General features: G+C 70.0%; 43 protein-coding genes, 1 pseudogene and 1 riboswitch (2 of these 45 cut by a window edge). Of the genes and pseudogenes, 27 read left to right on the forward strand and 17 right to left on the reverse strand.

Annotated elements, in window-relative coordinates; genetic code table 11:
• Positions 1 to 333, forward strand: the end of a protein-coding gene (groL, locus tag Q664_RS39225; RefSeq protein ID WP_043408220.1) for a chaperonin GroEL. Its footprint begins 1,308 nt before the window's first position; 333 of the gene's 1,641 nt are visible here — the last part of the coding sequence; the start codon falls outside the window, past its left edge; its stop codon occupies positions 331 to 333.
• 72 nt (positions 334 to 405) lie between these two features.
• On the opposite strand, the gene sinK is transcribed toward groL, so the two are convergent.
• Positions 406 to 1,962, reverse strand: a complete 1,557-nt coding sequence (sinK, locus tag Q664_RS39230; protein ID WP_043408223.1) for a hybrid histidine protein kinase/response regulator SinK — start codon at positions 1,960 to 1,962, stop codon at positions 406 to 408.
• Positions 1,963 to 2,122: 160 nt separating this feature from the next.
• Here sinK and Q664_RS39235 point away from each other — a divergent pair, with 160 nt between their 5' ends.
• A complete protein-coding gene (locus Q664_RS39235; protein ID WP_043408226.1) occupies positions 2,123 to 2,518 on the forward strand; it encodes a demethoxyubiquinone hydroxylase family protein in 396 nt (131 codons plus the stop codon).
• A 7-nt stretch (positions 2,519 to 2,525) separates the two neighbouring features.
• Here Q664_RS39235 and Q664_RS39240 read toward each other — a convergent pair whose 3' ends face one another.
• Positions 2,526 to 3,902, reverse strand: coding sequence for a GGDEF domain-containing protein (locus tag Q664_RS39240; protein ID WP_043408229.1), 1,377 nt, complete (start codon positions 3,900 to 3,902; stop codon positions 2,526 to 2,528).
• 49 nt (positions 3,903 to 3,951) lie between these two features.
• On the opposite strand from Q664_RS39240, the gene Q664_RS39245 reads away from it, so the two are divergent.
• From Q664_RS39245 to nadC, 4 genes and pseudogenes are all read left to right on the forward strand, one after another.
• On the forward strand, positions 3,952 to 4,764 hold the full coding sequence (locus tag Q664_RS39245; RefSeq protein WP_043408232.1) for a chemotaxis protein CheW: 813 nt from the start codon (positions 3,952 to 3,954) through the stop codon (positions 4,762 to 4,764).
• A gap of 123 nt (positions 4,765 to 4,887) precedes the next feature.
• Positions 4,888 to 5,965 (forward strand): annotated as a pseudogene (locus Q664_RS39250) (response regulator).
• Between the two features lie 90 nt (positions 5,966 to 6,055).
• A complete protein-coding gene (locus Q664_RS39255) occupies positions 6,056 to 9,454 on the forward strand; it encodes a valine--tRNA ligase (protein WP_043408234.1) in 3,399 nt (1,132 codons plus the stop codon).
• Positions 9,455 to 9,477: 23 nt separating this feature from the next.
• Entirely contained in the window at positions 9,478 to 10,320 is an 843-nt protein-coding gene (gene nadC / locus Q664_RS39260; protein WP_084610700.1) for a carboxylating nicotinate-nucleotide diphosphorylase, read from the forward strand.
• 9 nt (positions 10,321 to 10,329) lie between these two features.
• Here the strand turns inward: nadC and Q664_RS39265 are convergent, their stop codons facing one another.
• Complete coding sequence (locus tag Q664_RS39265) at positions 10,330 to 11,946, reverse strand: alkaline phosphatase family protein (protein ID WP_052519214.1); 1,617 nt, start codon at positions 11,944 to 11,946, stop codon at positions 10,330 to 10,332.
• A 96-nt stretch (positions 11,947 to 12,042) separates the two neighbouring features.
• On the opposite strand from Q664_RS39265, the gene Q664_RS39270 reads away from it, so the two are divergent.
• The 4 genes from Q664_RS39270 to Q664_RS39285 all read left to right on the forward strand — a co-directional run bounded on the left by Q664_RS39270 (position 12,043) and on the right by Q664_RS39285 (position 14,493).
• Positions 12,043 to 12,444: an acyl-CoA thioesterase gene (locus tag Q664_RS39270; protein WP_043408241.1), complete on the forward strand. Its 402-nt coding sequence runs from the start codon at positions 12,043 to 12,045 to the stop codon at positions 12,442 to 12,444.
• Positions 12,445 to 12,483: 39 nt separating this feature from the next.
• Positions 12,484 to 13,449, forward strand: coding sequence for a class II fructose-bisphosphatase (gene glpX, locus Q664_RS39275; RefSeq protein WP_043408244.1), 966 nt, complete (start codon positions 12,484 to 12,486; stop codon positions 13,447 to 13,449).
• Between the two features lie 27 nt (positions 13,450 to 13,476).
• On the forward strand, positions 13,477 to 13,905 hold the full coding sequence (locus Q664_RS39280) for a type II toxin-antitoxin system RatA family toxin (protein ID WP_043408249.1): 429 nt from the start codon (positions 13,477 to 13,479) through the stop codon (positions 13,903 to 13,905).
• A 408-nt stretch (positions 13,906 to 14,313) separates the two neighbouring features.
• Entirely contained in the window at positions 14,314 to 14,493 is a 180-nt protein-coding gene (locus tag Q664_RS39285) for a hypothetical protein (protein ID WP_043408251.1), read from the forward strand.
• 90 nt (positions 14,494 to 14,583) lie between these two features.
• Here the strand turns inward: Q664_RS39285 and Q664_RS39290 are convergent, their stop codons facing one another.
• Positions 14,584 to 15,651, reverse strand: coding sequence for an ADP-ribosylglycohydrolase family protein (locus Q664_RS39290; protein WP_043408254.1), 1,068 nt, complete (start codon positions 15,649 to 15,651; stop codon positions 14,584 to 14,586).
• 96 nt (positions 15,652 to 15,747) lie between these two features.
• On the opposite strand from Q664_RS39290, the gene eno reads away from it, so the two are divergent.
• From eno to Q664_RS39310, 4 genes are read left to right on the forward strand one after another with little or no spacing between them, the layout of a single operon-like run.
• On the forward strand, positions 15,748 to 17,037 hold the full coding sequence (eno, locus tag Q664_RS39295) for a phosphopyruvate hydratase (protein ID WP_043408257.1): 1,290 nt from the start codon (positions 15,748 to 15,750) through the stop codon (positions 17,035 to 17,037).
• A gap of 15 nt (positions 17,038 to 17,052) precedes the next feature.
• On the forward strand, positions 17,053 to 17,847 hold the full coding sequence (gene surE / locus Q664_RS39300) for a 5'/3'-nucleotidase SurE (RefSeq protein WP_043408259.1): 795 nt from the start codon (positions 17,053 to 17,055) through the stop codon (positions 17,845 to 17,847).
• Between the two features lie 8 nt (positions 17,848 to 17,855).
• Complete coding sequence (locus tag Q664_RS39305; protein WP_043408378.1) at positions 17,856 to 18,767, forward strand: M23 family metallopeptidase; 912 nt, start codon at positions 17,856 to 17,858, stop codon at positions 18,765 to 18,767.
• A 57-nt stretch (positions 18,768 to 18,824) separates the two neighbouring features.
• Entirely contained in the window at positions 18,825 to 20,258 is a 1,434-nt protein-coding gene (locus Q664_RS39310; protein WP_052519215.1) for a glycoside hydrolase family 1 protein, read from the forward strand.
• Here Q664_RS39310 and Q664_RS39315 read toward each other — a convergent pair.
• Positions 20,255 to 21,220, reverse strand: coding sequence for a hypothetical protein (locus tag Q664_RS39315; protein ID WP_043408262.1), 966 nt, complete (start codon positions 21,218 to 21,220; stop codon positions 20,255 to 20,257). The two genes, Q664_RS39310 and Q664_RS39315, sit on opposite strands and share 4 nt — an antisense overlap.
• Positions 21,221 to 21,323: 103 nt before the next feature.
• Here Q664_RS39315 and Q664_RS39320 point away from each other — a divergent pair, with 103 nt between their 5' ends.
• The 3 genes from Q664_RS39320 to Q664_RS39330 all read left to right on the forward strand — a co-directional run bounded on the left by Q664_RS39320 (position 21,324) and on the right by Q664_RS39330 (position 25,013).
• Positions 21,324 to 22,685, forward strand: a complete 1,362-nt coding sequence (locus Q664_RS39320) for an MFS transporter (protein WP_160174597.1) — start codon at positions 21,324 to 21,326, stop codon at positions 22,683 to 22,685.
• A gap of 116 nt (positions 22,686 to 22,801) precedes the next feature.
• Positions 22,802 to 23,860 carry a hypothetical protein gene (locus tag Q664_RS39325; protein WP_200883832.1) on the forward strand — a complete coding sequence of 353 codons (1,059 nt, stop codon included), beginning with the start codon at positions 22,802 to 22,804 and terminating at the stop codon, positions 23,858 to 23,860.
• A 16-nt stretch (positions 23,861 to 23,876) separates the two neighbouring features.
• Positions 23,877 to 25,013, forward strand: coding sequence for a tetratricopeptide repeat protein (locus Q664_RS39330; RefSeq protein ID WP_043408265.1), 1,137 nt, complete (start codon positions 23,877 to 23,879; stop codon positions 25,011 to 25,013).
• A 241-nt stretch (positions 25,014 to 25,254) separates the two neighbouring features.
• Here Q664_RS39330 and lexA read toward each other — a convergent pair whose 3' ends face one another.
• Positions 25,255 to 25,917, reverse strand: a complete 663-nt coding sequence (gene lexA / locus Q664_RS39335; RefSeq protein ID WP_043408269.1) for a transcriptional repressor LexA — start codon at positions 25,915 to 25,917, stop codon at positions 25,255 to 25,257.
• A gap of 182 nt (positions 25,918 to 26,099) precedes the next feature.
• Here lexA and Q664_RS39340 point away from each other — a divergent pair, with 182 nt between their 5' ends.
• The 7 genes from Q664_RS39340 (at position 26,100) to Q664_RS39370 (ending at position 43,015) form a co-directional block, all read left to right on the forward strand.
• A complete protein-coding gene (locus Q664_RS39340) occupies positions 26,100 to 29,435 on the forward strand; it encodes a response regulator (RefSeq protein ID WP_043408272.1) in 3,336 nt (1,111 codons plus the stop codon).
• The gene (locus Q664_RS39345; protein WP_043408274.1) at positions 29,432 to 31,270 is read left to right on the forward strand and encodes a sensor histidine kinase; all 1,839 of its coding nucleotides are present in this window, start codon (positions 29,432 to 29,434) and stop codon (positions 31,268 to 31,270) included. Before Q664_RS39340 ends, Q664_RS39345 begins: the two co-directional genes overlap by 4 nt.
• A 35-nt stretch (positions 31,271 to 31,305) precedes the next feature.
• Complete coding sequence (locus Q664_RS39350; RefSeq protein ID WP_043408277.1) at positions 31,306 to 32,277, forward strand: hypothetical protein; 972 nt, start codon at positions 31,306 to 31,308, stop codon at positions 32,275 to 32,277.
• Positions 32,278 to 32,357: 80 nt separating this feature from the next.
• Positions 32,358 to 32,438: riboswitch (cyclic di-GMP riboswitch) on the forward strand.
• 99 nt (positions 32,439 to 32,537) lie between these two features.
• Positions 32,538 to 34,253 carry a TolB family protein gene (locus Q664_RS39355; RefSeq protein WP_052519217.1) on the forward strand — a complete coding sequence of 572 codons (1,716 nt, stop codon included), beginning with the start codon at positions 32,538 to 32,540 and terminating at the stop codon, positions 34,251 to 34,253.
• Between the two features lie 62 nt (positions 34,254 to 34,315).
• Positions 34,316 to 36,220, forward strand: a complete 1,905-nt coding sequence (locus Q664_RS39360) for an Ig-like domain-containing protein (protein ID WP_043408390.1) — start codon at positions 34,316 to 34,318, stop codon at positions 36,218 to 36,220.
• A gap of 8 nt (positions 36,221 to 36,228) precedes the next feature.
• A complete protein-coding gene (locus tag Q664_RS39365; protein WP_043408281.1) occupies positions 36,229 to 39,810 on the forward strand; it encodes a hypothetical protein in 3,582 nt (1,193 codons plus the stop codon).
• A 7-nt stretch (positions 39,811 to 39,817) separates the two neighbouring features.
• The gene (locus Q664_RS39370) at positions 39,818 to 43,015 is read left to right on the forward strand and encodes a hypothetical protein (protein WP_152622599.1); all 3,198 of its coding nucleotides are present in this window, start codon (positions 39,818 to 39,820) and stop codon (positions 43,013 to 43,015) included.
• On the opposite strand, the gene Q664_RS39375 is transcribed toward Q664_RS39370, so the two are convergent.
• Both Q664_RS39375 and Q664_RS61685 read right to left on the reverse strand, forming a co-directional pair.
• Positions 42,999 to 43,781 carry a DUF4388 domain-containing protein gene (locus Q664_RS39375; RefSeq protein ID WP_052519219.1) on the reverse strand — a complete coding sequence of 261 codons (783 nt, stop codon included), beginning with the start codon at positions 43,779 to 43,781 and terminating at the stop codon, positions 42,999 to 43,001. The genes Q664_RS39370 and Q664_RS39375 overlap by 17 nt on opposite strands.
• The gene (locus Q664_RS61685; RefSeq protein WP_052519220.1) at positions 43,727 to 44,914 is read right to left on the reverse strand and encodes a response regulator transcription factor; all 1,188 of its coding nucleotides are present in this window, start codon (positions 44,912 to 44,914) and stop codon (positions 43,727 to 43,729) included. The genes Q664_RS39375 and Q664_RS61685 overlap by 55 nt, the downstream gene beginning before the upstream one ends.
• Positions 44,915 to 44,942: 28 nt before the next feature.
• Between Q664_RS61685 and Q664_RS39385 the strand changes: the two genes are divergently transcribed.
• Together Q664_RS39385 and Q664_RS39390 are read left to right on the forward strand one after the other, a co-directional pair.
• Complete coding sequence (locus Q664_RS39385; RefSeq protein WP_200883833.1) at positions 44,943 to 45,329, forward strand: VOC family protein; 387 nt, start codon at positions 44,943 to 44,945, stop codon at positions 45,327 to 45,329.
• A gap of 55 nt (positions 45,330 to 45,384) precedes the next feature.
• Positions 45,385 to 46,728 (forward strand): cyclic di-GMP-binding domain-containing protein, MshE-related, encoded by a 1,344-nt coding sequence (locus tag Q664_RS39390; RefSeq protein ID WP_043408287.1) that lies wholly within the window; start codon positions 45,385 to 45,387, stop codon positions 46,726 to 46,728.
• A gap of 21 nt (positions 46,729 to 46,749) precedes the next feature.
• On the opposite strand, the gene Q664_RS39395 is transcribed toward Q664_RS39390, so the two are convergent.
• From Q664_RS39395 to Q664_RS39415, 5 genes are all read right to left on the reverse strand, one after another.
• A complete protein-coding gene (locus Q664_RS39395; protein WP_043408291.1) occupies positions 46,750 to 47,724 on the reverse strand; it encodes a hypothetical protein in 975 nt (324 codons plus the stop codon).
• A 15-nt stretch (positions 47,725 to 47,739) separates the two neighbouring features.
• Complete coding sequence (locus tag Q664_RS39400) at positions 47,740 to 48,849, reverse strand: hypothetical protein (RefSeq protein WP_152622600.1); 1,110 nt, start codon at positions 48,847 to 48,849, stop codon at positions 47,740 to 47,742.
• A gap of 461 nt (positions 48,850 to 49,310) precedes the next feature.
• Entirely contained in the window at positions 49,311 to 50,003 is a 693-nt protein-coding gene (locus Q664_RS39405; protein WP_152622601.1) for a hypothetical protein, read from the reverse strand.
• A gap of 21 nt (positions 50,004 to 50,024) precedes the next feature.
• A complete protein-coding gene (locus Q664_RS62405) occupies positions 50,025 to 52,160 on the reverse strand; it encodes a serine/threonine protein kinase (RefSeq protein ID WP_043408401.1) in 2,136 nt (711 codons plus the stop codon).
• Between the two features lie 69 nt (positions 52,161 to 52,229).
• On the reverse strand, positions 52,230 to 53,555 hold the full coding sequence (locus tag Q664_RS39415) for a trypsin-like peptidase domain-containing protein (protein WP_043408297.1): 1,326 nt from the start codon (positions 53,553 to 53,555) through the stop codon (positions 52,230 to 52,232).
• A gap of 131 nt (positions 53,556 to 53,686) precedes the next feature.
• On the opposite strand from Q664_RS39415, the gene Q664_RS39420 reads away from it, so the two are divergent.
• On the forward strand, positions 53,687 to 54,685 hold the full coding sequence (locus Q664_RS39420) for an ATP-binding response regulator (RefSeq protein ID WP_043408299.1): 999 nt from the start codon (positions 53,687 to 53,689) through the stop codon (positions 54,683 to 54,685).
• Positions 54,686 to 54,759: 74 nt separating this feature from the next.
• Here Q664_RS39420 and Q664_RS39425 read toward each other — a convergent pair whose 3' ends face one another.
• The 4 genes from Q664_RS39425 to Q664_RS39440 form a co-directional block, all read right to left on the reverse strand.
• Positions 54,760 to 55,800 (reverse strand): agmatinase family protein, encoded by a 1,041-nt coding sequence (locus Q664_RS39425; protein ID WP_043408303.1) that lies wholly within the window; start codon positions 55,798 to 55,800, stop codon positions 54,760 to 54,762.
• A 211-nt stretch (positions 55,801 to 56,011) separates the two neighbouring features.
• Positions 56,012 to 56,377 carry a metal-sulfur cluster assembly factor gene (locus Q664_RS39430; RefSeq protein ID WP_043408305.1) on the reverse strand — a complete coding sequence of 122 codons (366 nt, stop codon included), beginning with the start codon at positions 56,375 to 56,377 and terminating at the stop codon, positions 56,012 to 56,014.
• Positions 56,367 to 57,455: an amidohydrolase family protein gene (locus tag Q664_RS39435; protein ID WP_043408306.1), complete on the reverse strand. Its 1,089-nt coding sequence runs from the start codon at positions 57,453 to 57,455 to the stop codon at positions 56,367 to 56,369. Before Q664_RS39435 ends, Q664_RS39430 begins: the two co-directional genes overlap by 11 nt.
• Before the next feature lie 39 nt (positions 57,456 to 57,494).
• On the reverse strand, positions 57,495 to 57,671 hold the final stretch of the coding sequence (locus Q664_RS39440) for a hybrid sensor histidine kinase/response regulator (RefSeq protein WP_052519221.1). Its footprint extends 1,740 nt past the window's final position; 177 of the gene's 1,917 nt are visible here — the last part of the coding sequence; the start codon falls outside the window, past its right edge; the stop codon is at positions 57,495 to 57,497.

The following is a 57,671-nucleotide window of genomic DNA, read 5'->3' on the forward strand; positions in this document are numbered from 1 at the left end:
TTCGGCGTGGACATCATCCGCAAGGCCCTGCAGGAGCCGCTGCGGAAGATCGCCTCCAACGCGGGCCTCGAGGGCGCCGTCATCATCAACAAGGTCCGCGAGGGCCAGGGCGCGTTCGGCTACAACGCCCGCACGGACGTGTTCGAGGACCTGGAGAAGGCCGGCGTCATCGACCCGACCAAGGTGGAGCGCACCGCGCTGCAGAACGCGGCCTCCGTCGCCTCGCTGCTGCTGACCACCGAGGCCATGGTCGCCGATCGTCCCAAGAAGAAGGGCAAGGGCGCGTCGGCTGGTGGCGCCCCGGACTACGGCGGCGACGATCTGGAGTACTGAGCCCCCGTGACTCGAGTTGAGCCCCCGGCCCCGGGTGCCTCCCTCGTGGAGGTGCTCGGGGCCGCGGTGTTTTCAGAGCGGCTGGCCCAGGAGGCGGGACAGCTCGTGGCCGAGCTCCCGGGCCTCCAGGTCCCGGGGCAGGCACCCGGACGCGCCAGCGCGCAGGGCCTCCAGCACCAACTCCTGCGAGAGGTACCCGGCGAGCACCACGAAGGGTGCCCCCTGGCCCAACGTCCGCGCCAGGTCCAGCGCCTGCCGGCCGTAGGTGCCGGGCAGCTCCCAGCTCACCACCACGGCCGCCGGGGGCTCCGCGGCGGGCTCCGCGGGCGCGCCCGTCAGCACCCGCGCCTCCAGTCCCACCAGGGCGAGCGCCTCGGTGAGCCGCCGGGCCGAGGCCGGGTTGTCCTCGAGCACGTCCACGCGGCGGCTCGCTCGTGGCAATCCCCGCTGGGTGGGCACGGCCCGCGTGAGGGCCTCGCGCAGCTTGGTGCGCACCTCGCGGATGTCGTCGAAGGGTTTGAGCAGGTAGTCCAGCAGCCCCAGCTCCAGCGCCTGCTGCGCCGTCACCAGCGAGGGGTAGCCCGTCATCAGGATGACGCGCGAGTGGGGGTCCATCCGGCGCGCCTGCTGGGCCAGCTCCAGGCCCGAGAGGCCCGGCAGGTTCTTGTCCGTGACGATCAGGTCCACCGGGCCGCGCTTCAGTTGCTCGAGCCCCTCCTCGGCGGTGGCGGCCTCGAGCACCTCGCACTCCCGGCCCATCAGATCCTTGAAGACGCTGCGGATGATCTCCTCGTCATCCACCACCAGCAGGCGGCGGCGCGCGGGGGCCTGCGCGGGAGCGGGGCCCGGGGCAGGGGAGGTGGCTGACGCCGGGACGGTGCCCGGGGCGGGGAAGAGGACGCGGAAGACGGTGGTGGGCGGAGGCTGAGCCGTCAGCACCGAGGAAGGGACGAGCTCCAGCCGCGCGTGGTGCTCCTGCGCGATGCGCCGGCACACCGCGAGCCCCAGCCCGGTGCCTCGCTTGTTGCCCGTCACGTAGGGCTCGAAGAGGTGGTGGCGCACGGCCTCGGAGACGCCCGGGCCCCAGTCCGCCACGTACATCACCGGCGATGTCCCCTCGCGCCCCAGCACCACCTTCACGCGCCCCGGCCCCGATACCGCGTCACGCGCGTTGTTGAGCAGGTTGAGGGTGAGCTGCTCCAGCAGCCGGCCATTGCCCTGGACCGTCAGCTCCTCGGGTGCCTCCACCTGGAGCGTGACGCGGGCGGAGTCCGGGTTGAGGCCGAAGGCGCGCGCCGCCGCCTGGACGTGCGTCACCAGCGACACGGCCTGCTGCGGCGCGGGGCGCTCGCTGGCCAGCCGGGTGAAGTCGGAGATGATCTGCTCCATCCGCTCCACCTGGGCCAGCATCTGCCGCAGGGGGCCGCGCGTGCCGATCTCCTCGGACAGCATCTGGGTATAGGCCTTCACCCCCAACAGGGGTTGGCGCAACTCATGGAGCACTTCGGCGGCGAGCCGGGTGGAGCCCGTGCTGGTGCGTTGCAGTTCAGCCGCGGCGGCCTTCGCCGCTGGCAGATCGCCCGCTTCCAGGGCCTGCAGCAGGTGCGCGAGCGGGACCGGGATGTCCATGGTTCATCAGCATGGCCGAGCCACCCGCCTTGCCGCAACGCGAGGCGCCGGATTCCGTTGACCAGCGGCCCTGGCGCACGGATGCTTCCGGCGCCTACAGCTTCTTCCGCTCATACTGGCCGTTCGCTCATACTGGCCGTACGTCCTCGGGGAGTCCCTCATGCCGCAGACCAATCCGTTCCACTCGATGGTGCCCAGGAAGTTGACGGACTCGGAGCTGGCCCGCGCCATCCGGTTGGACATGGAAGCGGAGCTGGACGCCATCAACCTCTACGCCGCTCACATCGATGCCACGGACAACGAGGACGCCAAGGCCATCCTCCGTCACGTCATGGACGAGGAGCGCGAGCACGCCGCGCTCTTCTGGGAGCTGATCGCCCGCCTGGACCCCGCCCAGGCCGAGCACATCAAGGTGATGTCGGAGAAGTTCCGGCTCATCGTCTCCGGGGCCTCGCACGAGGCGGTGGAGGCCGCGGGAGAGGGCGGTGGCGGTGGTTCCGCCGCGGCCGAGCCCGGCATGGACAAGCGGCTGACGGTGGGCTCGCTGCGGCGCTGAGCCCGGCTCAGCTCCCGGTGGGCTGGCTGTGGCGCGCCGGGGGCGTGGCCTCCAGGTCCCTGGTGGCCATGTAGACGACGTTGCGGCTGCCCTTCTTGCCCCGGTACATGGCCCGATCCGCCAGGTCCAACAGCGTGGCCTTGTCCTGCGCGTGCTCGGGGAAGCTGGCCATGCCGATGCAGGTGGAGAGCGCCAGCGCGTGGCCCTCGCGCGCCAGGAAGCGGTGGTTCTCCACGGTGCGCCGGATGCGCTCGGCCACCTTCAGCGCCCCGCCCGAGTCGGTGCCCCGCAGCAACACCACGTACTCGTCTCCGCCGTAGCGCACCGCCACGTCGCGGTCTCGCACGCACCCCTTGAGCACCCGCGCCATCTCCACCAGCAGTTGCGAGCCCACCAGGTGCCCGTGGGTGTCGTTGACGCTCTTGAAATAGTCCAGGTCCAGGAAGAGGAGGCTGAAGACGCCATGGGTCTGCTGGGCGTTCTTCACCTCACGGTCCAGCACCAGGTGCAGGTAGCGGGTATTGAAGAGGTGGGTGAGGTCGTCCAGGTAGGCCAGGTCCTCCACCTCGGCGATGCGGCCCAGGTTGCGCAGCGCGAGCGCCAGACAGCGGGCGAGGAATCCCGTGGCCTCGGCGATGCCCTCGGGCGGAGAGCCGGGGTAGAGCAGGACGGCGTAGCCGAGCAGATCCTCTCCCTCGATGGCGGGGACGGCGAGGGCGCGCGGCCAGAGGCCTGGCAGCCCCTCCAGCACCCGCACCTCCCGGGAGGTGCCCAGGCGCGGCGCCACGGAAGCGATGAGGGTGGCCTCCTGCGTCTGACTGCTCAGTCCCTGGGTGCCCAGCAGCCGGGTCCGGCCGCTGCCATCGGACTGGAACAGCATGGCGGCGCCAGCCGAGCCCATGGAGAGGAAGGAGGCGCAGGCCGTCTCCGACAGCCGGGCCCGGTCGAGCGTGGTGGAGATGCGCTGTCCCGTTTCCAACAGGGAGACGTACCGGCGCAGCGCGGCGTTCTCCGTCAGCAATTCACGCGTGGCGAGCGCCCGGTTCACGGCGTGCTGGAGCACCTCCGGCGCCACCGGCTTGACGAGGTACTCCGAGGCCCCGCTTTTGATCGCGCGCACCGCCGGGTCCACCTTGTCCAGGCCGGTGATGACCACCACCTCGATGCCCGGGTAGTGCTCCTTGGTGTGGCGCAGCACCTCCATCCCGTCCCCGGTGGGGAGGATGAGGTCCGTCACCACCACGTCATAGGACGCCTGGGCCAGTGCCTCCTTGACCTCCTGGACGCTGGCCACGGCGGTGACTTCGTGGCCCACCCCACGCAGGTAGTCCCCGTAGAGGGCCCGGGCGATTTTTTCGTCATCGACGAGGAGGAGGCGCGCCATCTCACCGAAGGGCTTACCACCCCGGCTCGGGGGCTGCTAGCCTGCCTCCGTGCCTCCCTACGAAAGCGGACGCCGGCTCTGTCTCCTGATGGAAGCGGGCGATACCCGCTTCTCCGTCGAGGCCACCTCCGTCATGGAGGTCGCCGCGCCGGGACCCGATGAGACCAGCCTGCGCGGCGTGCTCGAGGTGAAGGATCTGTCCGTGCTGCTCGGTGGTGAACCAGAGCAGACCCCGGGCATGGTGGTGGTGTTCGACGTCAGCCCCACCCTGGCCGTCCGCGTCCGCTCCATCGTCGAGGTGACGGACGTGGCCCCGGCCCCCCACTTCCTTCTGCCCACCGGGCTGGGGGACACGCTGGCCGCGCTCAGCCGCAGCGCCGTGCTCCACAAGGAGCGGCTCTACCTGGAGATCAACGCCGAGGCGCTCCCCCACGAGCCCGGTACCGTGCGCCCCCCTCCCCAGCTCCCCGTGCGGCTCGCCGAGTTGACGCCTGAACGCTCGCTCGTCTTCGAGTCGCAGGGGCGATTGTTCGGTCTCCCACTGTCCTGGGTGTCGCAGGTGGTGATGCGCGGGCCCGCCTTCAGCGCGCTGCCCGGGAAGAGTGGGGCGGTCGCGGGCGTCATGCCCCATGGACAGGCCCTCTGGCCGCTGTACTCGGCTCCGGCGCTGCTGGGGGGCGCCTCCCGGGCGGAGGACTTCCTGGTGCTCGCCGAGGTGGAGGGCCGGAGCCTGGGCCTGTGCGCCTCGCGCGTGCTGGGCGTCCACCCCCGCTTCGAGCCCGCAGGGGAGCCGGGGGAGTTCATCGCGCCGGGAGTCCCCGGACCCGTGCTCTTTCTGGACCTGCGGCGCATGTTTTCTTGAGCAGCCGCTTGTTTTCTTGAAGGCCCGGGTGCCGAACCGTAAGCTGCCCGGCTTGATAGTGGGACCCAGAGTCCCGATTTCTCACCGAATTCCAGGGGGTTTGGACCCCCGAGGCCCGAACCGATGCCCAAGAATCTGCTGGTCGCCGATGACTCGCTCACCATCCGCAAGGTGATCGGGATGATCTTCGCGACCGAGGACTTTCAGGTCACCGCGGTCGACAACGGGCTGGACGCCATCACCCGGTCGCGCGAGCTGCGGCCGGACGTGGTGCTCGCGGATGTGATGATGCCGGGCAAGAACGGCTACGAAGTCTGCGAGGCACTCAAGAATGATCCGGCCACGCAGAGCATCCCCGTGATGTTGCTGGCCGGTACCTTCGAGGCCTTTGACGAGGCCCGTGCGCGTGCGGCCAGAGCGGACGACCACATCACCAAGCCCTTCGAGAGCCAGGTGCTCCTGGACAAGGTGAAGACGCTGGTGGGTCAGAAGTCCAACACCATGCCCGCTTCCGCCGCCACCCAGGTCATCGCTTCTGGTGGCCCCTCCGCCGTCGCGCAGCCGCAGCGTCCCGCCGGTCCTCCGGGTCCTGGTGGGCCGCGTCCGCCGGGGCCGGGCATGCCGCCGGGACCGGGTGTCCCCCCGGGTCCAGGTGCGCCGGGCATGGCTCGCCCGCCGGGACCGGGCATGCCGCCGCCGGGTGCTCGTCCGGGAATGCCCGGGGCCGGGCATGCCGCCGGGGCCGGGTGCTCCGGGCATGACGCGTCCGGGGATGCCGGGGCCTGGGGCCTCTCCCACCGCTGGCATGCCGACGGGCGGTCTGCCTCGTCCGCCGGGGGCCGCGGCGCTGCCCACGCCGACGCCTCCCGCCTCCGGCCGTGGCAAGGATCCGTTCGGTCTCGGCGCTCCGGCGCCGCAGCCCGCTCCCGAGGCGCCGGCCGAGGCCGGTGGTCTGGAGGAGCTCTCGCTCGATGAGCCCGAGCCCATCGCTCCGGCACCGGCCCACACGCCGGCGCCCGTCGCGGAGGCCCGGCACGCTCCCGCATCCGATGGGGGCGAGGCGCAGCTGCGCGAGGCGCTCTCCAGGGCCTCCCGCGAGGTCATCGAGAAGATCGCCTGGGAGGTCGTTCCCCAGCTGGCCGAGACGATCATCCGCGAGGAGCTGGAGCGGTTGATCAAGGACCGCGAGACGAAGCACTGAGATCGACTCTTCATCACTGCTTTTCCACCCCGACCGGCCCTCGTCGGGCCGGTCCTTCCACCGGCCCGCGTGGGCCGGTTCTCGTTTTCCATGAGCGATACGACCGAACTCCCCAAGGCCTATGACCCGAAGGAGGTCGAGGCTCGCTGGTACGCCCACTGGATGGAGCGGAACTACTTCCGCGCCGAGGCCACCTCCGACAAGCCTCCCTTCTGCATCGTGCTGCCTCCGCCCAATGTGACGGGCAGCCTTCACCTGGGCCACGCGCTCACCGCGACCATCCAGGACATCCTCATCCGGTGGAAGCGCATGAGCGGCTTCAACGCCCTCTGGGTGCCGGGCACGGACCATGCCGGCATCGCCACGCAGATGGTGGTGGAGCGCGAGCTCAAGGAGAAGGAGAAGAAGTCCCGCCACGACCTGGGCCGCGAGAAGTTCCTCGAGCGCGTCTGGGAGTGGAAGAACAAGTACGGCAACCGCATCCGCGAGCAGCACAAGGTGCTCGGCGCCAGCCTGGACTGGAGCCGCGAGCGCTTCACCATGGATCCGGGTGTCTCGTCCGCGGTGCGCGAGGTCTTCGTCCGCCTGCACGAAGAGGGCCTCATCTACCGCGCCCAGAAGCTCATCAACTGGTGCCCCTCGTGCCACACCGCGCTCAGCGACCTGGAGGTCGAGCACGAGGAGAAGCAGGGCTCGCTCTGGCACATCCAGTACCCGGTGAAGGGCAGCGACCGGAAGCTCACCGTCGCCACCACCCGCCCGGAGACGATGCTCGGCGACACCGCCGTGGCCATCCACCCCGATGACGAGCGCTACCAGGGGCTCGCCGGCCAGTTCGTGGTGCTGCCGCTCACCGGCCGCGAAATCCCCATCATCGCCGACGCCGAGCTGGTGGACCCGGCCTTCGGCACCGGCGTGGTGAAGGTGACGCCCGCCCATGACTTCAACGACTACCAGACGGGCCTGCGGCACCACCTGCCCATGCTCAACGTCCTGGACGAGGCCGCGCGCATCAACAAGGAGGGCGGCGCGTACGCGGGCATGGAGCGCTTCGCCGCGCGCAAGAAGATCCTCGAGGATCTCACCGCCCAGGGCCTGCTGGAGAAGGAGGAGCCGCACAAGCTGTCCGTCGGCGGCTGCCAGCGCTGCGCCACCGTGGTGGAGCCGCGCCTGTCTCCGCAGTGGTTCGTGAAGATCGAGCCGCTCGCGAAGCCCGCCATCGAGGCGGTGGAGCAGGGCCGCACGAAGATCATCCCGGAGACGTGGACGAACACGTACTTCCACTGGATGCGCAACATCCACGACTGGACCATCAGCCGCCAGCTGTGGTGGGGCCACCAGATTCCGGCCTGGTACTGCGCCGACTGCAGCCCGCGCCTGGAGGCCACGGGCGGCATCGACTACTCGCGCGCCGAGCCCATCGTCTCGCGCGCGGCGCCGGAGAAGTGCCCCAAGTGCGACAGCTCGCGCCTGGAGCAGGACCCGGACGTGCTCGACACGTGGTTCTCCTCGGGCTTGTGGCCCTTCAGCACCCTGGGCTGGCCCGAGCAGGCTCCCGAGCTGAAGACCTTCTACCCGAACTCCGTCATGGAGACGGGTCACGACATCCTCTTCTTCTGGGTCGCCCGGATGATGATGTTCGGCCTGCACTTCATGAAGGACGTGCCCTTCCGCACCGTGTACCTGCACGCGATGGTGCGCGACGAGAAGGGCGAGAAGATGTCCAAGACGAAGGGGAACGTGATCGATCCCCTCGACATCGTCCTGGGCGCTCCGGCCGAGCAGCTCAACAAGAACCTGCGCAACAAGTTCCCCCAGGGCATGCCCGCCCACGGCGCGGACGCGCTGCGCTTCACCCTGGCCTCGCTCACCCAGCAGGGCCGCGACATCAAGCTCTCGCTGGATCGCGTGGCCGGCTACAAGGCCTTCGCCAACAAGCTGTGGAACGCCAGCCGCTTCGCCCTGATGAACCTGGGCGACTTCACGCTCGACAACCGGCCCATCACCGAGCGCGAGCTCACCCTCGCGGACCGGTGGATCCTCTCCCGGTTGCAGCGCGCCATCGCGGTGACCCGGACGTCGCTGGATGCCTACGCGTTCGGCGAGGCCGCCTCCACCCTCTACCAGTTCCTCTGGTCCGAGTTCTGCGACTGGTACATCGAGCTGTCCAAGGGCTCGCTCTACGGCGAGGACCCCAAGGCCAGGGACACCACCCGCGCGGTGCTCGTCTACTGCCTGGACCGCATCCTGCGGTTGCTCCACCCGTTCATGCCCTTCATCACGGAGGAGATCTGGCAGAAGCTGCCCATGGCGCGGCCGACCGACTCCATCATGCTCGCCTCGTACCCCGAGCCGGAGGCGTCGCTCGAGGACGCCGCCGCCGAGGCGGAGATGGGACCGGTCATCGCCGCCATCGAGGGCCTGCGCAACATCCGCGGCGAGAGCAACCTGCCTCCCTCGGCCCGCATCACCGCTTACGTGCAGAGCGCGGATGAGCGCACCCGCGAGCTGCTCGAGCGGTGGCGCGGCTACCTGATGCCCCTGGCTGGCCTGGGCGAGCTGCGCATCACCGCTCCCGGTTCCAAGCCCGCGCAGTCCGCGGCCTTCGTGGGCCCGCAGATGGAGGTCTTCGTCCCGCTCGCCGGCCTCATCGACGTGGATGCCGAGCGCGAGCGCCTGACCAAGGAGATCTCCCGCTCCGAGCAGGAAGTGGGCGGCATCCAGCGCAAGCTGGACAACCCCAACTTCGTCGCCAAGGCGCCTCCGGACGTGGTGGAGAAGGATCGGGCCCGCGTCGAGGAGCTCACGGCGCGCATCTCCAAGCTGCGGGACAGCTTGAAGCGGCTCGAGCCCGATACCAGCACGCCTGCCGCGACGGAGACCGCGGCTCCCGAGCCCACGGCCAGCAAGGCGGACGCCGAGGGTGAGGTCGTCAAGGCCGAGGCGGGTGCCGTCGAGGCGGAAGCCGTGGAGACCGAAGCGGGTGCCGTCGAGGCGAAGAGCTTCGAGGACGAAGACGACGAGGAGTTCGAGGAGATCGGCGAGGAGTTCGACGAGGACGACGGGGACGGCCACGCGATCGGGGACACCGAGGCCGGGGAGGCTCAGGCTTCGGCCAGGGCCGAGCGCAAGGGCGTCATCGCCCGGGGCGTGGTGAAGACCCAGGCCGAGTCCGAGGCCTCGCCTGTCAGGGCTTCGGCGGAGAAGAAGGCCTCCACGAAGAAGGCTCCGGCTCCGAAGCCGGAGTCGGCGGCGAAGAAGGCGGCTCCCGCGCAGAAGGCAGCGGCCAAGAAGGCGGCCCCTGTGAAGAAGGCAGCGGCGAAGAAGGCTCCAGCCAAGAAGGCGGCTCCGGCGAAGAAGGCCGCGGTGAAGAAGGCCGCGGCCAAGAAGGCTCCGGCGAAGAAGGCTCCGGCGAAGAAGGCCGTTGCCAGGAAGGCTCCGGCGAAGAAGGCCGCGGCCAAGAAGGCTCCGGCCAAGGCCCAGCGCTGAGCTCGATCGGAGACCCGACTCACATGGATGCCTTCCTGGATCGCCTCATCTCGCTCGCCCTCGAGGAAGACCTCGGGGCGGCGGGGGACATCACCACCGAAGCCCTCGTTCCCGCGGACGCCCAGGGCTCCGCCGAGCTGATCGCCAAGGAGCGGCTCGTGCTCGCCGGGCTGGACACCTTCGCCCGCGTCTTCGTGCGCGTGGATCCCGACGTCAAGGTCGAGCTCCTCGCGCGCGATGGGCAGGAGGTACAACCCAAGGCCCTGGTGGCCCGGGTTCACGGCCGCATGCGCGCGCTCCTCACCGCCGAGCGCACCGCCCTCAACATCATCCAGCGCACCTCGGGCATGGCCACCATGGCTCAGCAGGTCATGTCCGCGGTGCGCGGCACGAAGCTGCGGATCCTCGACACGCGGAAAACAGCCCCCGGCATGCGCTCGCTGTCCAAGCAGGCCGTGAAGGCCGGTGGTGCCTTCAACCACCGCTTCGGCCTCTTCGATGGTGTCCTCATCAAGGACAACCACATCGCGGCCGTGGGCGGCTCCGTCCGCGAGGCGCTCCGCCGCGCTCGCACCAATGCGCCCCAGTTGGTGAAGATCGAGATCGAGGTCACCAACCTCGATCAGCTCGCCGAGGCGCTGGAGGAGGGCGCGGACGTGGTGATGCTCGACAACATGGACGACGAGCAGATCCGCCGCGCCGTGGAGCTCACGGCCGGCCGCATCCCGCTCGAGGTGTCTGGCGGCATCACCCTGGAGCGCCTGCCCCGTCTGGCGAAGCTCGGCGTGGACTTCGTGTCCATGGGCGCGCTCACCCACTCGGCGCGCGCCATGGACCTGTCCCTGGAGATCGTCCAGGCGCGGTAGGCCGTCCGCTCAGCGGCTGGGGACGAGGGCCTCGTAACGGGGCTCTCCCTCGGCCGACGCGGGGAGGTTCATCTCCAGCACCGCCGACACGGTGGGCGCCACGTCCGTGGTGCTGATCTCCCGGGGGTAGATGCCCGGCTTCACTCCCTTGCCCGCCAGGATGACGGGCACGAGCTGGTCGTACGCGTACGGCGTGCCGTGGTTGGTGCCAACGGACTCGGTGCTGATGACGTGGAAGGGCTTCACCACGAAGAGCACGTCGCCGCTGCGTCCCGGGTAGTAGCCCCGCCGCATGGGCTCCACCAGCCCCGCCACGTCCGGCGTCGTGTAGAGGTCATCGCTCGCCACCGCCAGCGTGATGGCCGGCTGCTTCACCAGCCAGGCCGCCGCGGCCCGCCGCACCGCCGCCCCGTCCACCTTGCCGCCCTCCAGCGTCTTGCCGCCCAGGTACACGTCCAGCTCCTCGACGGTGGCGGTGATGTCCCCGCCGAACTGCGCCCGCAGCGCCTCGGTCAGCCCCTTGGAGAGGGCGCGCGGATCCACCCGCTCGGCCCCCACGCCCGAGGCCGCCCAGTGCTCGGGCACCGCCGCGCCGCCGTGGTCCGCCGAGAGCACCACCAGCAGGTTGGCCCGCCCACCGGCGGCACGCTCGGCCAGGGCCACCAGGTCTCCCACCGCCTTGTCCAGCCGCTGCATCGTGTCCTGCATCTCCCACGAGTTGGGGCCGTACTGGTGGAAGACGCGATCCGTGGCGCTGAAGCTCACCGCGAGCACGTCCGGCACCTCGTCCTTGCCCAGGCCCTCTCCCTCGATGGCCGCCCGGGCCGCCTTCACCACCAGGTCCAGGGACAGGGGAGAAATGGCGAAGGCCGTATAGGACTGGGGGCCAGGGGAGGGGAGGCCACCGGTGAGGGGATGCGGGAAGACACGCCCCAGCCCGTAGTGCTCGCCCTCGTAGGGCCGATCATCCTCCCCCACGTACGCGGTGCGGGGCAGCAGCGGCTCCCACGTCTTGTTGAACCACGCGGCGGTGGGGTTGGCGGCGTTGAAGGCCTTCAGCCAGTCCGGCAGCTCCTTCGTATACCAGGTGCCCGTGGTGAACTTTCCCACCGTCTCGTCGAACCAGTAGGCCTGCCCGAGCCGGCCGGCCAGCGGAATGGCCGATCGCGCCTTGCCCGACAATGCGATCACCTTGCCCTGCTCCTGCGTGGACAACCGCAGCCGGTCCGCGAACGTCTCCGCCATGAGGTTGGCCGGGCTCACGTCCTCCATGGAGAGGGGCGCTTCCAACACCGGGTGCGCGGGATCCGGGAAGACGCGCTCGGGCTTGCCCGTGGCCCGGTCGATGATCCGGTTGTCCACGATGCCGTGACGCCAGGGGTTGGCCCCCGTGGCCAGGGTGGTGTGGCCCGGCGCGGTGCGCGGCTTGGCGTAGCCATAGCGCGCGTACGGGTAGAAGGCCCCCGAGTCGATGAGCCGCCGCAGCCCTCCCTTGAGGCGAGGCTTCGAGCGCAGCAGCAGATCCGAGCCCAGCGCGTCCACGGTGATGAAGAGCGTCAGCCGGGGGGGCGCCGCCAGGGCGGGTAGGGCGGTGAGCAGCAGCAGCAGGGACAGGGTGCGGAGCATGGAGATGGATCCTCCATGCCTCCTGCTCAGAAGCAACCAACTCCCGCGCCCCATGCTTTCCGGGCGCACACTCCCCTGTTACGGTCGCCGCGACTCATGGTCGAAGCACGAATCCGAGTGATCTACGGCGACACGGACCAGATGGGGGTCGTGTATTACGCCAATTATTTCCGCTACTTCGAGTTCGCCCGCAGCGAGTACTTCCGTGCCCGCGGAGGCAGCTACCGCGAGGTGGAGCGCGAGGGGCTGGCCCTGCCCGTGGTGGAGGCCACTGCCTCCTATAAGTCCCCCGCTCGCTACGAGGACATGCTGCTCGTGCGTGCCCGGGTGAGCGAGGTAAAGCGCGTGTCGCTGACGTTCACCTACGAGATCTTCCGCGAGGGGGGCCCGGATACCCTCCTGTGCACCGGGCGCACCGTGCACGCCTGCGTGGGCCGCGACGGCAAGCCCACCCGCCTGCCGGACGCGGTCGTGCGCCTGTTGCACGCAGCGCCCTGAGTCCCCACTTCTTCACGTCGTTTCCAAGGAGACACCACAATGGATCGCAACCTGGCAATGGAGGCCGTGCGCGTCACCGAGATGGCGGCCATCGCCTCCGCCCGGCTCATGGGCCGCGGCCACAAGAACGAGTCGGATCAGGCCGCCGTGGACGCCATGCGCCGGGCCTTCGACGCCCTGCAGATTCAGGGCACGGTGGTCATCGGCGAGGGCGAGCGCGATGAGGCCCCCATGCTCTACATCGGCGAGAAGGTGGGCCGGCGCAACCCGGAGGATCCGGAGGTGGACATCGCGTTGGATCCGCTCGAGGGCACCAACCTGTGCGCCTACGGACGTCCGGGCAGCATCTCCGTGGTGGCCATGGCCGGCAAGGGCAAGCTGCTCAACGCGCCGGACACCTACATGGAGAAGATCGCCGTGGGCCCCCGCGCCCGGGGCGCCATCGACCTGCGCCGCACCGCCACCGAGAACCTCCACGCCATCGCGGAGCGGATGAAGGTCTACGTGGCGGACCTCACCGTGGTCATCCTCGACCGGGAGCGGCACGCGGACCTCATCAAGGAGGTGCGGGCCGCGGGCGCGCGCATCCGCCTCATCGATGACGGGGACGTGGCCGGCGGCATCGCCACCTGCTTCGAGGACACCGGCGTGGACGTGCTGATGGGCATCGGCGGCGCTCCCGAGGGCGTCATCACCGCCGCGGCCATCCGCTCGACGGGCGGCGACATGCAGGGCCGCCTGGTGCCTCGCAACAGCGATGAGATCGCCCGCGCCAGGCGCATGGGCATCACCGACATGTCGAAGATCTACACGGCCGAGGAGCTGGCCGGCGGCGAGGTCATGTTCGCCGCCTCCGGCGTCACCACCGGCGACTTCCTGCGCGGCGTGCGCTTCTTCGGCAACGGCTGCGAGACGCACTCGGTGGTCATGCGCAGCAAGACCGGCACGGTGCGTTTCATCCAGTCTCGTCACCGCTTGGACAGCAAGCCGGGTTACAACTTCTAGGCAACCCCCATCGAGGAGACCCGCACCATGCCTGGCGCCTCACGGAGCATCGTCGTCAACGCCCCGCCCGAGAAGGTCTACGACATCGTCACCAACTATGACCGCTACCCCGAGTGGCTCGACGAGGTGAAGAAGATCCGCACCTCGGACCGCAAGGGCGACGAGGTGAAGGTCCACTACGAGGTGGACTTCAAGATCAAGACCATCCGCTACACCATCCTCGCCCGCGAGGAGAAGCCCAAGCGGATGTCCTGGTCCTTCGTGGAGGGCGAGGTGATGAAGGACAACAAGGGCAGCTGGGTGCTGGAGCCGGAGGGCGAGGGCCGCACCAAGGTCACCTACAGCGTGGATGTGGCCGTGGGCCCCCTGGTTCCCAAGGCCATCCTCAACGCCCTGGTGGACCAGTCGCTGCCGAAGATGCTGGACGCCCTCAAGCGCCGGTCCGAGGGCGCCTAGTCCCCGGAACACCCGCGTCCAGCTTCGACACTGTGCGGCATGAGCCCTCCGGTCCGCCGGAGGGCAGGCGGGTGGACGGAGCGGATCCGGGAAGAGCCGTCACTCCGGATGTCCAGGAGACTCTGCCGGGTTGGAGCGCTTGCGGGGGGCGCTGGCTCGATTAGAATCCAGTCAACGTTCTCGGCGTCCGGTGGTTCGAGACCATTTCGTTTCCTGGACATTTCCGCCAACGCCAGGAGCCGGGTGGTCGACGGGCAAGCATGCGAGGTTGCTTGCGCGTATTCAGGAAGGAACCAGGGTCCTTAATTTGCATTTGAAGTACTCGGAAGCCGATAGGGTGGCAGGAAACCAGGAGCGGGATGGCGGGCGTACATCGGGGTACGTAGGCTGAGTGGAGAAACCGAACCCATGCTCGACGCCTTCATCATCGAGGAAATCAAGCGCCGGGAACGGAACCGGGAAGAGCGGGACCGTCCCGCCCTGGAGATCCCGCTTCCCTTGCCCGAGGAGCGCCCCAAGCGCCGGTCCGAGGCCGACGACGACGAGAAGCCGCAGCGCGGCGTCATCATCATCGATCTGCTCGCCTGAGCGGCTCCCGCGCTTCCGAGGCCCGCGGTGGACGTCCTGTCACGGGGACGGCCCACGCGGGCTTCGTGCTTTCTGGCCCTGGGGGACGCCTCACTCCGGCGCTAGCGGCAACAACTGGCGGGGGTGGTAGAGCGACCCGAGCGGCCCCGAGCCGGGGCCCATCGCCTCCAGCACGCCCTGCCGCCACTCGGACGGGATGGCGTCCTCGCCGTGGAATGCACCCAGGAGCGCGCCGGCGACGGCCCCGTTCGAGTCCGTGTCCCCACCCCGGTTGATGATGTCCAGCATCCCGGCTTCGAAGCTGGGGGCATGCAGCACCTCCCAGTAGGCCAGCCGGAAGGCCACCCGCACATGGTCCTGCTTCCGGTGCATGTGCAGGTCCGGCCAGTAGAGCATCGGGTCATCCTGCTGGGCCGCGGCCAGGTCCTCCTTGAGGAAGGTGGTGGCGACCGTGACTTCCTGGACGTAGTCGGCGGCCGAGCGGCCGAGGATGGCACTGCCCACCGTCAGTCCGCTCATCGCGGCGGTGATGAGGTCCTCCCTCTTCAACCGCTCGCCCGCGGTGAGGGCGTGCGCGATGGAGCCGTTGAAGGCGGCGCACGCCAACTGACAGCGCGGATCGAAGTGCGTGAGCGCGGAGTCCGCGAGCGAGGCTTGGACGCGGGCCTGGGTGTCCTCGTGGAAGAAGACGCCGAGGGGCGCCGTGCGCGCCAGGCTGCCGTTGTGGGCCACGCGCCGCATCCCCTTCAGCCACATGCGCCGCCCGGCCGTCGCCTTGGGCAGGCCGGACTCGGCCACTTCCGTCAGCACCTCCGTCATGTACTCGCTCATGCCGGCGGCGTGTCCCTGCCAGGCGAGGTAGCGGCGCAGTTGCTGATCCGCGTCGTAGCTCCCCAGCTCGCGCAGGCCCACGCCCAGGCAGCTCGCCATCTGTCCGTTCTCGCCCACCTGGCCCTTGCGCAGCTCGAAGGGGCCGCCCCCCTTGAGCGTCCGGTGGGGGATGTCCGCCAGTTGGGGGAAGGGTGGGGCGGGGAGGAGCTTCCCCTTGAAGGTGACGCCGAGCGCATCTCCCACGGCGAGCCCCAGGAGCGCGCCTCGGCCACGCTGATTCGGGTAGGGGTCGGGTCCAGGGGTGATGGGGCGGCGTGGGGGCGGCATAGGGCGGTGAACGGGACTTCGGGGGGTTGACAGTGTAGCAGTCCTCCCTTCGAGCAGGCTTGCGAGGGCTGGAGGTGTCCTCTAGAACCCGGCGCCATGACAGAGATCGCTCAAATCGTGGCGCGTGAAGTGCTCGACTCCCGCGGCAACCCCACCGTGGAGGCCGAGGTTTTCCTGGCGGGCGGGGCCAAGGGCCGTGCGGCGGTACCCTCCGGTGCTTCCACCGGTGAGCACGAGGCGCTCGAGCTGCGGGACGGGGAGAAGAATCGCTACCTGGGCAAGGGCGTGCGCAAGGCCGTCTCCAACATCGTGGACACGATCGCCCCCGAGCTGGTGGGCATGGACGCGGCGGACCAGTACGCGGTGGACCAGCAGATGCTGGAGATGGATGGCACGCCCACCAAGAGCAAGCTGGGCGCCAATGCCATCCTCGCGGTGTCCATGGCCACGGCGCGCGCGGCGGCGGATGCCTTCGGCCTTCCCTTCTACCGCTACATTGGCGGCGCCCAGGCCCGCACCCTGCCGGTGCCGCTGATGAACATCCTCAACGGCGGCGCCCATGCCGACACCCGCGTGGACGTGCAGGAGTTCATGGTGGTGCCCGCGGGCGCTCCCTCCTTCTCCGAGGGCCTGCGCTGGGGCGCCGAGGTCTTCCACGCGCTGAAGAAGATCCTCAAGGGCCGCAAGCTGGCCACCGGCGTGGGTGACGAGGGCGGTTATGCCCCGGATCTGCCGGCCAACGAGGAAGCCCTCAAGCTCATCATGGAGGCCATCTCCGCGGCGGGCTTCAAGGCCGGCGAGCAGATGTTCCTCGCGCTGGACGTGGCCGCCAGCGAGTTCTTCGACAAGGGCTCGAAGAAGTACCGCCTCAAGGGCGAGGGCAAGGAGTTCGACGGCAAGGGCATGCTGGACTACTACCAGCAGCTCGTGGCGCGCTACCCCATCGTCTCCATCGAGGACGGCATGGCCGAGGACGACTGGGAGGGTTGGAAGGGCCTCACCGACGCGCTCGGCGAGAAGATCCAACTGGTGGGCGATGACCTCTTCGTCACCAACGTGGAGCGCCTGGGCCGCGGCATCCAGGGCGGCGTGGCCAACTCCATCCTGGTGAAGGTGAACCAGATTGGCAGCCTCACGGAGACCTTCGACGCGGTGCGCATGGCCCACAAGGCCGGCTACACCTCGGTGATGAGCCACCGCTCGGGCGAGACCGAGGACACCACCATCGCGGACCTGGCCGTGGCGCTCGACTGCGGTCAGATCAAGACGGGCTCCGCGTCGCGCTCGGATCGCATCGCCAAGTACAACCAGTTGCTGCGTATCGAGCAGGAGCTGGGCGCCGGGGCGCGTTACGCGGGCAAGCGGGCCATCAAGGGCCTGAAGTAAGGAAACGAGAGAGACGTGGCCGACAAGAAACCCCGCATCCTGGTCTCCAACGACGACGGCTACTTCTCCGAGGGCCTGCGGGCCCTGGCGGACGCGGTGAGCCCTCTGGGGGAGGTGTGGGTGGTGGCGCCGGACCGCGAGCAGAGCGCGGCCTCGCACTCCATCTCCCTCAACCGCCCCCTGCGGATCACAGAGGTCCGTGAGCGCTGGTTCGCCGTGGATGGGACCCCGGCGGACAGCGCTTATCTGGCGATCCATCACCTCATGAAGGATGATCGTCCCCGGATCATGGTGTCTGGCATCAATCACGGGGCCAACCTGGCCGACGACGTCAACTACTCGGGTACGGTGGCGGCTGCCCGGGAGGCGGCGCTGCTGGGCATCCCGTCGATCGCCTTCAGCCTGGTGTCGCGCGCGCCGTTCGACTTCCAGCACGGGGCGCGTTTCGCCCGCTCGCTGGTGGCGGCGGCGCTCGCCCAGCCCAGGCTGCCGGCCCGGATGCTGCTCAGCGTCAACATCCCCCGGGGCGAGCCCACGGGCTACGCCGTCACCCGCCTGGGCCGTCACTCGTACGGCTACGACGTGGTGGAGAAGGAAGACCCGCGCGGCCGTAAGTACTACTGGATCGGCGGCAGCACCTACGAGCACGAGGACATCCCCGGCAGCGACTGCAACGCCGTCTTCCAGGATCGCCGCATCTCGGTGACGCCCCTCCACTTCGATCTCACCGACACCCAGGGCCTGGAGGGCCTGGCGGGTTGGAACCTCGAAGGCTTCCCACGCCGCGACGTGGGCAGGGGAGGCGACTGAGGTTGGCGGTGGCGGGCGCCAGTCCAGCGCGGGCAGCGGGGTTGCTGCTGCTCGCGCTGCTCGCCACCACCGGCTGCGCGGTGGCGCCGGGCGTCACCCGTCCTCCCGCTGTCGCTGATTCCGCGCCTGTCTCCGAGTCGCCCCCCGTGGAGCTCGGAGAGCTGCGCGAGCCCCACCCGGAGCCGGAGCTCGTCGCCGTCCGGCATACCGTGGCCCCGGGCGAGACGATGTACCGGATCTCCCGTACCTACGGCATCACCGTGGAGGAGCTGTCCGAGGTCAACGGCATCTCCGACCCACGTACCCTCGCCGTTGGTCAGGAGCTGATCATCCCCGGCTTCGAGAAGCCGGTGCGGGTGGCCACCGAGTCCGCTCCCACGCCGGAACCCGAGAGGGGGCGGCCGGTACCGGGCTCGAAGCCTCCCGCGTCCGGGAGCGCGGCCCCGGCCAGGCCTCCCGTCGTCGTCACCGCGCCGTCACGTCTGACGCCCCGGCCCCCGCCCGCCCAGGCGCCTTCCCGCCCCGTGCCGGAGACGAAGGGGATGCTGGACTGGCCCCTGCGCGGGGTGCTGTACGCCCGCTTCGGGAAGAAGGGCCGCGAGCCGCATGATGGAATCGATCTCGCGGCGCCCGCGGGTACGCCCGTGAAGACCGCCCAGGAGGGCTCCGTGCTGTACGCGGGCGAGCAGCGCGGCTACGGGCTCATCGTCATCATCCAGCACTCGGAGCACCTCATCACGCTCTACGCGCACAACCGCGACCTGCGCGTGCGCACCGGCCAGAAGGTGCGGCGCGGCCAGGTCATCGCCACCGTGGGCGAGTCCGGCAAGACGAGCGGCCCCCAGCTCCACCTCGAGGTCCGTGTCGGCGGCAAGCCGGTGGATCCGCTCGACTATCTGGGACCGCTGCCCTCGTCGTGACGCTCGCGGGCGGTCCCGGTTGCCCGGCGGGTGGACTCCCGTGGTAGGGGATCGCCCATGAGCCTGATCCACGCCGCGAAGATCGCCCTCGGTTCCCTGGTCTCGGAGCCCCATCCGCCGGCCCCGTCGAGGTCCGCTCTGGCGCCCCTGCCTCCCGCGCGGCAGGTGCTGCCGTCCGGTTTCCTGCTGGGGGCCGCCACCGCCAGCCACCAGGTGGAGGGGGGCAACGACAACGACTGGTCCGAGTGGGAGAAGGGCTCGTACCCGGACGGCAAGCCCCACATCAAGCACCGGGACGTGTCCGGGGCGGCGTGCGACTCGTGGAACCGCTTCGCCGGCGACGTGGCGCTGCTGCGCGAGCTGGGGGCCAATGCCTACCGGCTGTCCCTGGAGTGGAGCCGGCTCGAGCCCGAGGAGGGCACGTGGAACGAGGCGGCGGCGGACCGCTACCTGGAGTGGATGCGGATGCTGCGCGCCCAGGGCATCCAGCCCATGGTGACGCTCAACCACTTCACCCTGCCGCGCTGGGTGGCCGCCCAGGGCGGGTGGGCCAATGAGAAGACGGTGGAGTGGATCACCGCCTACACCCGCCGGGTGGCCCGCAAGCTGGGCGCCGAGGTGGACCTGTGGTGCACCCTCAACGAGCCCAACGTGCTGATGGCGTTCGGCTACATGAAGGGCGAGTGGCCGCCGGGCCTGTCGGACGGGAAGCTGGGGCTGCACGTGCTGGCGCGGCAGATCCGCGCCCACGCCCGCATGGCGCGGGAGCTGCGCGAGCACGACACGGTGGACGCGGATGGGGACGGTCACGCCACGCGGGTGGGCATCGCGCACCACGTGCGCATCTTCCAGCCGGCCACGCGCTCTCCCATGGATCGGGTGATGGCGGGCTTCACGGATCGCCTCTTCAACCAGTTGCTGGTGGACGTGAACCGCACGGGCCGCATCCAGATCTCCGTGCCGGGCATGGCGGACCTGGACGAGGCGGTGCCGGACCTGAAGGGCTCGTATGACTACCTGGGGCTCAACTACTACTCGCGGGACATGGTGCGCGCGGACTTCAAGAGCCCCACGCTGTCACGCCAGTACGTGGCCGAGGGCCGGCCGGTGAACGATCTGGGCTGGGACATCTACCCCGAGGGCCTCTACCAGGCGCTCAAGCGCTACGGGCGTGCGGGCCTCCCCATCTACATCACCGAGAACGGCATGGCGGACGGGAAGGGCGATCGCCGGCCCGGCTTCCTGCGCGAGCACTTCGAGGCGGTGGTGCACGCGGCCCACGAGGGCGTGGACGTGCGCGGCTACTTCCACTGGTCCCTCCTGGACAACTTCGAGTGGGCGGAGGGCTTCGAGCCGCGCTTCGGCCTGTTCCAGGTGGACTACAGCAGCCCGGACAGGACGCGGACGCCGACTCCGGCGGTGGCCACCTTCCAGGAGCTGGCGCGCGGCCTGGGACTCAACCCCCAGGCGCGCACGGACGACGCGGCCTAGTAGACGAAGTCCTGCTGGAAGGAGAAGCCCAGGCCCACGAAGGGGATGGCCTGGGACGTCTCCTGGCCGGCGCGGTAGCGGTGGCTCACGTGCCACGTCGCCGTGAGGAAGGCGGTGGGGTGGTTGAAGGAGGAGTAGCCTCCATCCTGGAAGGTGTAGGCGACGAGCGCGCCCAGCCGCATGTTGGAGTTGTTCGCGGCCTTCACGTCCTCGCCGGGCCGGAAGTTCTCCTCGTCGTAGAAGGGCAGGAGGTAGCGGAAGGTGGCGCCCAACGTCAGCGGGCCGGCGAAGTAGACGAGGTTCACCTCCTCCGTGAGCATCAAACCGCGGCCGGGGAGCAGGGTGTCCGGGCCGGCGTCGTACCAGAGCGTGTCCCCGTTACGCAGGCGCATGTTGAAGTAGTCGAGCGTGACGACGTTCTGGAGGGCGACCGGACCGATCTGGGCCTGCAAGGTTGGCTGCAGCATGGCGTGCCAGCCGGTGGTGCCGTAGGTCTGTTGGGACTCGGTGTTCGCGCGCTGCACCGCGTCGGAGTACTCGTCCAGCGGGGAGCGGAAGGACTGGAGCATGCCGGCGGTGCCGAAGAAACCGTAGGCATCCACCACGGCCTTGAGGTTGAAGATGGCGATGGGCTGCCAGTTCACCGTGGGCCCCACCGCCGTGTAGCAGGGGTTGAGGCGCACCTGGCCGCCCAGGCCCAGGAAGGTGTCTCGCCAGAGGATGTCCTCGCTCTGACCCAGACGCTGCGTGTGGCTGACGCGCACTTTGTACTCGGCCACCGTTGGATTGACGCCACCGCCGATGAAGTGATCGAGGTTGAGCCGCCGCGCGGGCATGCCGCTCAGCGGAGGCGCGGCGGGCGGAATCTCGGGGACATCCCGGGTGGGGCTCTGGGCCAGCGAGTTGGATGCCAGGAGCAGCAAGCCGCACAGCAGGGGACGGGCAGAGGCGGAGGAAGGCATGGGGCCCTCTTTCCTTCGTGGGGGGCTCCGGGGCATCGTGTGGACCGAAACGCGCCGGGGCCAGAATGATGGGGCCCCATGCTACATCAGGAATGAGGCGACCTTGGAAGCCACGGCCGCGGTGCTACCCAACGAGTCCAGACGGCTGGGCACGCTGGAGCAGCTCTATCTGACGTTCTTCTGGTTCTCCAGCAACGTGCACTGGGGAGCCATCCTCACCATCCTGGTGCAGTCACAGGTGCTCGTCATGGTGGGGGACGAGTCCAAGGGGGCCGGAGTAGGGACGGCGATCGCCATCGGCTCCCTCACCGGCATCCTCGTGCCGCCCCTGCTGGGCGCCTGGAGTGATCGGGTGCGGCTGCGCATGGGACGGCGGCGGCCCTTCATGGTGGTGGGCACGGCGCTCAACCTGGTGGCGCTGGTGGGGATGGCCACCTTCCCCTTCCTCGAGACGGACAGCCTGTGGGGCTTCACCGGCGCGTATTGGTTGTACGTGGGGGCCTACCTCATGGCCAACTTCGCCAACAACGTCGCCACGGCGCCCTATACGGCCCTCATGCCGGACGTGGTGCACCCGGATCAGCGTGGCTCCGTGGCCGGGTGGTACGGGCTGATGACGCTGCTCGGCAATGGCGTGGGCATGGGCCTCGCGAGCTCCATGGTGAGCCAGCAGGCCTCGCTGGGCGAGTTCCAGGGGCAGATCTACCGCGTCTATATGCTCATTGGCCTCATCCTGGTGGTGGGCGTGCTCATCACCGTGTTGGGCACGCGCGAGCAACCGCTCACCACCGAGCCCAAGCCCTTTGAGTGGGGCTCGTTCCTGAAGGGCTTCGTGGCGCCGTTCGGCGCGCGGGATTTCCGCTGGGTGTTCCTCACCCGGATGCTGATGTCGATGGGCGTCTTCAGCGTCCAGAGCTTCCTCCTGTTCTACTTGAGGGACGTGGTGAAGGACTTCTCGGTGTTCGGCCGGACGCTGGCCACGACGCCGGAGCTGGCCGTGCTGGGCGTGTTGGGCCTGCTGCTCCTGCTGGCCCTGCCCAGCACGGTGATCGCCGGAAAGCTCTCGGACCGGTATGGGCGCAAGCGCGTGGTCTACGTCGCCGGAGGCATCCAGGCGGTGGTGGCCGCGGGCTTCATCTTCAACGACAACTACCTGGCGGCGCTGTTCATCGGCGCCCTGTTCGGCGTGGGCTACGGGGCCTACGAGAGCGTCAACTGGGCGCTGGCCACGGACGTGCTGCCGGACATGGACGACGCGGCGAAGGACATGGGCATCTGGCACATGGCGTTGACGGTGCCGCAGTTCCTGGCCACCCCCGTCGCCGGGTGGTTGCTGGACACCTTCAATGCCTTCGGGAAGCAGGGGGGCCGGCCCACGATGGGCTACACCGTCATCTTCTCCGTGGCCATCCTCTACTTCGCGCTGGGCACCGTGTTCGTGGCCCGGGTGAAGAAGGCCCGCTGAGCACCTCCGTCCCGGTGCCCGGGCGGGCCGAGGGCGTACCGGGCGGGCAGGTGGGCCCATGCCGGGCCCGCTTCTCGCCGCCCCGGGCGGGCCGTCTGGTACTAGAGTGGCGCCCCGTGAGTCGCCTTCCGCCACTCCTGCTCGTTCTCCTGCTCGGCACGGCCTCTGGCGCGCAGCCGCCCTCCTCGGAGCCGGAGGCAGCGTCGCCCGCCGCGGAGCCTGCTCCCGAGGCCCCGGAGCCCGCTCCCGTCCTCACCGTCATCCTCCTTCCCCTGGAGAGCAACGCGGACGCCCGGGAGCAGGCCGCTGGTGTGTCGTCGATCCTCGTGAGCCGGCTCGCCGAGTCCTCCCGTCTCGCGGTGTCCACCGCGTCGGATCAGGAGGCCGTCCGCCTCGCGGGAGTCTGCGCCGCCGGCCCTTGCCCCGAGGCCGCCCCCGGCACGCCCGGCTCCAGCAAGGCTCGCTACGTCATCACCGGCCGGCTCGACGGTTTCGGCTCCCGCTTCGTCCTCACCACCCACCTCATGGACGCGGAGAGCGGACGCGCCCTGGGCCGGCCTCGAATCGAGGTCGCCGCGCGGGATGCCCTGCCTCGCGCCGCCGTGTCGGTCGCGGAGCAACTGCTCGCCATGCTCATCCCGGAGCCCACGGAGCGCGCGATCGCCAAGGCGCCCACCGTCACGAAGGTCCCCGGATTGGGCTCCTTCCTCCTCGGCGTGCGGTTCAACAACAGCCTCATCTCCAACCTCTCCACCTTCAACCCGGGTGGCGACGTGGAGATCGGCTTCCAGTTCCATCCCGAGTGGATCGTCTTCGGACAGGTGGGCCTCTCCTACGTGACGGCCCAGGGCACGGGGCGCAAGGGTGGCCTCAACGTCCTGCCCAGCGTGCTCGGCCTGCGCCACTACCACAACGTCGAGCACGCCTTGCGTCCGTACTGGGGGCTGGGCGTCGGCGTACAGCTGTCCTTCGGCGAGTTCGGCATCTTCCGGCAGACCGGCCCGCTGCCCACCGTCATCGGCTTCTTCGGCTGCGAGTACCTCATCGCCGGCCATTTCGGCATCCAACTCGAGGCCTCCACCAACCTAGCCCAGGCCATGCTCGGCCTCTCCGATGGGGGACTGGGCAGCGGCCTCAACCTCGAACTCAACGCCGGCATCGCCTGGCATTTCTGAGCCTGGAGCTCCCCACATGCACCCGCGCTGGCGTGTCCTGCCCCTGCTTGCCCTCCTCGCCGCTGGTTGCGAGGACCGTCCCTCTCAGCCCTCTCCCAAGGAGCAGGCCGAGGGCTACTACGTGAAGGGCACCACCGAGTACCTCCAGGGCAAGTTCGATGAAGCCCTGACCTCCTTCAACACGATGAAGGAGCTGTCCCCGGACGACCCCCGTCTGCCCGCGGCCATCGGCGAGGTCTACCTGTCCATGGGCCGCCTCAACGAGGCCTCCACCCAGTTCGAGCTCGCCCTCAAGCGTGATTCCAGGCGCGCCACCAATTGGAGCCGGCTCGGCTTCATCCAGGCCCAGCTTGGCAAGAGCGACGTGGCCCAGAGCTCACTGGGCAAGGCGCTCGCCCTGAACCCCAAGGACTTCAACGCCCTCGAGCAACTGGCGGAACTCCACGTCAAGCGCGGCGAGAAGGACGCCGCCGTGAAGCACTTCGTCCTCGCCGCCGAGGCGATCCCCGATGCCAGCAAGGCGCCCCTCGTGCTGCGCGCCGTCGACGTGCTCACGGAAGACGGGCGTCACGCCGAGGCCCTGTTGCTCCTGGGCGAGTGGACGGGGAAGGGAGTGCGGACTCCCGAGTTGCTCACCGCGCTCGGCGACGAGCAGGTGCGGGCGGGCGAGCTGCTCCGCGCCGCGGCGTCCTATCGCGATGCCGCTGCCGCGTCTCCCAAGGATCCCACGCTGTGGGAGCTCGTCGGGGAGATCTACTCGAAGCTGGAGAAGCCCCAGGAGGCGCTCGCGGCCTACCGCGAGTCCTTGCGCGTGAAGGAGCGCGCCGTCGTCCATGTGGCCATCGCGCGCCTCCACCTGAGCCGCGATGACCGCAAGGCCGCCGAGGAGGAGCTGGGGCGTGCGCTCGAGACCGTCTCCGGCTCGGACATCCATGAGCTCACCGAGCTGGCGGCGCTGCTCTCCACCTTCGACCGCAAGCCGGACGCCCTGCGCATCCTCTCCAACTTGAGCGCCGAGCCGGACCACGCCAAGGACCTGGACCTCCAGCTGCGCACCGCCACCCTGGCCCAGGAGCTGAAGGACGAGGCCACCGTTCGCACGGTGTGTGAACGGATCGCCAGCAATGGCGTGAAGCTCAAGAAGTGCCCCTGAGCAACGCCCGAGGCGGAAAAGTGCGGCACGCCCATCCGGTGCAATCCACTTGTCGCCGGCGACAAGTGAAAAAGGGGAGGGCGATTCCACTTCTCATCGATGAGAAGTGAAACGAGGCGGGCGCATTCCACTTGTCGCCGACGACAAGTGAAACGCAACAGGCCCATTCCACTTCTCACCGATGAGAAGTGAAACGGGCCTGGGACATTCCACTTCTCACCGATGAGAAGTGAAACGGGGGCTAGTGCTTTACGCCCGGCAGCTTGCGGTACACGCCGACCACCTGGCCGAGGATCATCGTCGAGCGGAAGTCCGCCTTGCTCACGTAGATGGGCTGCATGGTGGCGTTGGCCGGCTGGAAGCGGATGCGCTCGCCCTCCGGGTAGTAGCGCTTCACCGTGGCCTCGTCCTCGATGAGCGCCACCACGATGTCCCCGGCCTGGGCCTGCGGCGTCTTCCGGACGAAGAGGTAGTCCCCGTCGAAGATGCCATCGTCGATCATCGAGTTGCCCTTCACTCGGAGCGCGAAGACCTCGCGTCCCTGACCGCCCAGCAGGAAGCTGTCGATCCGGACCGAGTCCTCCACGTTTTCCTGGGCCAGCAAAGGGGCGCCGGCCGCCACCTTGCCCAGCAGGGGGATTTCGATGAGCCCCGATTCCTTCCTCGCTCCCAGGCCGAGCAACAGCCGCGCCCGCTTGGTGGGTACCAGCGACCGGCTCTGCTGCTCGCCCCGGTTGAGGTAGCCCTTGCGCTCGAGCGCCTTGAGGTGATCGTTCACCCCGTTGGTCGAGCGGATGTCCATCTCCTCGCCAATCTCCCGGATGGTCGGCGGGAAGCCCCGCGACTCCGTCTCCTTGACGATGAAGGCCAGGATTTCCCGCTGGCGTTCAGTCAGCTCTTCCATGCCTCGCTCCCTCGTCTGGTGGGTAGGCCACCGGCGCAACAAACTTTCAGTACCGCCATGCTCCCTGAACATACGTATAGAGTCAATTCGTTCAAGGATGAGCACGCACAATCCGTGTGGGCCCGCCGGTTCCGAACAGGCGCTGGGGTCGACCCCCTTCTGCGCGTAGACTTCCAGACACCTTGTCCGAGCCCCGACACACACTCCTGTTGGTCGACGACGAGCCCGACGTCATCGATCTCCTCGTGCGCATGTTCCAGAAGCGCTACCAGGTGCTCTCGGCCAATTCCGGGCCCGAGGCCCTGGGACTGCTGCGGCAGCACCGCGTGGACGTGCTCATCACCGACCAGCGCATGCCGGAGATGACGGGCATCGAGCTGGTGGCCGCCGCGCGTTCCGAGGGCATCGATGTCACGGCCATCCTCCTCACCGGCTACACGGATCCCGAGGACATCATCGCCGCCATCAACCGCGGCCAGGTGTACCGCTACATCACCAAGCCCTGGGACCTGAACGACCTGGTCATCACCGTGAAGAACGCGGTGGAGTACACCCAGTTGCGGCGGGACAAGGAGCGGCTGCTGCGCCAGCTCCACCAGCGGGTGGAAGCGCTCGGCGTCCTCTACGAGGTGAGCCGCGCCAGTGCCGGCGAGCCGCTCGGCTATGACGCCATCATCGATCGCGTCCTCACCGCGGTGTCGCGCGTGCTGCCCTACGACTGTGGGGCGGCCCTCATCGCGGTGGGGTGGGATCGCACGGCCACCCTGCGCCTGCGCTGCCAGGGCACCGTCGTCGGGGAGCAATCCCTGCTGGGCGTGAAGGAGTCCATGCTGGCCGCGTGGGGCCAGCGCTCGGGGCTGGTGCTACCCGAGGACCGTGTCATCACGCACGTGACGGGCACCACCTCGCAGGACGCCGCCGCCCCGGCCACCTGGGCCAGTCAGCTCACCGTCGCCCTCACGGTCGGGGGCCGCCCCGTGGGCCTGCTGTCGCTCTTCTCCCAGCGCTCCCACGTCTACTCCGAGGAGGATGGCGCGCTGCTCGACACGCTCGCCAACCAGACGGCGGATGCCATCCAGTCCCTGCGCGCCTCCGAGGAGGCCTCGCGCCAGCGGATCGATCGCATGGTCGAGTCCATGGCGGATGGCGTCATCCTCACCGACGAGAAGAATGAAATCGTCGTGCTCAACCCCGCCGCGCGCCGCCTGCTCGTGCTGGGGGAGGGGCCCGCCGCCCCGGATGCCAGCAGGCGGCTGCGCGAGAAGCTCGGGTTCGATCCCTTCGAGCTGGTGCGCGGCTGGGAGTACGGCGGCGCCCAGGTGCTGCGCGAGGAGCTGAAGCTCGACGAGCGCACCATCCACACCACCGTCACCCCGGTGAACGACGCGCGCGGGGTGCTGCGCGGCGTGTGCGTGGTGCTGCGCGACGTCACCGAGCAGAAGCAGCTCGAGGAGCGCAAGGACGAGTTCGTCCACATGGTGAGCCACGAGCTGCGCACGCCGCTCACCTCCATCTCCGGCTCGTTGGATCTGGTGCTCAACTTCCTGGCCAGCGACATGAACGAGAAGCAGCGCCGCTACCTGATGCTGGCGCGCGACTCGACGGAGAAGCTCAACGCCATCGTGGATGACCTGCTGGACCTGGCCAAGTTCGCCAAGGGCCGGCTGCGGATGAACTTCGAGTGGACGTACGTGGACGAGCAGGTGCGCCGCGCGGTGGAGAAGTACGGCCCCGCCTTCATGGAGCGGCGCATCAAGGTGTCCGCCGGCCTGCCGCAGCACGGCCTGCGGGCGCTGGCGGATCCCAACCGGCTCACCCAGGTGCTCAACAACCTGCTCACCAACGCCGCCAAGTTCACCCCCGAGGGCGGAGAGGTGCGGCTGGAGCTCAAGGCCACCTCGGCGGTGCCCGGCTACGTGGCGCTCACGTGCTGGAACAGCGGCGAGCCCATCGCCGAGGAGAACCTGGAGCGCATCTTCGACCGCTTCGAGCAGGCGCGCACCCAGGCCAACCGCACCGTGCGGGGCACCGGACTGGGTCTGGCCATCTGCCGCAACATCGTGGAGGCCCACGCCGGCCACATCTGGTGCGAGCCCTGCCACGACGGCGTGCGCTTCGTGGTGGTGCTGCCCGTGGAGCCTCCCGGCGAGTACCTGCGGCCGGACGGCCTGGACTTCACCCAGAAGCACAACCCCGAGCGGCGGGGTAGTCTGGTGCTCGCCGAGTTCGAGCCGGACATCGGCTACATCACCAAGGCCCTGCTGCGCGCGCGCGGTTACGAGGTGCGGCTGGCCCCCACCGCCGAGGAGTGCCTCACCCAGGCGCGCGCCCACCACCCGGATGCCCTGCTGGTGGATGCGCGGCTACCCGTCATCGACGGCCTGCGCCTGGCGGAGATCCTCCGGCATGATCCGGACACGCGGCAGCTGCCGTTGCTGCTCTTCTCCGCCTTCGACGAGCGTCAGCGCGCCTTCCGGGCCGGGGCGGATGCCTTCCTGCCCATGCCGCTGCAGTCCGACCGGCTGCTGGCCACCGTGGACTCGCTGGTGCGCGGCAGCGCCGGCCAGCACCACGGGCGCGTGCTGGTGGTGGACGACGACGAGAAGGTGGGCCTCATCTGCCGCGAGGTGCTGGTGAGCCACGGCTACGAGGTGCAGGTGGCCTCCACCCTGGAGGAGGCGCACCGGGCCCTGCGCGAGCGCCGCCCGGACGTGCTGCTGCTGGACGTGCAGCTGCCCGACGGGGACGGCTACCACTTCCTCTCGGAGCTCAAGGCCGAGCGCGCCAGCGGCTACATCTCCGTCATCTTCATCTCCGCCCACTCCGAGACGAGCGCCAAGGTGCGCGCCCTCAAGCTGGGCGCGGATGACTACCTCACCAAGCCCTTCGACGCGCTGGAATTGGGCGCGCGCGTGGAGATGGTGCTGCGCCGCAAGGAGCAGGAGCTGGGCGCCTCGCCCACCACGCAACTGCCCGGCTCGGGCGCCATCGAGCGCGAGGTGCAGCGCAGGCTCGCCGAGCGCCGGCCCTTCGCCTTCTGCTACCTCGACCTGGACAACCTCAAGGCCTACAACGACTACTACGGCTTCGCGAAGGCCGATGGCGTCATCCGCCAGACGGGAGATCTGCTGCGCGAGGTGTTCGGCCAGGACGGCCTGCCCGGGGACTTCCTCGGCCACGTGGCGGGGGACGACTTCGTCTTCGTCACCTCCCCGGACAGTGTGGACCGCATCTGCCAGCGTGCCATCGAGGCCTTCGATCGCATCATCCCGCTCTACTACGACAAGCAGGATCGCGAGCGCGGCTACATCGAGGCGGATGACCGCTACGGGGACAAGCGCAAGTTCCCCATCATGAGCGTGTCCGTGGTGGCGGTGCTGTGCGACGGGCTGTCCAGCGATCATGCCGAGCTGGCGCGGCAGGCCGCGGACATGAAGAAGCGCGCCAAGGCCATTCAAGGCTCCGTCTACCTGCGCAGTGATCGGGAGCTGGCGGTCATCCGGACGGCCACGGGATGAGGCTCTACCAGCAACTCATCCTCTTCATGCTCGCGGCCAGCGTGTTGCCCCTGGCGGCGGTGGGCTTCCTGCTGCTGTCGCGCGCCGAGGCGGCGCTGGCCGGGAGGATTGTCTCCGAGCAGCGCGTCATCGCGGAGAGCACCGCCGAGAGTGCTTCCTCGGAGCTGATGAAGACGGTGGATGCGCTGGCCCGCTCGGCGGAGCTCTTCAACTGGGAGAGCATCACCCCCGAGGAGTTCCAGGGCGGGCTGCAGCTGCTCTACGGGCAGTCTCCCGCCGTCAGCGCGGTGCTGCACCTGGATGCGCAGGGCATCCCGCGCGGCCCACCGGTGTATCAGGCCGCTGGCGACAGCGAGCACCCGGGCTTCGAGCCCTCCGCGACGCAGGCGCTCGCCCGGGCGGTGCCGGTGCAGACGCTGCGCCGTGGCAACAAGGGACAGGCCGCCCTGGGCCGCGTCTACGCACACGCCCTCAGTGGGCGGGCGGCCGTGGCGGTGGCGGTGAAGCTGGGGGATGGGGAGGATGCTCCCTTCGCGCTCGCCGAGGTCGTCCTCTCCGACCTGGAGGCCCTGCTGGCACGGCGTGCGCGAGGCAATCCGGGGTACATCCACCTGGTGGACACCACGGCCGGGCGCATCCTGGCCAGCTCCCTGTCGGAGCGCCGCCTCCAGCCCCTGGAGCCCGCGTTGGCCGCCCGGCTCGCCGCGGACGACACGCAGGTGCGCGGCTTCCGGGTGGACGCTCCCGCCCTCTGGGTGAGCGCCGCGCGGGTTCCCAAGGTGCCCGGTTTCGAGGTGGTGGTGGCCGTGGACGAGGACGTCGCCCTGGCTCCGGTGCGCGGCATGCGCCGCACGGTGCTGCTGTCCATCGGGGCCGCCTTCGTGGTGCTGCTCGGCCTGGGCGCGCTCTTCACGCGCCGGCTCAACCTCCGCCTGTCCCGGGTGGTGGCTGGCGCCGAGGCCTTCGGGCGCGGCGAGCTGGAGCGGCGTGTCACCGTGGATGGGGAGGACGAGCTCAGCGAGCTGGCCTCCACCTTCAACCGCATGGGCGCCGAGCTGGAGGCCGCACGCGCCCGGATGCTGCGCTGGAACGATGATCTCAAGCTCCGCGTGGACGAAGCCACCTCCGAGCTGAAGGCCGCCCAGGTCCAGCTGCTCGAGGCCCAGAAGCTCGCGGCCGTGGGGCAGCTCGGCGCCGGTGTGGCCCATGAGATCAACAACCCCCTGGCCGGCATCCTGGGCAACACCCAGCTGCTGATGCTCGAGCGCGACGAGAAGGATCCCGACTTCGAGACGCTGCGGAAGATCGAGCTGAGCGCCAAGCGCTGCAAGGAGATCACCCAGAACCTGCTGCGCTTCTCCCAGCAGCGGGCGAAGCCGGAGCTGCGCGCGGTGGACCTCAACGCCGTCCTGCGCGATGCGCTCTCGCTCACGGAGCATCAGCTCAAGGGGGAGGGGATTGCGCTCGGCACGGAGCTGGCCTCCCCCCAGGCGAAGGTGAAGGCGGATCCAGGGCACCTGTCCCAGGTGGTGCTGGCCCTGGTGTCCAACGCGCGCACCGCGATGATGAAGTCGGAGGCGAAGCGGCTCACCCTGCGCACCGGAGAGCGGGACGGGCGGGGCTTCTTCGAGGTGGAGGACACCGGCAAGGGCATCGCCCCCGAGCACCGCTCGCGCATCTTCGAGCCCTTCTTCACCACCAAGGACGTCTGGTCCAACGTGGGCCTGGGGCTTTCCGTGGCATGGCGGGTGGTCAGCGAGGCGGGCGGTACCATCGATGTGCGCACGGAGGTGGGGCAGGGCACCTGTTTCACCGTTTGGTTGCCGAAGGCGTGAGGCCCGGGCCCCGCCTGAGGTAGTTTAGGGGCTGTATGGACGCCCCCCGCTCCCCCCGGCGCAGTGCGCCCTTCTTCCTGGGACTCCTCGCCATCCTGGCGGCGCTGCCGCTGGGCTATTTCCTCTTCCTCCATCAGCCTCCCGCCCCTCCACCCGCGCCCGTGGTGGAGGCCCCGCCGCCCGTGGCCCCGCCACCCGTGGCCCCGCCCGAGAATCGCCCGATGGCGCTCGAGCTGAAGGAGATCCGCGGCACGGTGGAGGTGCGCCGGGGCGACGGTGAATGGCGCGCCGCCAGCGTGGGCGAGGCCCTGCAGCCCTCGGACGCGGTGCGCACCCGGGAAGGCGCCTACGCCGTCATCATCGGCGGCGAGGCCGTGGAGGTCCGCATGGAGGCCGGTGCCGAGGTCTCCGTGGAAGTCCTCACCCACTCGCTCACCCGATTCCTGCTCAACAACGGTATGACGACGGCCCGCGTCGACACGGGGTCGGGCCAGACCTTCGAGATGAAGGCCGCCGGCAGCGACGCCGAGGCCCGCAGCGAGGGCGGTACCTTCACCATGAACAACAACGGCGCGGGCACCGTGTCCCTGGCCACCCTCAAGGGCGAGGTCGCCTTCAGCGGTCAGCGCAAGGTCGTCATCGTCCGCGCCGGCCAGCAGTCCATCATCCGCCCCGGCCGCGCGCCCGCGGAGCCCACCCCCATCCCCACCAGCCTCCTGCTCAAGGTGAACTGGCCCGCCCACCCGCGGCGCAAGGTCGTCGTCTCCGGGCAGACGGATCCCGGCAATCAGGTGCGGGTGGGGGGTCGGCTCGTCCCCACCGACGAGGCCGGCCGCTTCTCCCAGGTCCTGCCTCTCCAGGAAGGCCAGAACTCCGTCCAGGTGCAGGCGGTCTCCGTGGGCGGTCTGCGCCAGGAGGAAGCGCGCGACTTCAACCTGGATACCACCCCGCCCTCGGTCAAAGTGGACCCGGGGATATGGGATGACCCGGGGGCCAAGGCTCAATGAGGGCAGGCGGACAGACGAGCGCCTCGATGTCCGGCCTCCCGGCCTCTGATTTGCACTGTCTCAAGAGCTGAGAGTCGTCCCAGTACCAAGGGCAATCCCGGGTGAAAGCCTGGGTGCGCAAAGCCGTGGGGCCAGAAGTGCGGCCGGCCATGGTTGCCGTGGGAACTGGCGCCAGGCGTGGCGCTTGGGGGGCTGTACCCGGGAGTGTCCTTGGGAGGGATGGGTCCATCTCCCCCGATGTGCAACCGAGGTCCCCCACGATGTCGCGAACGCTCATCCCTCTCGTGTGCCTGCTCCCCGCGCTGGCGCTGGGCCAGTCCACGGCACCGCTGACGGGCAGGACGCAGGTGGTCAACGACGGACCCGGGGATCAGACGGATCCCCATGTGAGCGGGGCGCTCGTCGCCTACACCCACCAGAGCAGCCTCAGCAGCAGTGAGATCCGCTACCACGATCTGCTCACGGGCGTGGACCGGGCCATCCCCACCGAGGGGGGTTATGACGCCCTGGCCGACATCAGCGGCAACACGATCGTCTTCACCCGCACCACCGACGCCGGCCGCGTCTTCCGCTTCGACGTGGGCGCGGACGGTGGCGCGCGGGAGCTCGCCCCGCGTTCCGGTGCGGAGCGGCGCGCGGCCACCCTCGGTGGTCGGACGGTGGCCTGGCAGGAGCTGGGCTACACCGCCGAGTCCCTCCCGCCGGAGATCTTCGCCTACCGCCTGGACACGCTCGCGCTCACCCGGCTGACGGAGAACACGAGCATGGATCGCTCTCCCGCCGTCAGCGCGGATGGCCGGGTGGTGGTGTGGACCCGGTGCGTCACCAGCCTCGACGGGTGTGACCTCTGGGCGGCCCGTGAGGTGGAGGGAGGCTACGCGGTCTCCCAGCTCACCGGGCCGGAGGGAGAGGAGTCCCTGCCCGACACCAACGGCGAGGTGGTGGCGTACGTGACGCGTTCCCTCGTCGAGGGCGTGTTGGAGTCGGACATCGTCTGGCAGCCGGTGGGCGGGGGCGAGGTCCATCGCCTCGCGCTCCCGGGCACGGACACCAACCCCAACGTGAGCGGTCCGCTCATCGCCTTCGAGCGGCGGGATGCGTCCAGCGCGACGCCCAACTTCGATGTCGTGCTGTACGACCTGCGCACGCAGACGTACTACCGCCTCACCGAGACGCCGGAGAGCGAGACGCTCAGCGACATCAGCATGGACGCGGATGGGCTGGTGCGGGTGGTGTGGACGGTGCGGCAGGGCGGCAACCTCAACGTCCACGCCTACGTGTTCCGTCTGCCGGCCGATTGCACGCGCACCCCCATCAAGGACGCCGCCGCCGTGTGCGCCTCGCCCGGTACGCGGTCGCTGCTGGGCTCGCTGGTGGTGAGCCGCTCCGAGGGAGCGCCGGAGGTGGTCTCCACGGAGTTCGAGAGCACGGGCACCGGTGTGCTCTGCGTGGACAACGGTTTCGAGGCGTCGCCGGCCACCGCGGGCTGGGTGTGGCTGGGCGTGGGCCTGCATGTGGGGCCGGATGAAATCCGGGAGGACGTCACGAGTCTGGCCCGCAGGGTGCCGCTCCAGGGCCGGCTCGCGCTGTCCGCCCAGGCGGCGGGTAGGCCCGGCAGTGCGTTCCGGGTGCGTCTCTACGGAGAGATGACCTGTGACATCGGGCCGCGGGAGGAGACGTCCCAGGAGCCGGAGGCGCGCTACGGCCAGCTCGTTCCCGCCCAGGTGGAATCCAGGCCCGAGGCGGTTGCCTTCACGCGGTACTTCGTCCCCAGCGGTTACGAGGGGAAGCACCTCCGGGGCGGTGACTCCGAGTCGGGTGGGACACCGGCCGCGGCGCCGCTGGAGGAGGTGCGTGTGGGCTGTGGTGCGGCGGGCGGCCCCGTGGCTCTGCTCGGGGTGTGGATGTTCGCCTCGTTGCTGCTCCGTGACAGGCGGGCCACCCGGGTGCGGAGCCCTGTCGTGTCGCGGCGATAGAATTTCAGGCACGGCAAGGTCGCTGATAAATTACCAACACTCTGAACTGTATCCTTCCAGTGTTGCTGCTCGTCGCCTCGGCGGCAGCGGCGGACACACTCGACATCCTGGGTCCGTCCGCGCCCGTCCCGCCCGATGGGTTTCCCATCGCCCTGGTGCGGCGGGATGGAACGGGTGCGCCCGTGTCGGCGCGGGGACTCTCCGTGTCGGCGAGCGGAGCCGGGTTGCGGCCCGGGCCCGAGCAGGAGCCCCTGTGGACGTTCGTCGTCGTCCCGGAGCCGGGAGCGAGGGAGGTGCGGGTGACCGCCGAGGGGGCGGGGCTGAGGGCCGAGGCGCGGTACGTGCTGGGTCCGCCGGCCACCCAGGTGTCGCTCACGGTGGAGCCTCCCGCGCCCGTGAAGGGGCGGGACAAGGAAGCGCGGCTCACGGTGCGGATGCTCCAGCCGGATGGCACGCCGGATGACACCGGGGCACCTCCCGTGCTGCGCGCCAACGTGGGCCGGGTGGAGGAGTTGGAGCGCACGGGGCCCGGGACGTGGCGGGCCCGCTATGTGCTGCCGGACACGCGCTACCCGGAGGTGGCCATCCTGGTGGCGCTCTCGGCCTGGCCCCACCCCCAGTCCATCTACGGCGCCTACGGCAAGGTGCTGGTGCCACTCGCCGCCTCGGTGGAGTTGCCGGGCCGCTCCGAGCCCAACGCGGATCTCTCCGCCACCATCGCCGGGACGACCTTCGGGCCGGTGAAGGTCGCGCCGGACGGGCGCTTCCGGCTGCCCGTCGTCGTTCCTCCCGGGCACAGCGTCGCGCAGCTTCGCGCGGTGGACGCGGCGGGCAACATGCGGCGCTCGAGGATGGATCTGGCGCTGCCGCCCACGGATGGGCTGGCGTGTGTCCTCAATCCGCAGCGGCTCCCGGCGGATGGCCTGTCGCGGGCGCGCATGCTGTGCGCCACCAGCGACGCCCATGGCCGGCCGGTGCAGGACGCGCGGGTGAAGGCCTCGGTCCGCCGTGGCGCCCTGAGCGGGCCCACGCGCGCCGCGGGTGGCCTGCTCGAGTGGATCTACACCGCCCCGAGCACCCCGTCGGCGGAGCCGGAGCGGCTGGTGGCCACGTGGCCGGAGCGGGGCACCAGTTCGCGCGAGGAGATTCCACTCTGGCTCGCGCAGGGGCCGGTGGCGAGCGCCGTCCTGTCGCTGCCCGAGACGGTGGTGCACCTCGGCTCGACGGTGGCCGTCACCGTCACCACGCGGGATGCCTCTGGCCAGCCGAGAGCCGGAGCCGTGGTGGTGCTCCGGTCCTCCGGGGGCACGTTCAGTCCGCCTCGCGAGGAAGCCCCGGGCGTGTTTGGCAGTGCGTGGACGTTGCCAACGGGCGGCGCGCCGGGGGAGACGGTGGTGGCGGTGCACGCGTATGGCCCGCCGGGCACGGAGCCGGCGCGCCTGCGTGTCTGGGCGGAAGGCGGCGTCCTGTCCGCGGGCGTGACGGATCTGGCCGGTCTGCCGGTGCCGGGGCAGCCGCTGCGCGTGGGCGGCGAGGAGCGGGTGACGGGCGAGGACGGGACGGTGGTGCTTGGCCCCGTGCGTCCGGGCCGGGTGGAGGTGGTGCACGGCCTGTGGCCCGGTCTCCGGGAGACGGTGCACGTGGTGGCGGAGGGTGGGCCGGTGTTTCCGCTGGAGAGGCCCCTCACGGACGCCCGGGTGGAGCGGACGGTGCGGCTCGCGCCTCCCGTGCCGGTGAACGTGCGGTTGAAGGTGGAGGGCCCGCGCGTCACGTTCTGGATGGAGGACGCGTCGGGCCGGGTGTTGCAGGGCCGCGAGGCCCACGTGGCGCTGTCCGCCGGTCAGCGCGGTGCCATCGAGGTGAAGGACGGGCGCGGCAGCTTCCGGGTGACGCATGAGGGGCCGGTGAGTGTCTCGGTGGCGGACGTGGCCACCGGCGTCACCGCGCTCGCCGAGGTGCGGCCTTGAGGTGGGCCGTGTGGGCAGTGTGCCTGGGTTTCCTCCTGCTGCCGGGTGCGGTGCGCGCCCAGCTGGCGAGGGCGGAGTCTCCGGAGCTGGCGGCGGCCATCACCGGGCGCGTGTGCCTTGACCTGGACGCGGATGGCCGGTGTGCCCCCGAGGAGCCGGGCCTGGCCGGGGTTCGGCTGGTGCTGGCCACGGGCCGCGAGGTGCGCACGGACGCACGGGGCCGCTACCACTTCGCCGAGGTGGACGCGCGCGGGCCCGATACGACGGGCGGAGTGCACCTGCGGCCCGGCCGGCAGCGCCTGAAGGTGGATGCGCGCACGCTGCCGCCCGACAGCGTGGCCACTCCCGAGGCCGTCACGGTGGAGGTGCCCTGGGCCGCCGTGGTGCTGCAGGACTTCGCGGTGCGAGCCCTGCCCGAGTCCACGTCTTCGCTGGCGCTCGCCTATGACACGACGCCTCCCTCCGCGGCGGCGGTTCCGGGTGGGGTGGACTTCGTCGTGGCGGGGCATGCCTCGCCGGGAGACGAGGTGATGGTCGGCGGCCTCCAGGCGGAGGTGGACGCGCGTGGCGACTGGCGTGCGCACGTCCGGCTCGTGCCCGGGGAGAACGTGCTGTCCATCACCGCCTTCGGGACGGAGTCCACCCTGCGCCTCTTCCGTCAGCGCATCGACGTGGTGTCGCGCGAGGGCGGCCTGCTCGTCATTCCTCGCGAGGCCGAGCCGGCCGGAGTGCTGCGGCTGCCGGGCAGCAGGGACGAGCCACCGGCGAGTGGCCCCTCCTCGTTGATGGCCGAGTTCCCCGCGGGCACGCGCGTGCGCTCGTCACGGGGTGAGGTGACGGTGGGGCCCGAGGGGTCCGTGCTGGTCCCGCTGGTGCTCGACCCGGGCCGCAACCAGGTGGCGCTGGAGGTGCAACCACCCGGCGAGCCGGCGCGGTCGGTGGCGCTCCAGCTGGAGGCGGTGCCCCGGCCCTTCGCGGTGGGGTTGCTGGACGTGGAGGCCACGTTCTCGCCGTCCACGGGGGATTTCCGGCTGCGAGGGCGCGGCGCTGCCCATGGTGAGGCGCGCCTGGGGCCCTTGTCACTGGTGGGAGAGTTGGATCTGCGGGACACCGACGTGGACCTGCTGAGGGATCGGCCGGTGGCGGACTGGCTGCGTCCTCGTATTCCGCGGCTGGACCGGGCGCCGGATCCAGACCAGGCCATCGCCGAGTGGGGAGACACCTCCGTGGGCCTCACGCCCAACCCCACCGAGAGCCGGCTGCGGCTGGAGGTGCGCCACGAGCGTTTCGGCCGGGTGGGCCTGGGGACGTACCGGGCCTATCAGTCGGAAGGGGAGGTGGGCCGCTACCACCGGCCCCTGTTCGGCCCCTTCGCGGAGCTGGAGGCGGAATGGGGCTCGCTGCGCGCGGGCGTGAATGCCTTCGCCGGTGGGCTGGCGGATCCCACGCGCATGCTCGCCGCCCTGCCCGCGTACGAGGAGCTGCGGAGCACCGGCGGCAGCCTCTACTACCTGGGCTCGTCGCCGGTGGCGGAGGGCTCGGAGTTGCTGCGCGTGGAGTTGCGCGACGGCCTCACCGGGCTGCCGCTCGCCGAGCGCCACCTCATCCGGGGCCGGGACTACGACATCGACTACACGGCGGGCCGCATCCTGCTCGCGCGGCCGTTGTCCCTCATCGCCGGCGAGCCGTTGCTCCGGGCGGCTCCGTTCACGGCGGCGCCGGAGCCCGTCCTCACCGTGCAGTACGCCGCGTTGCAGTCGGGTTCCCCGGCGGATGCCGCGGGCGGCGAGGCTTGGACGGAGTGGCGGGGCGGGCGGGTGTCCGTGTCCGCCGTGCGCGAGCAGCGCGAGGGGTCTCCCTTCCTGCTCCTCTCCGGGCACGCGCGCACCACGCTGGGTGGTTACACGCTCATGGCCGAGGTGGCGCGGAGCCGGGGCTCGGCGGTGATGGCGGATCGCTTCGGCGTCTCGGACGATGGCGGCCTCAGCTTCCTGCGGCCGGACGAGGACGAGCCGGCGGGCGGCGGGGACGCGCTGGGGCTGCGCCTGCGCGGGCCGGGCCTCTTCGGCACGGGCTCCGTGGACGCGGCCTTCCGCCGGCGGACCGCGGGGTTCTCCGATGGGACGCACGCGGACACCCAGTCCTTCCGCCAGTTCTCCTTGCGCGCCGTGCAGCCGTTGGGGCCCTGGCGGCTCACGCTGCTCGGGGACGATCGGCTCTCGGCGGATCCGCGGCGGCCCTTCGCGGAGGGGCTGTTGGGGGCGCGGACATTGGGCGTGGGGTGGGGCTACACCGGAGAGCGCTGGGGCGTGGAGCTGAGCCTCCGGGACTCCCTCCTGCGCGCCAGCGAGGTGCCCGGCGAGGGGGCGCTGCTCGAGGGAGGGCGCACGTCCGCGGGGCTGCAGGGCCACTTCGTGGTGAATGACTGGCTGCGCGTGTCGGCCGGCCACCGGCAGACGCTCCACCAGCGGGGCCTGGGGCCGGGCAACGTGGATGACAGCTTCTCCTCCGCGGGCGTGGACGTGACGGTGGGCGACGAGGGGGTGGTGGGCGTGCGTGGCGGCTGGGGTCCCCAGCTGGGCCCGCTGGCCTGGGTACAGGGCACGTGGCGCCGGGGCCAGGACGTCTATTACGGCAGCCACTCGGTGGACGTGGACGGGCCGGACTTCGGCGCCAGCCGCGCGGTGAGCGGGGCGAGCACGGAGCTGGGGGACGGGACGCGCCTCTTCGTGGAGGACGTGGCCTCGCACGATGCCAATGCCGTGCGTCTGGCACGGGCGGTGGGCTTCCAGCAGACCGTCTTCGGCGCGTTGAACGTGGGCGCCCGCTATGAGCGGGGTCTGCGTCATCCCCTGGAACTGCCGGGCTCGCTGCGGCGCGACGTGGCGAGCCTCTCCGGGCAACTCCTGTTGGAGCGCTTTCGGGCCGATGGACGCATGGAGCTGCGCTTCGAGAGCGGTACGCCCGTGCGCGGCTCGACGGAGCCGGTGGATCGCATCCAGGCGGTGATGGCGCTGGCCTCGGAGGCGGTGCTGCGCGAGGACCTGACGCTCTCCATGCGGATGAACTACGGCCGCACGTACCAGCGGGAGAGCAGGGAGGCCGAGGCCCGCCTGCTCGAGGGCTATGCGGCGCTCGCCTGGAGGCCCGGACCCTTCCTGCTGGTGGCGCGCTACGGCCTCACCCGCGAGCTGCTACCCGGTGAGCGCTCCATCTTCGGGGAACGTGGTCAGCAGATAATTTCACTGCTGCCGGCGGTGCGGCTGGGAGACCGCTTCGCGCTCGCGGCGGGGTTGCACGCGAGCCGCAGTACCTACGACGATTCCGCGATATGGGTACTCACCGGATCGTTGCGCCCGTCGGTCCGGGTGGTGGGGGGGCTGGAAGTCGCGGTGGAGGCCGCGGGGCGGTCGGTCGCGCCCGAGGGAGAATCGTTGGGTTCGCTACGCGGCGAGGTGGCGTACCGGGTGGACGAACGGCTGCGGGTGGCCGCGGGCTATACGCTGCTGGGGTTCACCGGGACGGGCTTGCCGAAGGAGGCAAATGATGGGACCGACAGGCTCTATCTTCGGGCGGAGCTGGCGTACTAGGTGGGGCGTGCGTGTGCGGCTCCTGTCCTTGTGCGTGCTCGCGGGACTGATGATGTTCGCCGCCGCCAGCGCGCATGCCGACTGGCGCACGGACCTGTCCCTGAAGGAGCAACCCAACGAAGTCCTCGAGGTGTGGGGACCGGGGCGCTTCTCGGTCGGACACGGACAAGGGGCCTACCTGTTCGTGGACGGCGGCGTCGCGCGAGCCATTGATGGGGGCTCGTCCACCACCGCCTCCGCAGGCACCTACTACCAGCAGCCCGAGGACTGCTTCATCTCGGTCAGCCAGGATCCGGGGGGGCTCCGGACCGCGGTGGGGGCGGATGGAGTCCCATGCGGACCCAACGGACAACCCATCGAACCGACGTTCGTGGGCTCCGTCGAGCAGTTGAAGCACGCGCAGGGGGGCGGAGCCGTGGCGGTGGTGGATTTTGGAGGCACGACGGGCAAGTTGCTCTACGTGTCGAACAGGAGCCTCTACGACTCCGCTCCCTTCTATTCGGTTCCCATGGATAGCTCGACGCTGCGCTCCCTCAGTGGTGTGCTCGGGGTGACGCGGGTGGGCAGCACGGTCTCTGCTCTCCTCGGCACCACGACGGACAATTCGGGCGTCTACTGGATCGATTTCAACAACCTCAACTGGGCGGAGCTCCGGACCCAGACGGGTTTGCCGCCCGCCGTCGTGCAGGCGATCGATGTGTTCCCGGTCAGCGAGCCGGCGAAGCCGCCCGCTCCCTATGCCGTGGTGGGCACCCAGCACGCGCTGTTGCAGGGCTCACTGGCTTCCGTGGAGCCGATCCGGCCGGTCCTCCAGCTCGAGGATGACGCGGGCGTGCGCGGCGTCGCCATGAACGTGGGCGCTGGAGGCGACGCCGGGGTGGGCTTTGGCATGGCCATCGTGCAGCTGGCGGACGGTAGCAGGCAGGTGATGAGCCCGGTACCCATGCTCTCGGCCACGAAGGCGGGGACCGTCTGGCGGGTCCGGAGCGTTCCAGAGAGTGTCGTGAGGGCTCCCTTGAAGGCGGTGGCCTGCGCGGAGGCAAGTTACTGCGTCTTCTCCGCCGACAAGGCCGGTGAGGGCAATCTCTTCATCTACACCAACGGCGCGGGTCCGGAGCTGGCGGTCACGGTCTCGAACGGGGGCGTGGTGGACGCCGGGAGCTCCGGGACTGAGACCGTGGTGATGCTCGACGAGGGCGGGCGCTACCAGCTCACCTTCGCGGCGAATGATCCGGATGGAGATCCCGTGCTGGTGACGTCCGCCGCCCCGCCGGGGGGAGCCACGGGGGGATGGACGGCGGTGCGCGATGCCAGACAGCAGCCGGGGGACCCCGAGCTCTGGGACGTCACCACCGCCGCCGCTTGCGAGACCCGGAGTCTGGGAAGCTTCACGGTCTCCGCCTCGGATGGTCTGGCCCGGCATGAGGCGCACGAGACCGTCAACGTGTACGTGAAGCACGCGCGGCCGCCGGAGCCGCCCACGGTGGTGTTCGCCGATGGGGGCACCGTCCCGAGCAGTGGGGCCTTGGGCGAGTTGATACCGGGAGGGCCGCCCCTGGCGCTGCGGATGGTCGGCGGTGGCACGACGGCCGCGGGCTGCGTGATTCATCCGAAATGGGAGCCGCTGTTCTCGGGCACGGGGGTTCCGTCGCTGGAGCAGGATGGAGGCACCGCGGTGATCACACCGCCGGCCATGTACTGTTCTCCGACGGCCGGGAGCTTCGGCTTCCAGCTCAGTGTCACGGACGACGGGGGCCTCTCCAGCTCCAGGACGTTCAACGTGAGCATGGCGCCCTGGGGCAGACCGAACGCGGTCTTCGGCGCTGGGTCGGAAGAGGAACTCATCGCGGGCGAATCGCGAGACCTCGAGCCCCTGCAACCCATTCATGTCTGCATGGATGGAACCTCTCCCTCCCCGGAGGTGGCCACCCGGTGGATCGTGGCGCTGTCGGATGGCGGCGTACCGGGTGACGGCCTCTCGTTCCATGAGGAGAGCGGGCGGTTCGTGGTGGAGACGTCGGACTGTATCGACATGGACCTGGTGGTCTCCGCCCAGCACCACCTGGTATCCGACGAGGAGCTCACCGGACCGGTCTCGGAACACCGAATGCGCGTCCGTACCGCGTTGATGGACTTCGCCGCGGGCTCGCTCCTGCTCGATCCGGAAGTGGACCCCTCGGGCGGGTTGCGGGTGGGCGTGGACTCGAACCTCAACTGCCCCGCACGTCGTGGTCTGGACGCGAAGGTCTGGCTCGAGCGCCAGGATGGCAGCCCCCTGCGGGAGCCGGTGACGGTGCCCATTCCCGGGACATGGGAGGTTCCCCTGGGGACGGGGTGCGGCCGGCCCGTGGTGTTGAATGGATTCATGGAGGACGACGCGAGCCAGCGCTCCGCGGTGCGCCAGCGGGAGGTCGCGACACAGCGGGTGGACGTGGGGCTGGCGCCGTTCTCGGAGGAGCCCGTCCTGGTCGCCCGGTGTGGAGAGCCGGCCCGCGCCACGCTGACGCAGACCTTCCCGCCAGGCGCCTGCCAGACGCCGGAGGTCACCTGGGTCCAGCAGGCGGATGGAGGCCCCGCGCTCGAGCAGAAGGAGCTGTCGGGCGCCACGGTGTCCCTGGCCACGCGGGACACCCGGTTGGATTCGCTGGTGGGCAGGTCGGTGGTGATGCGGGTGACGGCGAGCGCGGGCCCGGACAACGAGGCCTCGCATCTGCTCACCCTGCCCATCACCGTGGACCCCTTCGTGAAGGTGCGCCGCCGCACCGAGCTGCCCGCCGCCTCGGAGACGGGGCTCGTCGGCGTCTCGGTGGAGCTCGTCAACACCACCCCCTGCGAGGTGACGGGGGTGCGCTACGTGGAGCGCCTGGAGGGCCTGACGTACGTGGAGGGCAGCGCGAAGTTCGACGGCCAGCCCATCGAGGCCACCTGGGAGTCGGGGGCGCTCACCGTGACGGGGTTGACCCTGGCGGGCGATGCCACCGGGAAGCTCACCTATGTGGCGCGTCCGCACCTGGTGGGCGACCGCCGCATGGAGGGCGACGCCTGGCTGGGCGGCGAGCTCATCTCCCTGCGCGATGATCCGGGTCCGGTGCCGGACTCCGGTTGTGGCTGCTCCGGCTCGGGTCCGGGCCCGGTGCTGTTCGCGCTCGGGGCGCTGGTGGCGGCCGTGCGCCGCCGCCGCGCGCGTCCTACAGGCCGAAGCTGATGCGGTTGCGGCTGCTGGTGCCCGGCTCGTCGCGCCGCTCCTCCAGCACGCCGATCAGCTCCAGGCCCCGGAGCGTGGCCAACACGCCGCGCTCGGGCAGTTCCGTGATGGACAGCAGGTCCGCCACCGTCTTGCTGCCGTCCGTGTAGGCCAGCAGGAGCGCCTGCGGTCCCTTCAGCTTCAGCTCGTGCAGTCCGTAGGGCGGGGCCGCCGCGGGGAAGAGCCGGCGCGAGCGCGGCATGTGCTGGCGCAGCGTCTCCAGCGGTTCGGAGCGCAGCACGCCCTCGAGGATGAGATCTCCGGGGAACACCGACAGCTTCACCAGGCCCGAGCGGGGTGGACGCGTGGGGCTGAAGCCGTAGGCGCCCTCGGTCCACGAGAAGGTGGACCAGAGGATCTCCTTCACCTGCTCCTCGATGAGCTGCGGGTATTTGCGCGTGTCCAGCAAGCCCAGGCGCATCATCGCGTCGCTGGTGCGCAGGTTCTGCTCGCGGGCGAGCGCGGCCACCTCCTGCTGCTTCGCTTCCGGCAGCACGCCCCGGCGCACGCAGAAGCGGCCGAACCGCTCATGGGCGAGGTTGGAGGCCGCGTACACCGGGCGGCCCGCCTCGAAGTAGACGACCTTCAGCACGGAGCCCTGCTTGAGCTTGAGCTCTCCGCTGTGGCGCGCCTCGTAGTAGGCGTTGAGCAACCGGGGAACGCTGGTGTTCTTCAGGTCTCCGGAGAGTGACCACTCGGGTGGGGGACGGCGGCCAGGGCCGGACATGGCCGGCTTGCTCCACACCTTCTCGCGCTCTCCGAAGGGCAGGGCGAGCCCGGGCTCGGGATCCGGGGACGTCTCCTGGGCCGCGTCGGGTGCTGGCGCGTCGGCGGTGGGCTCGAGTGCCTCCAACGCCTCGAAGACCTCGGTGGCGGGAGGTGGTGCCGGCGCGTCGGCGACGGGCTCGAGTGCCTCCAGTGCCTTGAGCTCCTCGGGGGCGGGGGCGGTGCTGGCGCCTCCTCTATCTGCTGGGCGAGCGCGTCCAGCGCCTGCAGCTCCTCGGAGGACAGCGCCATGGTCGGCGTCTTGCCGTCCGCCGCGAGCTCCTCCAGTCCATCGAGCTCCTCGACGAGGTCCTCCGTCTTGAGGGTGACGGGGGCCACCCCCTGGCCGAAGGCAGGCGCCTGCTCATCCGGGCCGGGCGTGGCCTCCGCCTCGGGCGCGGTCTCGACGCCGGGGGCTGTCCCGGCCTCGGGTTCGGCCTCGGCCTCGGGTTCGGTCTCGACTTCGGGGGCCGCCTCCAGCTCGGGCGCGGCCTGGTCCGGGGCTTCTTCGCCCAGGGGATCCTGGGCCTCCTCGACGAGCGCGAGCCCCTCGATGACGGGGGTATGCTCCTCGGGAGGAGGGCTGAAGACGGGCTCGTCGTCGCTGGAGGCGAAGCCCGGCTCGTCCTCGGGGGAGGTGAAGACGGGCTCGTCGTCCATGTCCAGCAACGCGGCGTCCTCGAAGACCACCACCTCCTCCTCATCGGCGTCGGACGGAGGGAGCGACAGGGGGCGGGTGAGGCCGCAGAGTTGCTCGACGGACTCCAGCAGTTGCAGCAGCTCGAAGGGCTTCTCGAAGAAGGCGCGCGCGCCGTGGACCTCGGTGGCCTCACGGGCGAAGCGGTCTCCCTTGAAGACGCCGCTGACGGCGACGGCGGGGATGGCGTGGTCCCGGAGCGCGGAGAGCACGGCGCTGCCCCTCATGTCGGGCAGCAGCAGGTCCACCACCGCGGCATGGAAGGCAGCCGGGCGCAAGAGGGCGAGCGCGGCCTCGCCGGTATGGACGGCCGTGGCCTCATGACCGCGGCTTTCGGCCGCGGCGACCATGAGGGAGGCGAGTTCGGGGTGATCCTCGACGATCAGCAGTCGCGCCATGGGGGGTGGGCACCATACCATTCGATTCATGGACGTTCAGGGCTTCCACCATCTGGCCATCCAGGTTCGGGACGTAGAAAAGGTCACGGCTTTCTACCGGGAGGTGCTGGGCTTCGCTGAGCTCAAAAGGCATCACCGGCCGGATGGCTCACTGCGCAGCATCTGGGTCGGGGTGCCGGGCGGAGGATTCCTGGCCCTGGAGGAGGTGACGGGGGAGCCCGAGCCGGGCCCCTTCCGGAACGAGCAGCCGGGCCTCTTCCTGCTGGCCTTCCGCATCTCCAAGGCCGGACGGGCCGGGGCGGTGGAGGCCCTGGCCCGGGCGGGGGTGCCGCTGGAGCACGAGACGCGCTGGACGGTGTACGTCCGGGACCCCGAGGGGAACCGGGTGGCGCTCAGTCACCATCCGGAGGATTGAGGGCGCAGGCTCGCCTTGCGGAAGGCGGTGGGGGGCGGCTACAAGCCGTGCCGTCATGCGCCTGGGCGAACTGCTCCTTCAGGAAAACGTCATTACCCCCGAGGCGCTGGAGGAGGCGCTCGAGTCCCAGGTCGTCCACGGCGGGCGGCTCGGGACGAACCTCGTCGAGCTGGGGCTGCTGTCCGAGCAGGAGCTGGCCCGGTTGTTGGGCCAGCAGCACAACGTGGCGTCCGCCTCGGGCGAGATGGTGCCGGATCCGCGCGCGCTGGAACTGGTGGATCTCAACGAGGCGGACGAGAAGGACTTCCTCCCGATGCGGGTGGACGCCACGCGGATGAGCGTGGCGGTCATCAACCCCCAGGACATCGAGACGCTGGACGCGCTGGCCTTCAGGACGGGCAAGCGCGTGGTGCCGGTGGTCATCCCCGAGTTCCGGATGAACCAGCTGCAGCGGCGCTACTGCAAGGCATTCCGGGCGATGCGGGCCATCGACATGAATGCCGTGCGGCCCTCGCGCGCGCAGCAGGAGGCGGAGAAGGCCGCCGAGGCGGAGCAGGCCGGGGATCTCATCAGCGAGGAGGAGTTCCAGTCGCTCTACGCGCGGGCGCTCACGGGGGGTGGTGCGCCCCCGGGTGCGGAGCCGGTGTTGGACCTGGTGGAGATGGTGGAGGAGGAGGCCCCGGCGCCGATCGTCGAGGGGTACGTGACCGAGGCGCCGGTGGAGGCGCCCCCCCTGGAGCTGCCGGAGCTGCTCGTGCCGGAGGCGCTGGTGCTGGACGAGGCGCCGCCGCCCGTGCCGCCCCAGGTGCCCGCGGTGGCGCCGCCGAAGCCGCCGCCTCCTGTCGCGGCGCCGCCCCCGGTGGCGCCCGTGCGGCCGCGTGCGCCGGTGGTGGCTCCGGAGCCGCCGCCCACGCCGCTCACCTTCGCGGAGGCTCAAGCGGAGCTGGGGCGCAGCCTGGATCGCGAGCAGGTGGCCACCACGGTGTTGCGCTTCGCGCTGGGCAAGTGGAAGCGCAGCCTGCTGTTGAGCGTGCAGGGCAACCTGGTGACGGGTTGGCGGGGCATGGGGAAGGGAGTGCGCGAGGCCGCGGTGAAGCGCATCGGCATTGGCCTGCAGGGGCCGAGCACCTTCCGGCTGGTGAGGGACACGCGCTCGCACTACGTGGGCCCGGTGCGCCGGGACGCGGCCTCGGGCCTTTTCTACAAGCTGCTGGGTGGGGACTACCCGACGACGGCCGTCATCCTCCCGCTGCTGGTGCGCGGCAAGCTGGTGCACCTGCTGTACGTGGACAACGGGCCCGGCCAGCTCACCCCGCCCGACGTGGGCGAGTTGCTCATCCTCTCGCAGGGCGTGAACCGCTCGTACGAGGCGATGATCCGGCGCCGCAAGAGCGCGTGAGCCTCCGCCCGACCGGGCCGGTCAGGGTTGTCCCTGGCGGCCGCGCAGTGCGCGTGCGATGGCGTCGAAGGCCTCGGCTCCGACGGAGTCCTCGGGGCGGTTTGCCTCGATGACCGCCGCGTCTTCCGGCTGCCCGATGTGCTTCAGCAGAACTGCGGCGCCAAAGGAGCAGTTGGGCGAGACTGCGGGCACGAGGTTTCTGGCCAGGGTGCGCAATTCAGCGCGAGTCTCCTCCGGGAGGGCGGGGAGGACCCGTTCCTTGAACAGCAAGAACAAGGCGAACAGGCGGTCACAATAGTACGCGGCCTCTCCTTCCTGGCTCGCGGCCTTCTCGAGCAAGGCCGTGGCTGCGGAGATGAACGAGGGCAACGTCGAGGCCAGCGCATCGGGCAGATCCGCTTCGAGAACCGTGATGACCCGTGTCTTGTCCTCCATGGAGACCGAGGGGGAGCGCACCCATTCACGGAGCTCCTCCGGAGTCTTCTCCAGAAGCACGAGCAGGCCAGGCAGTGAGCCGTGAGCCTTGGGGCCGAGCTGTGCCAGGCTTCTGCGGACGGTGGAAATCAGGTCCGGGTGGCGTTTCTTCCACAACGCTTGCGTCACCACGTTCACATCACTGAGTTCCGGCTCGGTTGCGGCCAGTCGCTCCAGCTTTCGGACGAGCGCGGCCCGTGCTTCCGTGTCCTCGATCCGTCCCAGTGCTCTGATGATTTCCTCGACGACGGACTCCCCGTCGTAGTCCCCCCGGGCCTCTTCGAGCGTGAGTTGCTGCTCCAGCCGCCTGACACCTGCTGCCCCGCCAAGCTCACCCAGACCGAAAGCCGCGGCTTGCCGTGCTCGCGCATCCTCCTCTTGCAACATCTTTTCGAGCAGAGCCCTCGCCTGCGGTTCCGCGCCGAACCTTGAAATCAACTCACGCGCACGGTCCTCCTCGCCCCACATGCACGCGTCGATCAGTTCGTCCTGGAGCTGTGCCGTGGTTGTCGTATGAGCCATTCTCTGCCTGGCCTTTCATGGGAAGCTGACGCCCGGAGGCACATACCGCCGGACCAGGGTGCCATCGAGACGGTACAGCTCATGAATGGCCCCCTTGTCCGCCCGGACCATGGAGTCGAAGGCATCCAGCTCGCGCTGCAAGTCCCGGGAGTTGGAGACATAGTTTGTATTGTGTCGTACTCCGTCAGGCCGGATCGAAGAGACATCGGGTCTTCGGAAACCGACCCCCTTGGTGGGCATCCGGTCGCGGACCTCGACTTTGCCGGCATTCTGCTGGGGTTTGTTTTTCCTCAAGTCGGTGTGCCCAACCGCCTCGCGTCTGGCCAGTTCCTCCTCGATGGCCTCGTTGTGGGGCGGATTCTGCCGGGTATGGGGCTTGCCATAGCGGGTGGAGAGCTTCGGTCCGCTGCCTGAATCGTTTCCTCCACCATTCATCATCGCGCAGGTCGCGAGTTCGCCGCAGAGGGACGCGGCGGAGGTTCCAGCGGCCACCCCGGTGACGAAGAGGGTTCCATCGGCCACTACCTGCGCCGTGGCAATGGACTCCAGGGCGGGCCCACCTGCTGGCGCATGACGGAGGGGGCTGAGCAGGGTTTCCAGTCCTCCCTTGGGCACCTTGGGGAGCACCTGGGGGAGTCCGAGGCTGGCGACGACCACCAGGACTCGCAGGCCCGTGCCTCCAATGGACTTGCCGAAGCGCTCGGCCGCGGCTTCCAGCTCCTGGGGCGTGGTGGCGGCCTCGGCTTCCCGGTAGAGGTGCAGACACGCCATGGCCACGCGGCTCAACTCCACCAGACCCACCAGCAGAGACAGACGGACCGTAAGGGTGGCCGCGAAGGTTTTCGAGAAGAACGGTTCGGGCGCCAGCCAGGCGGCGAAGTACACCAGCACCGAGAGCGAGACGCTGGCCAGGAAGGCCGGAGCACTGAAGAGCTCCTGGGCCGCCTCGCGGATGCCGTCGTCCATGTAGCGGGTCGAGAGCTTGAGGGCGGCGAAGAGGCGGCTCGACTCCAGGGATTCGGGCAGAGGTAGGGGCGCGGGTCCGTATTGGGAGAGGAACTCCCCACGCAGCCGCAGTTCCCACGGGGACGGTGGCCCCTGGGTCAGGCGCGTTCCTTCCGTCATCAGCCGCAGTCGAGCATGGGCCGGAGGCCGGAAGGACCCGAGGGCGGCGAGCAAAGGGCGTACGTCCTCCACGCCCAGCTTCTCCATGCCCGGCTGGGGCGGCGAGGCGGGAAAGGAGAGCCGAAGCAGACCTCCGGGCAGTGTGTTGATGAGTACCGGCGGACTCGCTGCTTCCTGGGCCTGCTGGAGGGGGGGCAGTGCGCTCTTCCGTCTCCTGGAGGCGGCTCGCGGGTGGTTCCGGGCGCGCCTCAAGGTCTGCCGAGCCCCGTACGTGTTGCTGCGCGGGGTCCGTCGGGAGCTGCGATCGAGAAGTCGCGCACGCAGCGCAAAAAGCGAGGCCCGAGAGCAGGACCAGGCGGAGCAGGAAAGGGCTCCTTCTCATGCGGGTCGGCTCATAGGGGGGGTCCCTACCGAACCGGCTCACCGCAAGAGCGCGTGAGCCGGCCGGAGTCCGGGACCGCTCAGAGGCGCAGGCCGACGAAGAGCTGCACGTTGAAGCCGCTCAGGCTCCAGCTGGACTGCGAGTCGGTGATGCTCACGTTGCCGGCGCGGGCGGTGTACGTGTACTGGCCGGCGGAGTAGCGCAGGCGGCCCTCGGCGCCGAAGAAGAGGTTGTCGCTGAAGAAGTACTTGCCGCCCACGCCCAGGCCCACCGAGGGGCCCACGTCGCTGCCCGCGTACTCGAAGTCGGTGCCGGAGGCGATGCCGGCCACGCGGGTGGTGGTGATGGTGGCACCCACGAGCGCCAGCCCGTACAGGTCCACCTTCTCCAGGCCGGGCGAGCTGCTCGGCAGCAGGTGGTACGAGGCGCGGGCGTGTGGCGAGTAGAACATGTGGCTCCAGCTGTAGCCGGTGACCGTGTTGAGCAGCAGGCACGCGGAGACGCAGGCACCCACCTCGAACTCACCGCCGATGGCCAGCACGCCGGGGCCCAGCGGCAGCACGCCCACGTCGGCGCCCACGCCCAGGTTGACGAAGGCCAGCACGATGTCCGCGTTGATCATCGCGCGCGCGTCGATGTCGCCCACGCCCTGCACGCGGTTGAGCCGGGGCGTGGTGGGCGCCACCTGGGTCTCCGTCGCGGACGTCTGGGCCCGCGCGGACGTCACCGTCAGCAGCGAGGCCAGGCACAGCATTGCGATTCTTCCCTGCATCTTTTCCCCTCCAGTTTCACTTCACGGTTTCTCGTGGACTACGTCGAACGTTACGCGCTGCCGGGGCTCGAGCCGGAAGGACTTCTCCCAGCGCGCCTTGCCGGTGGTGACGACGAGCTGATGCTCGCCCTCGTAGAGGGACAATTTCGGGCCCGCCTTGCGTCCATCGAGGAAGATGCGCGAGCCGGCCGGGGCGCGCACCAGCACGGTGCCCTTGCCCAGGAGGATGCGCTGCTTCGTCGTGCCCTGGGGCTGGACGGTGATGGCACGGGTGGTGCGCACACCCTTGGCCTTGTTGCTCAGCTCCAGCGTGTAGGCACCGGGGGCCAGCAGCACATTCATGGGCGTCTTGCCGAGCCGCTTGCCTTCCAGCGACACCTCCACCGGCGGCATCACCAGCAGTTGCAGCCGGGTGGTCACCACGGGCGCCTGGGCGGTGGGTGCCTCGGACGCGGGCGGGGTGGAGGGCAGGGTCCCCGAGGCGGGCACCACGGCGCCTCCCGGGGCGGCCGGAGACGTCCCCGCCGCGAGGGCCACGGCCGGAGCCTCGCCCTGGGCCGGAGGCGTGCCCGCGTCTCCTTCCAGCGCGGGCCGCGCGGTGGCGGGCGTGGGCTCCACGGGTTTCGCCACGGCCTGAGCCGGGGCCTCGGCGGGAGGCGGCTTGGGTCTGGCCCGTGCGGCGGCCGCCGCCTGTTCGGCCACGAGCTTCTCGCGGGCCTGTTGCTGCTGCTCCCAGAAGAAGAAACCCCCGGCGGCCGCGGCGACGGTGGCCAGTGCCCCGGCGAGGAGCGGCAGGCGCGAGCGCTTCTTCCTGGGCACGGGCGCGTCGTCCACCTCCTCGGCCGGGGGCGCGGGGGGCGCCCGGCGGGCGGCGGGTGGACGCGGCGCCTCGGGCTCATCTGGAGGGAGCGGACGGGGCGGCTCGGCCAGAGGCGGCGTGCGGGGCTCCTCCTCGAGCGCCGGAGCGCGGGGCTCCTCGCGTGGAGGAAGGGGGCGGGCCACTCCGGGGCGGGAGTGGCGGCCGGTGAGCTCCATCACCGAGTCCAGGGCGACTTCGTCATCCCGCTCGAAGGGGACGTCTTCGAACCCGGCGTCCGCGTTCTGCGTCGCCTCGTCGAGGACGACGGGTGGGATGCTGCCCGTGATGGGACGGGAGGGGGCGACGGTGGCGGTGTTGCCGGAGGGGCGCGTGGGGGTGACGGCCGGCATCCCCGTGAGGGAGTTGCGGCGGGCCACGTCCGCCAGGCCGATCTCCAGCATCTGCCGCCGGGTGGCGCGCGCGTCCCGGTCGGGCGGGAAGAGCTGGGTGAGGAACTCGGAGAAGGTCTCCGCGGAGGGGAGCCCCTCGACGGCGGCCACCACGGCCTCGCGGAACTCGAGGGGGTTGGCGTAGCGCTCGTTGCCGCGCTTGGAGGTGGCGATGCGCACCACCTCGGCCAGGCCGCGCGGGATGTCCGAGGGCAGGGGCGGCAACTGGCGGTTGATGACGGCCTGATCCGAGTCCTGCGCGTCCTGGAAGGGCATGCGCCCCGAGAGGCACTCGTGCAGCAGCAGGCCCAGGAGGAACACGTCGGTGCGGGCGGTGACGGCCTCGCGGCCGCCCATGAGCTGCTCCGGGGCGCTGTAGTTGCGGCGGTTGCGCACGCGCCGGCCATTGCGCTCGCGCGGGGCGACATTGAGGGCCCCATAGCCCGTCACCTTGCAGACGCCATTGAAGGAGACCATGACGGTCTCCGGGCGCAGGTCTCCGTGGACGAGCGGCGTGCCGTCATCGTTGCCGGCCAGGTGGGCGTAGTGCACGCCCATGGCCACGTCCGAGACGATCAGCGCGGCGAAGGCGGGAGGAATGCGTGGACGCACCTCCAGGAGCCGGCGCAGCGACTCACCGTCGGCGAACTCGGTGATGCGGGCCAGCCCCGCCTCCAGGGGCACCAGCCCGTGGACGCGCAGGATGTTGGGGTGCTCCAGGACGGCGGCGCGCTGGGTCTCGCGCTGCAACTGGGCGGACAGCTCGGAATCCCGGGTGACGTCGGGTGGTGCCCAGACGAGCACCACCGGACGGGGCGGGGCACTGTCCTCGAGCGCCAGCCCGAGGAACGCCCGGGAGCCCTCGCCGGCCAGGAGGGGCCCGAGCGGGTGATAGCGAACCTGACTCATGGAGGCCCCCATGCTAGCAGGCCCGGGCCGGGGAACCGCTAGGGCCCCACCTCCGAGGTCCCCCTTTCCCTAGAAGGGGAGGGGGATGTTGTAGTGGTAGCGGCCGCGCCGCACGAGCAGCAGGACGCTCCGGGTGCCCCGGCCCCGGGCGGCCAGCAGGGCCTCCTGGAAGGCGGTGGGCTCGGCCACGGGCTGGTTGTTGATGCGGAGGATGAGATCTCCCTGATCCAGGCCGATCTCCGCCGCCGCCGAGCCCGGGCGCACCGCCTGGATGACCATGGCGCCGCGCGTGGGCTTCACCCGAAGTCCCAGCCGGTTCCACCCGAGGGCCTCCACCAGCTGGGGCGGGAACTCCACGGGCGTCACCTGGAGGGTCCGCTGGCCGCCCTCGCGGAAGAGGACGAGCGGGAAGGCGGCGCGGGCGGGGTAGCCCCGGGCGCGGCTGATGTAGTCCTCGGCATCGGAGATGCGTGAGCCTCCCATCTCGGCGAGCACGTCCCCGCGCCGCACGCCCGCCTGCTCGGCGGGGCTGCCGGGCTCCACGTCGCTGACGAGGACGCCATAGGTCCGGTCCCACCCGAGCTGCCGGGCGAGCCGGGGCGACAGCTGCTGCACCTCGATGCCCACCCACGACGGGCGCACCTTCCCGAAGCGGGTGAGCTCGTCCACGATCCGGCGGACCTTGTCCGCGGGGATGGCGAAGCCGATGCCCTGGGCGCTGGCGATGATGGCGGTGTTGATGCCGATGACATCCCCGTCCACGTTGAGCAGCGGCCCGCCCGAGTTGCCCGGGTTGATGGCCGCATCCGTCTGGATGAAGTCGTCGTAGCTCTTCCCGTTCGCCTTGAGGGTGCGGCCGGTGGCGCTCACCACGCCCGACGTCACCGTCTTGCTCAGCCCCAGGGGGCTTCCGATGGCGATGACCGTCTCGCCGATCATCAGATCCGAGGTGGTGCCCAGCTTCGCCGCGGGCAGTGGCTGCTTGGAATTCACCTTGAGCACGGCCAGGTCGTTGTTGGCGTCGCTGCCGATGACCTCGGCCTCCAGCTCGCGCCCGTCGGCCAGCACCACGTGGATGGCGGAGGCCCCGCCGATGACGTGCTCGTTGGTGATGATGATGCCGCTGGGGTCCACGATGACGCCGCTGCCCAGGCTCTGCTGGCGCTGGCGCTGCTGGGGTGCCCCGAAGAACTCCTCCATCATCGAGCGGCGCCCGCGGAAGGGGGACTCCTCCTCGCTCTCGGTGCCGATGAAGACGACCGCGGGGGAGACCTTCTGGACCACCTCGACGATCTCATTGCGGCGCCGGGCCGCGTCGGCGTGGGCGCTGGTCCCGCTGGTGAAAGCCAGCACCACGGCGACCATCAGACCCCACCGGCTCACTTGGTTCTTCACGTCAAGTCCTCCCTCTGAGGCATGGGCACTGTCGGCTCCATGACGCCCTGATTGTCGGGAACTCCGCAGCGGGGCGGGCATTCCCGTTCCTCGGACTGGCGTACAGGTCCGGGGTTGAATGGAATGAGCACATGAGTCTGGTCCTTGTCGCGGACGATGAGCCCGCGGTGCTCGAGGTGTTGAGCCAGGTCGTCGAGGACCTGGGTCATGATGTGATCCAGGCGCGTGACGGCGAGGAAGCGTGGAATCTCGCGCGGACACGCCGGCCCAACCTGGTGGTCACGGACCACATGATGCCTCGCCTGAGTGGCGTGGACCTGTGTCGCAAGCTCAAGGGCGACGAGGTCCTCGGCCGCGTGCCCATCATCTTGTTGAGCGCGGTTCTCCCACATGGTGCGCCAGAGGCGCATGCCTTCCTGCACAAACCCTTCGAGATCACGGACTTCGAGACGTTGATCCGCAAGGCGCTGGAGGAGGCGCCCCGGCCGAAGCCGTTGGAGGGGGCGTCGGCGATGGAGGCGCTGGGGGACTGGGTGGCGAAGGGCTTCGAGGGGCCGCTGGAGAAGGCGCGGGCGCAGGTGGAGCGGCTGCGGGCGGAGGGGAAGGCGGACGGAGGGGCGGTGGAGACGCTCGGGGCGCAGCTGAAGACGCTGGAGGCGCTGACGAGGGACTTCCACGAGGCGGCGCACCTGGCGGCGCGGACCGTGGTGGTGGTGCCGGTGGTGGCGGACGTGAGCGTGCTGCTGCGCCAGAAGCTGGAGACGTGGGAGCAGCGCCACCCCGAGGTGGTGTGGGAGCTGCGGATGCCGGCGGCACCGGTGGAGACGCGGTTCGATCCGGAGCGGCTGAGGCGGGTGCTGGACGGGCTGCTGGGCCATGCGGTGCGGCACGGGGGCACGGTGCGGGTGGAGCTGGAGTGCTCGGCGTCGCTGGTGACGATCCGGGTGAAGGACGCGGGCCCGGGCATTTCGGACGAGGAGCTGCGGCACCTGTTCGAGCCGTTTGGAGCGGGAGCGGGGCTGGGGCTCTACATCGCCTCGGAGCTGGCGCGGCTGCATGGCGGCGGGTTGTCGGTGGAGTCGAAGAAGGGGCAGGGCACGACGTTGAGCGTGATGCTGCCGCGAAGCTGAGCCCACTCACCCCTCTCCCTCCGGGAGAGGGACGGGGTGAGGGTATCGCGAGCCACGGGTTCCCCCCGTGGCCCCTACTTGTGCTGCTCGGACTTCAGCATCCAGCCGATCATCTTGTAGAGCAGACGAGCGCCCACGTTGCCATCCCACTCACCGCCATCGGGATCGGGAGCGACCTCGGTGAGGTCGAAGCCGACGATGGTGCGGCCGGAGCGGACGACGCCGGAGATGAGGGCCACGGCCTCGGGGAAGGAAAGCCCACCGGGGACGGGGGTGCCGGTGTGGGGGCACAGGGTGGGGTCGAGCCCATCGATGTCGAAGGACAGGTAGACGTGCTGGGGGAGCCCCTCGAGCATGGCATCGACCTGGCGGTTCCAGGGGATGCCGTCGAAGCGCTTGTGGTTGATGTCGGAGTCGAAGAAGGCGCGGACGCGGCCGTTGGAGGAGGCGATGTAGCGGTGCTCGTCCTCGCTCATGTCGCGGATGGCGACCTGGACGAGCGACTTGACGCCGGGGATGCGCTCCATGACGTTGTGCATGATGGAGGCGTGGGACCAGGTGAAGCCCTCGTAGGCGTCGCGCAGATCGGCGTGGGCGTCGAGGTGGAGGACGCCGAGGCCGGGGTACTTCTCGGCGTGGGCGCGGATGATGCCGAAGGAGATGGAGTGATCTCCCCCGACGGCGGCGACGCGCTTGCCCTTGGCGAGCCACTCCTGGGCGGTGCGGTAGACGGCGTCGTGGAGCTGCTCGCAGAGCCGGTTGACCTCGGTGGAGGCGGCCTGGAGCTCGGGGTTGGAGGGATCGACGCCGCCGGCCTCGATGATGGGGACGGCGCGCTCCTTGGCGCGGGTGTTCCAGGCGCGCCACTCGGCGGGCTCGGGGAGGAGGGCGATGCCGCGCTCATAGGGGCGGCCGGTCTCGACGTCGAAGAGGTCGACCTGGCGGCTGGCCTCGAGGACGGCGGAGGGCCCGTCGGAGGTGCCACCGCCGTAGCTGGTGGTGGCCTCGAAGGGGACGGGGATGAGGACGACGTGGGCCTCGTCGGGGGAGTGGGGGAGGCCGAAGATGCCGGAGTCGGGGGGAGCGGCGGCGCTGGGGTCGAAGGCAGCAGGCATGGTGGCGGCGGAGGATAAGGGGCCGTGTGCGCGAAGCAACGATCCTCTGCGTCCGGACAATCCCGCCCCAGGCGCCAACCCCATACTCCACTCCGTGGCCCTGTGCCCCCACCTACCCCTCGCCCTCCGGGAGAGGGACAGGGTGAGGGTGCCACGGGCCAGGGGTTGAACCCCTGTCCGCCCGCTCGCTGACCTGCCACGGGAGGCCGTGTCAGGTCCCGCGTTCGGCGGAAGGCAGCATGCGCCCGCCGATCATCGTGATGCGCCGCTCGGCCAGCCGCTGGCGCCCATCGGCGGAGATGTGCTCGGGCCTCCACTCGAGCGCGTGATCGAACTCCACGTGCACCGACTGGACGCCCTCATGGGAGCTCAGGCGCTGATCGATCTCCCGCATGAAGTAGGCCGCCATCATGCACATGGGGGAGGTGAGCTGGAGGCGCACGGTCACCCGGCCCTCGTTGCATTCGAGGGCTTGCAGCAGCCCCATCTCGCCGATGCTCAGCGGTACCCCGGTGGCCAGGCTGCAGGGATCCGGAATGGTCTGGATCCGCTCCATCAGCTCGCGCTCAATCGTCATGGCCGTCCTCCTTCTTCTCCTCGTAGCTGTAGGGCGGGGCGCGCCCCTTGGCTCGCTGCTTGGAGAACCTGTCCTGGGCGATGCGGGCCTTGGCGGCTTCGATGTCGACGCCGGCATACCGGGCGTAGTTCTCACCGAGGATCATCCGCTTGATGTCCGGAGTCAGTTGCATGCCGGCGACCTGCACCAGATCTTCCGGCAGTTGGAAGTCATGCCAGAACTTGTGGATGGCGGGATGGGGGTGACAGAAGACGGTGCCAGAGCCCCACATGATCTTCGCCGGGCCGGCCCACTTCAGCAGCCCGGCCAGCGCCTCGGCGAACCAGCGCTCGCGCTTCACGATGAGCGCCCCCGTCACCTCCAGGTTGACGTACACGTTGGGGAACAGCGACAGCTGCATTCCCGTCTCGTCCAGGAACGCCATGCCTCCGTGCACGATCTCGAAGTTCAGCTCGGGGAAGGCATCCGCCGCGCCGCCAATGTCGTCCACTTTGTAGGCCTCGATGGGCACCGCGCCCATGGGCAGCCCCTTGTGGACGGCGATGTTCTTGATGCCCAGCTTGCGCGCCCGCTCGAAGAGTGGGAACGCGATGCGTGCATCATCCATGCGCCAGCCGGTGTGGCGGAACGACTCGCCCAGCCAGGCGGCGGGGTAGAGCTTCAGACCGCTGGGTTGGAGGGCCTCCACCTGCTGTTCCAGGTCCTCCAGTGCCGCCGTGCCGCGCAGCGGGTCCACTCCGGCATAGACGAGGAAGCGATCCGGGTAGCGCTTGCGGATCTGCCGGGTCTTCTCATACGAGCACAACCCATCGTGGTAGAGCGTCTGCAGCGGCAGGACGTGGTGGACGGCCAGGTCCACGTCGCCCTCCACGAAGAGCATGTGGGCCAGCTCCTGGATGGACCAGTTCTTGAGGAAGCGGTGGGGCTCGTTGACCCGGTACGGGTCCTCCGAGAGGCCGGTGTGCAGCCCGTAGATGAGCTGGGCGAGCGACTCGGCATACCGGCCGGCGCGGTAGTTGGATGGGTGGAGATTGTAGGCGTGGGTTACCGCATCAATGACGAAAGTGCCGTCAATCATCGTGCACTCCTCTCGAAGGAAGGAACACCGGGGGATGGCTCATGAGGTCTCCAGGGCCTTGGCGATCAGGCGCTGGATGTGCTGCACATCGAAGGGCTTCTCCAACCACGTGTTGGGGACCGTCTCCAGGAAACGGCGTGCGCGCGGGGTATAGGACCCTCCGGTGATGAAGACGAAGCGCGGGGCGAGCTCGGGCCTGCGCTCGAGCACCTGTTC

This window comes from Archangium violaceum Cb vi76, assembly GCF_000733295.1.
In the GTDB taxonomy this organism is placed as follows: domain Bacteria; phylum Myxococcota; class Myxococcia; order Myxococcales; family Myxococcaceae; genus Archangium; species Archangium violaceum.

Coding starts and splice junctions, on each gene's coding strand:
- Q664_RS39355 (WP_052519217.1), top strand. CDS start 32,538: ATGTCGCGAACGCTCATCCCTCTCGTGTGCCTGCTCCCCGCGCTGGCG.
- Q664_RS39385 (WP_200883833.1), top strand. CDS start 44,943: ATGGACGTTCAGGGCTTCCACCATCTGGCCATCCAGGTTCGGGACGTA.
- Q664_RS39285 (WP_043408251.1), top strand. CDS start 14,314: ATGCTCGACGCCTTCATCATCGAGGAAATCAAGCGCCGGGAACGGAAC.
- Q664_RS39265 (WP_052519214.1), bottom strand. CDS start 11,946: ATGCTCCGCACCCTGTCCCTGCTGCTGCTGCTCACCGCCCTACCCGCC.
- Q664_RS39235 (WP_043408226.1), top strand. CDS start 2,123: ATGCCGCAGACCAATCCGTTCCACTCGATGGTGCCCAGGAAGTTGACG.
- Q664_RS39270 (WP_043408241.1), top strand. CDS start 12,043: ATGGTCGAAGCACGAATCCGAGTGATCTACGGCGACACGGACCAGATG.
- sinK (WP_043408223.1), bottom strand. CDS start 1,962: ATGGACATCCCGGTCCCGCTCGCGCACCTGCTGCAGGCCCTGGAAGCG.
- eno (WP_043408257.1), top strand. CDS start 15,748: ATGACAGAGATCGCTCAAATCGTGGCGCGTGAAGTGCTCGACTCCCGC.
- Q664_RS39395 (WP_043408291.1), bottom strand. CDS start 47,724: ATGGCTCATACGACAACCACGGCACAGCTCCAGGACGAACTGATCGAC.
- Q664_RS39240 (WP_043408229.1), bottom strand. CDS start 3,902: ATGGCGCGCCTCCTCCTCGTCGATGACGAAAAAATCGCCCGGGCCCTC.
- Q664_RS39435 (WP_043408306.1), bottom strand. CDS start 57,455: ATGATTGACGGCACTTTCGTCATTGATGCGGTAACCCACGCCTACAAT.
- Q664_RS39425 (WP_043408303.1), bottom strand. CDS start 55,800: ATGCCTGCTGCCTTCGACCCCAGCGCCGCCGCTCCCCCCGACTCCGGC.
- Q664_RS39400 (WP_152622600.1), bottom strand. CDS start 48,849: ATGACGGAAGGAACGCGCCTGACCCAGGGGCCACCGTCCCCGTGGGAA.
- Q664_RS39255 (WP_043408234.1), top strand. CDS start 6,056: ATGAGCGATACGACCGAACTCCCCAAGGCCTATGACCCGAAGGAGGTC.
- Q664_RS61685 (WP_052519220.1), bottom strand. CDS start 44,914: ATGGCGCGACTGCTGATCGTCGAGGATCACCCCGAACTCGCCTCCCTC.
- Q664_RS62405 (WP_043408401.1), bottom strand. CDS start 52,160: ATGAGTCAGGTTCGCTATCACCCGCTCGGGCCCCTCCTGGCCGGCGAG.
- Q664_RS39430 (WP_043408305.1), bottom strand. CDS start 56,377: ATGACGATTGAGCGCGAGCTGATGGAGCGGATCCAGACCATTCCGGAT.
- Q664_RS39350 (WP_043408277.1), top strand. CDS start 31,306: ATGGACGCCCCCCGCTCCCCCCGGCGCAGTGCGCCCTTCTTCCTGGGA.
- Q664_RS39310 (WP_052519215.1), top strand. CDS start 18,825: ATGAGCCTGATCCACGCCGCGAAGATCGCCCTCGGTTCCCTGGTCTCG.
- lexA (WP_043408269.1), bottom strand. CDS start 25,917: ATGGAAGAGCTGACTGAACGCCAGCGGGAAATCCTGGCCTTCATCGTC.
- Q664_RS39420 (WP_043408299.1), top strand. CDS start 53,687: ATGAGTCTGGTCCTTGTCGCGGACGATGAGCCCGCGGTGCTCGAGGTG.
- Q664_RS39405 (WP_152622601.1), bottom strand. CDS start 50,003: ATGCAGGGAAGAATCGCAATGCTGTGCCTGGCCTCGCTGCTGACGGTG.
- glpX (WP_043408244.1), top strand. CDS start 12,484: ATGGATCGCAACCTGGCAATGGAGGCCGTGCGCGTCACCGAGATGGCG.
- Q664_RS39375 (WP_052519219.1), bottom strand. CDS start 43,781: ATGTCCGGCCCTGGCCGCCGTCCCCCACCCGAGTGGTCACTCTCCGGA.
- Q664_RS39330 (WP_043408265.1), top strand. CDS start 23,877: ATGCACCCGCGCTGGCGTGTCCTGCCCCTGCTTGCCCTCCTCGCCGCT.
- Q664_RS39290 (WP_043408254.1), bottom strand. CDS start 15,651: ATGCCGCCCCCACGCCGCCCCATCACCCCTGGACCCGACCCCTACCCG.
- Q664_RS39315 (WP_043408262.1), bottom strand. CDS start 21,220: ATGCCTTCCTCCGCCTCTGCCCGTCCCCTGCTGTGCGGCTTGCTGCTC.
- Q664_RS39280 (WP_043408249.1), top strand. CDS start 13,477: ATGCCTGGCGCCTCACGGAGCATCGTCGTCAACGCCCCGCCCGAGAAG.
- nadC (WP_084610700.1), top strand. CDS start 9,478: ATGGATGCCTTCCTGGATCGCCTCATCTCGCTCGCCCTCGAGGAAGAC.
- Q664_RS39390 (WP_043408287.1), top strand. CDS start 45,385: ATGCGCCTGGGCGAACTGCTCCTTCAGGAAAACGTCATTACCCCCGAG.
- Q664_RS39345 (WP_043408274.1), top strand. CDS start 29,432: ATGAGGCTCTACCAGCAACTCATCCTCTTCATGCTCGCGGCCAGCGTG.